This window comes from Streptomyces sp. NBC_00271 (assembly GCF_036178845.1).
GTDB lineage: Bacteria > Actinomycetota > Actinomycetes > Streptomycetales > Streptomycetaceae > Streptomyces.
In genome coordinates, this window is the sequence record NZ_CP108071.1 from 57,124 (window position 1) to 114,794 (window position 57,671).

Genomic DNA, 57,671 nt, shown 5'->3' on the forward strand with positions numbered 1-57,671 from the left:
CATAGAGCGATGCCATGAGGCGACCACGAGCGGCCGTGCGCTTGGCTCCTTGGTGACTTCCAGGTAGAGCTCTTTGGCTGCTCTCAGTGAGCTTCCGGGTTGTTGGCGGGGCATTAACACTCCCGTACGGCGCGCGTCACAATCCCTCGGTGCAGTGATTGGACCAGCTCGACGGCGTGACGCCTACGGCATGTATCACATTGAGACATTCGCGGACGGATTCTGAGACATCGACCTGCGATCGGTGACCTGTGTAATCGGCGCACCACCCACCCGCCGACTCGCAGGGAGCCGCTATGAAAGCCGTGCAGGTCATCGAGTACGACGAGCCGCCCGTGTTCGTGGACGTGCCGGACCCGCAGATCACCCGTCCGCTGGATGTGATCGTGAAGATCGGGGGCGCCGGTGTCTGCCGGACCGATCTGCACATCCTCGAAGGACAGTGGAAGGAAAGGAGCGGGGTCGCCCTTCCGTACACGATCGGTCACGAGAACGCCGGTTGGGTCGCGGAGGTCGGGCAGGCCGTCACCAACGTCAAGGTCGGTGACCCGGTCATCCTGCACCCGCTGGTGACCTGCGGTCTGTGCCGCGCCTGCCGGGCCGGCGACGACGTGCACTGCATGAACTCGACCTTCCCCGGGATCGACACCGACGGGGGCTACGCCGAGTACCTGAAGACCACCGCCCGCTCGGTCGTGCCTCTCGACCCGTCCCTCGAGCCGGCCTCGGTGGCGGCCCTGGCCGACGCCGGGCTCACGGCGTACCACGCCGTCGCCAAGGCGGCCCGGGTGCTGCGGCCCGGTGACAAGGCCGTGGTCATCGGCGCCGGCGGACTCGGACACATTGGCATCCAGGTGCTGCGGGCCCTGTCGCCGGTCGAGATGATCGTCATCGACCGCAGCCCCGAGGCCCTCGCGCTGGCCAAGGAGCTCGGCGCCGACCACACGCTCGTCGCGGACGGCAGCGAAGCCGACCGCGTACGGGACCTCACCGCGGGGCACGGGGCGGAGGCCGTCCTGGACTTCGTCGGTGAGGGCGGCGCCGTCGAGACGGGCATGGCCTGCCTGCGCCGCAACGGCAACTACTACGTCATCGGCTACGGCGGCCACCTCCACGTGCCGACGATCGAAGTCATCTCCACGGAGATCAACTTCATCGGCAACCTCGTCGGGTCCTACAACGACCTCTCCGAGCTGATGGTCCTGGCGGCCCAGGGCAAGGTCAGCCTGCACACCCAGCGCTACCCCCTCGCGTCCTTCCAGGACGCCCTCGCCGACCTGGCCGCCGGTGCCGTACGCGGCCGAGCGATCTTGATCCCCTGACACGTCCAAGGAGCACTTCCATGCGCACGAGACCCTACAAGCGGTTCGCCGCCGTCGCGGCCGTCGCGGCCCTGACCGCCACCGCGTGCACCGCCGCCCAGGACCAGGCACAGCAAAAGCCGAAGGAGAAGGCCCCGCTCTTCAGGCTCAACTCGGAGATCAGCTACAAGAAGTACGGCAAGGACTACCCGGACACCAAGGTGGAGGACTTCCCGGGGCCGTGCAGCTATGAGGCGATCAGCCGGAAGGACTACTCCGGGCAGACGCTGAAGATCATCAGCCATGCCGTCCCGGTCATCGGCGAGCCGACCCAGCTGCACGCCAAGCAGTTCGAGGACATCACCGGCGGGAAGGTCGAGGTGGTCAACGTCCCCTTCGGCGAGCTGCATCAGAAGATCCTCACGCCCCTCCAGGCGGGCCAGCCCGCCTACGACGTGATGTTCTACCCCTCGCTGTGGATCGGCGACATGGCCCCGTACCTCGCGCCGGTGCCGCAGAAGTATCTGGACACTCCCGGCATGAAGGACGTCACGGGTACCTATAAGAACGTGGCGACTTGGAACGGAAAGGTCGTGCAGTACCCCATGGACGGGGACCGGCACTACCTCAAGGTCCGCAGCGACGTGCTGAACGACCCCAAGCAGCAGGCGGCCTACAAGGCGGCCACGGGCAAGGAGCTGAGAGTTCCGAAAACCTGGGCCGAATACCAGGACGTCGCCAAGTTCTTCACCGGCAAGGACTTCGATGGCGACGGCAAGCGCAACTACGGCAGTGCCGAGGTGACCAAGCGCGACGATCTGACCTTCTCCGCGTTCATCAGCCGTGCAGCGCCGTACGTGAAGAACCCGGACGTCAAGGGCGGTGTCTTCTTCGACCTTGAGACCATGAAGCCGCTGATCAACACGCCCGGCTTCGTCCGCGCCCTGGACGACATGGTGAAGGCCAAGTCGACCTGGGCACCCGGTGGCGCCAACTTCGGCCTGGGAGACGAGATCTTCTCCTTCGGAGGCGGCCAGACGCTGATGTCGTACTCGTGGGACGACGCCTTCATCCAGGCCCAGCAGCCGGACAGCAGGATCCGCAACAAGGTGCAGGCGGCGCCACTGCCCGGATCCAGCGAGGTCTACAACCGCACCACCAAGTCGTGGGACACGAAGGCGAACCAGGCTCCCTACTTCACCTGGGGCTGGACTTCGGCGGTGGCCAAGGCCTCGCGCCACCAGGAGATGGCCTTTGACTACCTGTGCTTCTTCAGCAACGAGGCCAACACCGCCCTCGACCTGACCATCGGCCGGTTCGGCGTCAACCCCTACCGCTACTCCCACTTCGACCCGAACTTCTGGGAGAGGCTGGGCTGGGACCCGAAGGTAGCCAAGTCGTACGTGAAGACGCTCTCCGGCATGGAGGAGAGCCGCAACCGCGTCTTCGACCTGCGCGTTCCCGGTGTCAACCAGTACATGTCCGCGCTGGCCAACGGTGTCGCCACGGCTCTGGCCGGACAGAGCTCCCCCCAGCAGGCGCTGGACGGCGTGGCCAAGGAATGGTCCAAGATCACCGGCCAGATCGGCAAGGACAAGGTCCAGAGCGCCTATCGCAACGTGGTCGCGCTCGAGGACAACTCGATCCGACCGTAGGACGCCCCGGGTGGCCGGACCGGACCGGCCGGCCACCCGGGGGCGCCCGCCCCCTTCCGCAAGGAGAACCATGGACGGCCTGCGCCGGCACAAGAGCATGTTCCTGCTGCCGGGACTGCTCACGCTCTTTCTGATCATCATTTTCCCGCTTCTGTTCACCATCCGGGTCAGCTTCTCCGGCTGGAACGTCAGCAACCCTCAGATGGACTTCATCGGAGGCGCCAACTACACCGCGATGCTGGACGACAGCCGCTTCTGGGCCTCCATCACCCGGCTGATCCTGCTGGCAGGCGGCACGGTCCTGATCCAGTACGTCATCGGGTTCGGTATGGCCCTGCTGGTCTGGCGCGAGGCACGCGGCCGCAGATTCTGGCGGGTGCTGTTCCTCGTCCCCATGATGACTACGCCCGTGGTGATGGCCGCCATCTGGCAGACGATCTTCCATGAGTCGCTGGGGCCGGCGAACGATCTGCTGGGGATGCTGGGTCTGACGAAAGTTCCCTGGCTCACCGAGTCCGGTCCGGCGCTGGTCGCGCTGATGACCGTCGAGGTCTGGCAGTGGACCCCCTTCATGTTCCTGTTGCTGCTGGCCGGCCTGCTCAGCCTTCCCAAGGAACCGTTCATGGCCGCCGCGATCGACGGCGCCGGCACCTGGCGCACCTTCTGGAAGGTGACCTTCCCGCTGATGGCGCCGGTCTCGGTCGCGGCGGTCATCATCCGGCTGATCGAGGCGTCCAAGCTCTCCGACAGCGTCTATGTACTGACGTCCGGCGGGCCGGGCTCCTCCACGGAGACCCCGGGTTACTACCTCTACATCCAGGGGCTCCGCGATCAGCAGACCGGCTACGGCGGGGCGATGTCCCTGACCTACCTCGCCCTGATGATCGTCACGCTCACGGTCATCGCCGCCCTGCTCACCAGGGCCTTCAAGCTGAAGGGGGACTCATGAGGTCGCGCCTTTATCCCGTATTCAAGTACACCGTGATCGCCCTGTGGGCCTGCTTCGTCGCGGGACCGTTCTTCTGGGCGATGACGACCAGCTTCAAGAACGCCAACGCCGTCCAGGGCGGTCCCACCTACATCCCCTGGGTGCAGTACAAGCCCACCCTCACCGGCTGGCGCAACATCTTCGGCGGAGCCGGCGGTATCGATGTGATCGATCCCTTCGTCAACAGCGCGATCATCACCATCGCCGCGTCCGCCATCAGCCTGGCCCTGGGGTCCCTGGCCGCCTACGCGCTGTCCCGGTACCGGTTCAAGCTGGGCTTCATCAAGAACAGCGACATCGTCTTCTTCTTCGTCTCCCAACGGATCATGCCCCCCGTCGTCCTGGTGATCCCCTTCTTCTACCTCCTGCAGTGGGGTGGCCTCCTGGACAGCATCCCGGGCCTGGTCATCGTGACGGTCGCGCTGCTGCTGCCCATCGCGGTCTGGGTGATGGTGGACTTCTTCAACGGCATCCCCCGGGAGATCGACGAGATGGCGATGCTCGACGGCTGCCCCCCGTTCCAGACCTTCGTACGGGCGATCCTGCCGAACTCCCTGCCCGGGCTGACCGTGGCGGCGATGTTCTGCGCCGTGTTCGGCTGGAACGACTTCTTCTTCGCCTTCCGGCTGACCTTCACCGAGGTCCAGACCCTGCCCCAGGCGGTCGTCGCCCTCAACTCCTCCATTCCACCATGGTGGACGCTGTCCGCCGCCGCGCTCTTCGGCGTGGCGCCTCTGATCCTGCTCGCCCTCTGGGTGGAGCGCCTACTGTCCAAGGGGAACCTGTCGGGAGCCGTCCGATGAACCTCAGCGCCACTGATCTGTGCCTGACCGTCGACGGCGTCGACCACCTCAAGAACGTGACCGCCACCTTCCAGCCGGGACGGCTCCACACCGTCATCGGCCGGACGATGGCCGGGAAGACGACGCTGCTGCGGGCCCTGGCCGGCCTGCAGAAAGTGGACTCCGGCTCGCTGACCCGGGCGGGAACCGACTTCCTGAAGACGCCGGTGTGGCGGCGCGACACCGCCATGGTCTACCAGCAGTTCATCAACTACCCGCATCTCAATGTGTACAACAACGTGGCCTTCCCGCTGAAGCGGGCCGGGCTGTCACGGGACGAAATCCAGCGACGGGTCCGGCAGAGCCTGGCGAGCGTGGGGCTTGCAGACTTCGAGAAGCGCAAGCCCTCCCAACTCTCCGGCGGCCAGCAGCAGCGCGTCGCGATGGCTCGCGCCCTGGCCCGCGGTACCGGCATCCTCCTGCTCGACGAGCCACTCGCGAACCTGGACTACAAGTTGCGCGAACAACTGCGCGACGAGTTCAAGGCCCTCTTCTCGGACCAGGGCGACACGATCGTCATCTACACGACCACCGAACCCGCCGAGGCGATGATGCTCGGGGACGTGGTCCTGGTCATGCACGAGGGGCGGATCCTCCAGACCGGCACCCCGCAGGAGGTCTTCGAACGCCCGGCGACCACCACAGTGGCGTCCATCATCAACGACCCGCCCATGAACATCTTCGCGGGCCGGCTCGAGGGCGGCCAGGTCACAGTGGCCGGCTTCCAGGCCACGCACATCTCCGCGCACCTGGCCGACCTGCCCGACAGTGCCTACCAGTTCGGCCTGCGCGCCACCGACATCAGCCTGGCTTCCAGCGGGGTCGAGGGCGAAGTCACCTTCGTCGAGATATCCGGCTCCGAAACCTTCGTCCATGTGGTCGTCGGCGAGACCCCCTTCGTCGTACAGATCGAGGGCATCCACGACGTCGCCCTCGGCGACCTGGTCAAACTTCGGCTCCGACCCGACCGGTTGTTCGCCTTCGACGAGCAGGGGACGCTCGTGCGAACACCTTCATACGATCTCGCTTCAGTGGAAGGACGTTGACATGGCGCAGTTGGACATCATCGACGTCGGGCACGCGTACGCACCGGGTGCCGAGGAGGAGCGGTGGGCGCTCAAGCCGTTGAAGCTGACCTTCGAGTCCGGTAAAACGTATGCGCTGGTCGGACCCTCGGGCTGCGGCAAGACGACGCTGCTGAACATCCTGTCCGGCCTGATCAGACCATCCCGGGGACGGGTGCTGTTCGACGGCGTCGACGTCACCGCCCTGCCCACGAAGGCGCGCAACATCGCCCAGGTCTTCCAGTTCCCCGTCATCTACAAGTCGATGACGGTTTACGAGAACCTCGCCTTCCCGCTGCAGTGCCGGCGCTGGGACAAGGCGAGGATCGACGCCAAGGTCCGGCAGGTCGCCGAGGCCCTGGACCTGCACGACCGGCTGGGGCAGCCCGCTCGCGGGCTCACCGCCGACGACAAGCAGCTGATCTCACTCGGTCGCGGCCTGGTCCGTGACGATGTGGCGGCCGTCCTGATGGACGAGCCGCTCACGGTGATCGACCCGCAGCTGAAGCACTCGCTGCGGCGCAAGATCCGAGAGATCACCGAGCAGTTCCGGCCCACGGTGATCTACGTGACGCACGACCAGTACGAGGCGATGAGCTTCGCGCAGGAATTGCTGGTCATGAAGGACGGCCGTGCCGTGCAGCAGGGCACCCCGGAGCAGCTCTTCGAGGCGCCCTCGTCCGCCTACGTCGGCTACTTCATCGGCTCACCGGCGATGAACTTCCTGACCGTGGACCGGGGTGACGGGCCCTTCGCGCTGGGTGGCCGGACGCTGTCCGCTGCCTGGGACATCCCCCGGAGCACGACCGAGGTCCAGGTCGGCGTCCGGCCCGAGTACGTCAAGGTCGTCACGGACCCCGGCCCCAACACCTTCCCCGGCCGGCTGCGGAGCGTCAGCGATCACGGCGCGCAGCGTGTGCTCGAGGTCGAGGTCGCCGGGCAGCTCGTCAGGGCCAAAACGCCGCGCGAGGAGGGAGTTCCAGCGGGCGAGGAGGTCCTGGTGCACCTACCGCGCGCCAAGGTCCTTCCCTACGCGGACGGTCAGTTGGTACTCCGGTCGTAACGATCCGTCGGGCATGCCCGCGCCACCTGCCGCCGCGGCGCGTGGGGCGCCGCGGCCGTGCGGCGGAATGCCGCGACGCGTCCGGGTGTCGTGAGATCGGCGAGCCGACGACGGCAAGCCGACGTCGTACGATCATGTCGCCACGAGTCCTGGTGCCGCGGCCGGAAAGCAAGCAGAGTCCCTCCCGCCCATGGATGGGATCGTCGCCCCGCCCGTGCTGTACGCAACGCCTGTGTGATGCAGGTGGATGCTCTGCGCCGACCGGGCGACCGTTTCCCCCTCCGCCGCGCCACACGCGGCGGAGACGACGCACATACATCAGCGAAGGAATCCCGTGATCTTCATTACCGCCAAGTTCCGAGTCCGACCCGAGCACGCCGACCGCTGGCCCGAGATCACCGCCGACTTCACCCGGGCCACGCGCGCCAAGCCCGGCTGCCTGTGGTTCGACTGGTCGCGCAGCGTGGCGGACCCGACGGAGTACGTCCTGGTCGAAGCCTTCCGCGACGAAGAAGCCGCGGTCACGCATGTGCAGTCCGCGCACTTCAAGGCTGCGCAGCAGACGCTGCCACCCCATCTGGTCGAGACGCCGCGCATCGTGAACGTGACCATTCCGCAGGACGGCTGGTCGCTCCTCGGAGAGATGGCGGTCGCCGGACAGGAGTAACTCCTGGCTCAGGAGCAGCGGCCGCCGGAGGAAGCGGCCGGTGCGAGCGCTCACAGGGGTGCGGCCACGCCTCGGTGCCCGGCGGGATGTCGAGCCGGGCACCGGCCTGTCTGACGCAGCCTCACCGAGTGTCAGCGAACAGTGCGCTCACGGTATGACGGCTGCCGCCTCCCGGCTCCGTCTGCTGCGGCCGTCGGGGCACGGCAGGGCGAGTGCGGTCATTCCGAGGGCAAGGCCGAGCAGATTGCCTGCGATGTCCTGGGCAGCGTCGGCGGCGCGTAGCAGCCACGGCACGGCGTATTGAGCGGCCTCGATACCGAACGGCAGCGCGGCGGCCGCTGCTCCCGTCAGAACGGCACGTGCCCTCGGGCGGATCTGGGCGATGGCCACCCCCAGCGGGACGAACAGCGCGACATTCAGGCTCTGCTGGTTGACGGCGCCCAGTTCGGCAGGTCGGGGAAGGGTGGGTCGGTGCAGTCCTCGCTGTAGACCATGGTGACCCCGTCGTTTCCGCGCCAGCGGAGGTGGGTCAGGTCCGCGTACGGCATCGGGAGACCATCGGCGCCGTACTCACTCCGTGCTTTCCTCCTCGTCTCGTGGGGGAACATGCCGCAGCCGTTCGGCCACGGCGGCATAGTGGGACAGGTCGATCACGACCCGTTCCGCGGTCGACCCGGTCGCCTGCCCTCGCGCAGCCGCCCGGCCTCGGCCAGCGCGGCCTCGCTGGGCGGGCGGCGGACCTTGGGCTTGCAGCGCCCGGTCGGAGAAGGACGCCAGCACGGACCGCTCCAGCGCGATCACGTGGCCGGCGTCGCGGACGGTCTGGCGGGACCCGCGGACCGCCTTGCGGTGCCGGGCGATCACGGCCCGCCCGGTGGTGGCGATGCTGAGGAAGTCCTCGCCCAGGCGGCAGGTCACCATCACCCGGGCGCCGGGCAGGCCCGGCGAGATGGAGTAGAAGTTGCCCTCGAAGGGCACCAGGCTCTGCGCGGTCACGGTCCGTTCCACCGACAGCTCCGCGGGGAACGGCAGCACGGGCAGCGCCAACAGCAGCTCGGCTGCAGCGAGTTCGGCCACCCTGGTCCGTGCTCCGTCGACGGTGCGGATGGCGTCCCGCCGGGTGCAACACCGTTGCCTTTGGCGGGAGATGCTGATGTCAAGGGACCCATCCATCTGGGATCACTTCGGTGTGGAGGGTGTACTTCTGGGCCTTCCGGGGGTGCCGTGTCCGGTTGAACGGGTACTTGCTGTACCTCTTCAGCATCCGTGACTTCACCCGCCACCGCCGTTGCTCTGGGACCAGGTTCGCCAAGACAACATGGCCGATAGCGCCGACCAGCGTCACCGGCTCGGTGATGGTGATGCCGTTCCCGGCGACGATCTGGTCGGCGGCAGCCTGCAGCAGGATCGTGAAGCTCACCTGCCGAGGAGACAGTTCGGGGTGTGCGGTGGTGAGGTCGCCGGCCATCCGGACCAAGGCCTGGTAGACGGTCAGCAGGGCATAGATCTCCTGCTCGAGGCCGGGGACCGTCCGGGACCGCAGGATGCGCCCGTCGAGGATGGTGGTCTTCAGCGAGAAGTAGCAGGTCTCCGCCTGCCACCGCCGGTGATAAAGCTCGATCAGCTCCATGGCGGGATGGCGCTCGGCGTCCAGGAGCGTGGTGAGCAGACGCCACAGCTCGGTGCGCCGGGTCCCGTCGGCGAGCGTGACGGTCACCCATGCCTCGATCACCCTCACCTCCAGGCGCTGCCCGTAGCCACGGCCTGCCCGGTAGTTGTTGGACTGGATGAAGGTCCGGTAGGAGCCGTCCGGCAGAGGATGCCGGATGGTCGGGCGGCGCTTGCGGGTGGACCGGAGCAGGAAGGCCGCGCCGGTGTCGGAGACAGCGGTCAGGAAGCCGACGGCGTCGTAGTAGGCGTCGGCGAGCAGGAGCATCGAACCGTCCAGGCTGCCCAGCAGGCGGTGGGCGTATGAGATCTCCCCGGTGCGGTCCGGGCCGAAAACCGCGTCGATCAGGGCACGGGTGCCGCATTCGACCAGGGCCACCAGGCGCACGATCGGGTAGCCGAACTCGCGCACAGGACCGATGTGCTTGGGATAGCGCCAGGTCACAGCGGGCTCGTCGGGGGCGTTCAGCGTGGTGCCGTCGATGGCGACCACGCGCCGCCCGCGGTAGAAGGCGCAGGTCTGGGCAGGGGTGGCCACCGGCCCGGCCAGAACGGTGAACAGGGCACGCAAGGGTGCGACGCCCAGTCGGCGGCGGGCCCGCGACAGAGACGACGCGCACGGATGAGCCACGACGGTATCGCCCAGGCCCACGGTGAGCTTGCCCCAGACGCCCTGATAGGAGGACCGTTCGAAGAAGGCCAGGGCAAGGACGAAGTACCCACGACCCGCGCCGGGAGCAGACGCAGCCGTTGTTCCCTCGCGGCGGTTTCCTCAGATGGCGCTCGGAGCGGTCGGGCCAGCGGGCCCGCAGATGCGCGGTGGTCTGTTCCGGGCTCCACTCCAGAACGAGTTTGGCCTGGACCTCGGCCCTCAGTTCGGGATCGGCGGCCAGCTTGGCACGGCAGGGGCGCCCGGCTCGTTCGCGGCAGCGGTCGTGGGCCAGGTCGGCGTCGTAGATCCCGTTGTCGTGCGGGCGGCTGTTGCGTCTCAACTCCCGGCTGACCGTCGACGGTGCGCGGCCGAGCCGACTGGCTATCTCACTGATGGTCAGGCCGCGTTCGCGCAGCGAGGCGATCCGTCGGCGCTCCAGCAGCGACAGGTACCGGCCAGACCGGGAGGACTCCGGAAGGTAGTGCGGCTGCAGACCTCCGTTCTCCGCCCGCCACCGGTACCCGGTTTTCCGTCCGATCCCGAGTTGCTTGCACGCGTCCACGGTGTCCACTCCGGCCGCCAACAGACGCCAGTACTCGGCTTCGAGCTCCAGCCTGCGCTTACGTCCCCGCCTCGCCATCAACACGCCTCACATGATCAAGGAATGTTGCGACAAGCGTTAGAACCCAAGGACCGATAAAGGGTCACGGTTCAAGGAACGGCGACACCTTCGGCGCCGGGGCCAAGCCCTGGGCCGCAGCGGGTGCGCGGAGGGGGCCTGTCGTGTGGCACAACGGGAGAACGACAGCCAGTTCACCCTGATCGCGCGCGGAAGCGGACTGAACCCCTCACCGGATGCAACCGTTGCTTCAGAAACGGGTCCTTCCTTCGCCTCGGGATGGCTACCGAGGCCCAGGCGGACCATCCACGGCGTTGGCATTCGACTCTCCGTGTCCGAAGGAGGTGGCATGCTTCCTCACCGCTCGGCCAGTCGGATGTCCACGGAGAGTGAGCCTCCTGTGTTCAGACACCAACAAAGCACTGACCCCTCTCGCCTCCAGGAGCGCGAAAAGCCAATAATTCCCGGCTCCGCGTACTTTCACATACTCATCACCGGGGGCGGTACTGCTGTCATCAACGGCGAAAAACTACCCTCTACGCGGGGACCTGTTCAGACCGCGGTACTGGACGTCCTTCATTCCCACGCTCAAGCGTCTGGTCATTTGGTCGAGGCTAAGATTCTTGATCAGCAACAGAAATCAGCATTTCACTTGAAAGTCAGACCCGACGGCTCAAGTGAATTCGTCGAAGATGTGCACGACTCGGCTCCGGCAGTAGGACAGAACCGGGCCCAGTCACTGATAAAGCAAGACAGCACCATCGTCCGGCACCTCGACGACCCATCCGCGCAGGCAGGCCTCGCCCTACCGCCGATTGAAGTCGCCGGGCGTTCCACCGAGCCGATTCGCCCCACAGGCGTCGCCCGAGAGCCTGGCGTCCATCGCACCAACGGTGTCGTCGTCGACGCCCGCCGCCCCAGCTCGGCGAGTGCAGTCCGGGCCGCCCGTTTGCCGGACATGTCAGCCTCCACGACGCCCACAACAGCACCGGTGCCCGTGCCGGTACCGAGTGAATTGACAGATGCTGTAGACCGCGTCACCCACGCGGTGGCCGCCGGAAACACCGACCTTGCGTCCACAGCTGCCAACGCGGTGGTCCAGCACTCCGCACGGGTTTTTGGCGCGGAGCATCCCTGCACCCTCGAGGCTTTCGCTTTGGAGGCTTACGTCGCGCATATCTACGGTGATCAGGAGCACTCGGCGGCGCTCTCTCTACGCTTGGCCAGTCTCAGGCACCAGCAAGGCGATCCACGGGCTCGAGAAGAGATCCTTCGTGCCGCCATTGCCTGGAGCATGGTGAACACTCCTCGCACAGCGATAGCCCTTGGCGGGGAGCTGCTGTCGATGTGGACACAACTCGTGGAAGCGGGATGCACTGCCATAGACGAGCAGGGGCTACGTCACGTCGAAAGGCGCCTAGCCGTTCTTGGGCAGCCCCCTGGTCCTGGCGCGAAGGTACGACCAAAGGTGTGAGGACGCCCGAGCATGAAGGTCTGCACCTCAGAAAGCTACAGCTTCCGTGTTTACAGTGGTGCAGTCGCTTGGACGGTGTTCTCGTAGCGTATCGGCTGTGCGGCGCGTGACTGGGTCTGGGCGTGAGCCGCGGAAATCACGGTTCACGCCCGGAGCGGTCACGTGGCGTGCCGGTCCATCTTCCGGATCAGTCTGCCCGGCGAGGCCATCCAGCCCCTCATGAACGCCCAGGGGGTGCTCCCTATCAGGATTTGGGCCAAGCGCGAGCTGTGCGTCTTAGAATTCTCCGCATCCGCGAGTTCTATCACAGCGAGTATGATCTCCCGCTCCCGGTCAAGCCACGCCGAAGCGTCCGAGGTGTCATCGAAGTGCAGTGGGAAGCTGCCCTCAGCGGGCGGTGGCAGGAAAATTTCGCGCACGTTCGGGGTCAGCAGGACAGCTGCATTGTATGCGGTGTGCATGTAATGATCGAAGAGGCGAAGCAGCGCGGCTGGACGCACTTCGGCCGAGTCCATCGCCTCACTGAGTTCAGCGGCATAATTGTGCAGCAGATCGTGAAAGACATACCTTCTGTGCTCGCATTCAGTGATGAGGTGAGCGCGCGTCAGCTCGGCAAGCAGGGGTTGCACTTCGCGGTGCGGAAGTCCGGCAAGGCTGGCGGCCGACTGCAGCGAAATGCTGCAGCCAGGGTGAAGAGCGAGAAGTCGGAACAGCTGCGCTGACGCGCAGGGCAGCACCTGATAGGACCATGAAAACACGGCCCGAACGTCCATGGTGGGGTCACTGCTTTCGAAGGCGTCCAAGCTGCCGCGAGCATCGTGGAGTTCTGCTGCGATGGTGGAGAGGGGAAAGGCCGGGTGAGTGGCAGCACGAGCGGCCACGATGGCCAGCGCCAGCGGCCACCGGGCGCAGGCCTCGACGATGTCTCGCACCGCTTCGGGCTCGGTGGAGGTCCGGGCAGTGCCAACGCGGTTGATGATAAGGCGGTCGGCGTCCCCGTCATCCAAGACATCAAGGGCGATCGGCTGAGCGCCATGAGCTGCCACGAGACCCATCAGCTGGTTCCGACTGGTAACGACAACCATGCACCCGGGCGTACCAGGCAGCAAAGAACGCACGTGGTCGCTGTCCCGGGCATTGTCCAGGACGATAAGTAGTCTCCTGTTCGCCAGGGCACTGCGATACAGCGCCGCCTGTGCCTCCGCATACGGCGGAATCTGCTCCGGGGCGATGTCGAGAGCGATGAGAAAGGCACGGATGGCTGCGGATGGTTCGACAGCGGTACCGACGGGCCCGAAACTCCGCAGGTCCATGTAGAGCTGGCCTTCTGGGAAGTGGTGAGCCACGGTATGGGCCAGCCTGACCGCAAACGCGGTCTTACCCACGCCGGCCATGCCATGGATCGTGATCACTGCGGAAGGTTCGTGCGGACCGGGAACCAGAGAGGTTGCACGGGCTAGTTCAGCCACGCGCCCGGTGAAGACGGACAGGTCGGCCGGCAACTGGCGTGGACGTACCGAGAGGCCGGCCGAGAAGTGCCGATCAGCTGTGGCAGTGCTCTTCGAGGCAGTCTCGGGGAATGGGTGGTCTTCTCGCCATGGTTCGGTGATGGCCGGCGCAGGTCCGCTGACAGGCACATCCATGGCAGGTCTCCCGACCCTGTCAGCAGTGGGAGTGAGGACTTGTCCGACGGCCCGTGCGGGTGTTCTGCCCGATACGAGGCCTGGAGCAGAGACCTCACCACCAGTTTCGTGGGCGCGCGAGGTGTGCATGAGCGCCGGGTCTGCTGCCAGGAGCCGTTGATACATATCACGCAGCTCAGCACCAGGTTCCACGCCCAGCTCTTCGACCAACAGGCGGCGTGCCGCATGGTAGGTCGCCAAAGCCTCCGCCTGTCGCCCGCATCGATATAAGGCCAGCATCAACAGCGCGTGGAGGCGCTCCCTCAGCGGATGCTGACTGCACAAGGCTGCGAGCTCCGGCACAACGTCGTCGTGACAGCCGAGTCGAAGGTCGAGCTCGACACGTGCCTCGTGGACACTCACGCGTCTTTCGGCCAGGCGGCCACGCTCCGCCTCCGCCAGAGGGCCAGGGATTCCTGCCAGGGGTGTTCCTTGCCAGGCGTCCAAAGCCGTTCTCAAACGGCCTGCCGCCGCTTGCAGCTCGCCGGCCCTCTTCAGCAGCATCGCCTCACTTACCCGAGTCTCGAATTCGGCCATGTCCACGACGCTTGTTCCTGCAGTGCGGAGGACGTAGCCGCCGGCGACGGACAGCACCAACTGTGGAGGCCGGCCCACCGTCCGCTCCGGCTCGAGAGCTTTACGCAACCGTGATACGTAGGTGCGGACAGTAGATACGGCGCCGACCGGCGGAGTGTTGCCCCAGACAGCGTCGACCAAGTGGTGAACGGTGACCGGCCGTCCCCCTTCGAGAAGCAGCGCCAGCCACACGGCTCGTTGCTGTGGCGATCCGAGGTCCACCTCGATGCCCCGGCGCCAGGCCCTGACGGGTCCCAGAAGGGCAAAGCGGAGTTCGTCGTGCATGATGTCCGGCGCGGACCGCGAGTCCGGAACCTGTTCCTGCCTCAAGTAGGCGGGCATGTAGCAGCCAATCGTCACTCAGTGGAATCCGCAGCAAGTGCGTCAATTACCAAGAAGCCGCCTGAGCCGACTTCTCTGGAGCCTCGAGCAAGCAACAGGGAATACCGCTGTCGCCGCTCGACGTCTCAGCTCGTAACAGAACTGCGACGCAGTGAGATCTGTTCGTGATACCGAACGCTGGCTCTGGCCCCCGTGGTGCTGACTGGCACCCAGGTGGGGGCCACTGTGCTGAGCGTTGTCCCGCGAATGATCTACGGCGTGGTGGTTGGCTGGCGTTGTTTGCCGCTCATCCGGCGAGGGTGAGGTTGTGGAGGCGGGTGATGCCGAGCATGGCGGGGTGCACCCCGTCGCCTTTCGGGCGGCGGGCGCGGAGGATCTGCCAGGTCTTCATCCGGGCGAGGGCGTGCTCGACGCGGGCACGGACTCTGCGGTGCGAACGGTTGTGGGCCTCTTTCCAGTCCGGGAGTCCGGCCTGGCTGCGTTCGCGGCGGTGCGGGACGACCAGACCGGTAGCCCGCCAGTGCTGCGACCGGGAAGGTTCACCGGCTTGCGACGCCCCGAACGGCACCTCGCCGCCGTCCGCGATCACCGTGGTCTTGCCGACGGCGTCCTTCGTGCCGGAGATCTCCCATGCTTTGCCGTCGTTGCGGTTGCCGGTGACCGGCCGGCCGACGGCGACGGCGAGGCGGGTGTCGGCGTCGGTGACGACCCGGTGGTTGGTGGAGTAGCGGTAGCGCTTGGACTGCGCGGCGATGGTGTGGCCGCGGGTGGGGAGCAGGGTGCCTTCCACGATGAGCGCGGTGTCCTTGCGGAACCGCTTGCGCTGCTGGAGCGCGAGCGACGGGCCGGGGATGGTCGACGATGCAGTCCGCGGCCGACTTCCACGCGCCACCTTGCACTACTGGACCCCGCCGACGGACTGCCGCCGACCGCGGCAGCGTGGCACCGAAGCCGACCACTGCGGTGAGTATTTGCTCTGGATGCTGAGGCGGGATCCGCCGCGCGAAGTCCAGGCCTGTGAGAGATGGAAGGACGCGCTGCTGAGCTGCAGTGGGGGGAGTCCTCAGGCCTTCAGCCCGCACGATCGGCAAGGCACCCCTGAAGCAGCACCTACGACCGGCCCCCAGCCTGGCCGGCGAAACGAACAAGCCATCAAAGCCGACGATGACGAACGTCCAAAGGGCGCGGCACCGGTGGACACGGACGACGCACAGTCGTCGCTCCCTGCTGCAAGGCACGTCAGTTCGGCCAGCCCGTCGCTTTGCGTTGATGATCGTCCCCCTGGGCACCTCGTACAAGCAGGCGCACGGCGCTGTCTGGATCAACATCTCTGTGGCTGAAATTCGTCGCTAAATTTGAATCATTGATGCAACTTTTCGTACGGTGCGAGCGCTGCCGGAGCAGACACCAACCCCACACCGCACCCCGGCGGTCCGCAGCGGCCCCGACCGGTTCACGAGACCGACAGGTCCCACTCCACCCCTGCGAGGCTCTGCCGCGGTCAACGGATCGCGCCGCGGCCTTGTGGCACACGACCGACCGGGTGGCTCTGCCGCCATGACGACGGTGAGATCCGGCGCTACAAAGACATCTGATCCGCAAGGAATATCCCATATCGTTTAACGTTCAACTGATGTAGGTACTGAGTGAGAGGTGTGTCCCTCCACGGAAGGCGACGACCATGCTGGTGACCGGCGCTCTGCATGTCCCGACGAGCGGCAGCGAGGCGTTCGACATTCGCCGGGTCCCTGAGCGCGCCGTGGTGACGGTGCCGTCCCAGGCGCAACTGGTGGGGAGATTGCGCCGTTTCACCGCAGATCTCCTACGCCACTGGCGGATCGGCGAGGAAGAGCAGGAAGTGGCCGTACTCATCGTCGGCGAACTGGGCGCCAACGCCGTCCAGCACGGGCGCTCGGAAATGACACTGCTGCTGACCCTCGGCGACGACGGTCTGCTTCAAATCTCCATGTCCGACTCGGGAGCGCACACCACCCACCCGGACTCAGGTCTCCGCCCCGACGAGCATGGACGCGGCATGACGATCGTCGAACAATTGGCCGAGCGTCTGGAGATCCATCTCAACAACCGCGGATGTGTTGTGAGCGCCTGCGTGCGCGTCAAGCCACTACCCAGGGCCTGCAAGCCAAGCGACTGAAGAAATGGCCGATCATTGCGGTGAAACAGGTAGCATGCGGGCCACGCGGCGACCATATTGCAGGACTCATGGGCCCGGCCGCGCGACGGACTCACGCCTCGGTCTCGAATCGGAGGCCGAGGACCGGCGGTGGCGGCGGCCACGAAGACACCCTGATTCGCCACTCTTCGCTCAGGCCTCGCCGGCCAGGAGCCTCGGAGACACCACCCTGGAAGCCGTGTTGGCCGCCGCAACGACCATGGGACCGGTCACCGGGCGTCGGGCAGGCCTGTTCAACAGCCGGTCGCAATGCCTTACAGCTCCGCGATCGAACTACCCGCTCCGGCCACGGGCTGGCGCGTGCGGCGGTCGCTGGTTCGATGCCGTGCTTCCGGAGCGCCCGCCAGCACTTGTCGTGGCCGCAGCCGCGGTCCGCGAACACCGCGCGGGCGCCCCCGCGATCGGCCGACGAGCCGGGACACGACAAGAACCTCGCCCAGCAGCGGTAGCAGCCGCGTTGCGTCGTTGCGGTTGTAGGCTGATCACAGCTCTCGAATACGATGAACGGCGTTGGAACCCAGCATTTCCAAGGGCGCATGCAGAGCGTGGACACGACGGATCGGCGAGCGTTCCCCCCACCCCCCTTGGGCACGCTCGCGGTCGCCGCTACGCCCGTCCGGAAGCCCGTCTCGTGAGACCTCGGACATCGCTACGGGTTACGGCAGGAGATGGCAATGCGATCCGCGGAATGCAGCATTCAAGCTTGTCGCCGTCCGGGCGAAAGGTACCAGCCCCATACGAAGGGCATGATCAGCCCCAAGGTTGCCGAGCGACTCTTGGTCCAGCTTGAAACCGCGTGAAGGCACCTCACAAGCAGCAGCCGAAACACGTAATCAGCAAGCTGCGGCAGCTGCCGGCATCCTTGATCGAACCCAGCGAAACCGCGGAGTGACCCAGGGGGATGACTGTGCGTTTTTCAGTGCTGGGGCCAGTACAGGCCTGGTCCCAAGGTGGAGAAGTACCGCTCGGGCCCCCGCAACAGCGGGCCGTTCTCGCGATCCTTCTACTCAAACACGGCCAATCGATCAGCGCCCACGAGCTCGTCAACGGGGTGTGGGGTGAGTCCCAGCCTTCAGGGGCCGTTGCCGTGCTGCGTACCTACGTATCGCGCCTTCGCAAGGCTCTTGAGCCGGACCGGGCACCCGGTAAGCCGTCGCGACTGGTGGCATCGGTGGCTGATGGGTACAGGATGTGCCCTGAGGAATTCACACTGGATCTTGCGCTCTTCGAGGCCCGACTCGGGGAGGCCAGGCGACGGACCGACGCCGGCGACCTCAACGGTGCCGCTCATCTCCTCCATGATGCGTTGAGCGGATGGAACGGCACATCTCTGGTTGGCGTACCCGGCCCGTTCGCCGAAACGGAACGAGCACGGCTTCTGCAGCGTTGGTTGAGCGCGACGGAAATACGCCTGTCCATCGACCTCACCACCGGTCTCCCCGATGCAGTGGTCAATGAGTTGACGTTACTGCGCTCGCGGCACCCGATGCGCGAGCGACTCAGCGAACTGCTGATGTTGGCTCTGCACCGCTGCGGCCGGACGGCGGAAGCTTTGGGCGTCTTCAACTCCACTCGTCGCAACCTGGTGGAGGAGCTGGGGATCGATCCCGGCCCGGCCTTGCGGCATCTGCACGACCGCATACTGGCCGCGGATCCCGCCTTGTCGACGCCTGCTGCAGCCCTGTCGCCGTCGGGTGCAGCACTTACGAGGACGCACAAGGGCAACGCTGGCCCTTCGGACGCGGAGTCCGCCCACAGTAGGGCCGCGGCGCCGATCGAAGAAGCAGGCGAGGCGATGAGCGCCACTCGGTCCTCGAGCACAGGTCAGCACACCGTACGACCGTTCCACCTTCCCACCGACTTGCCCGCGTTCGCCGGAAGGGCCACGGAACTCGGCCGGGTCGAGGCGCTCTTGTCAGACAGCCATCGCCCGGCGACTGTCGTTATCAGCGGTATGGCCGGTATCGGTAAGACTGCTCTCGCCGTTCACTGGGCCCACCGGATAGTCCGTCACTTTCCTGATGGCACGCTTTTCGTCAACCTGCGCGGGTTCGATGCCCAAGGCACCCCTCTCGATCCCGCAGACGTGATCCGGCTTTTCCTCGACGCGCTCGGCGTGCCGCCGAGCCAGGTTCCAGCCGACCCACAAGCACAAGTCTCCTTGTACCGAAGCCTGCTGGCGGACCGACGAGTGCTGATCGTCCTCGACAACGCACGTGACACTGAGCAGGTACGCCAACTCCTGCCAGGGACACCCTCCTGCCTTGTCCTCGTCACTAGTCGTTCGCAACTGCAGGGACTCGTGGCCCGTAGTGGCGCCCATCCGCTCGCCCTGGGTCTCATGCCTCCCTCAGAAGCAAAGGAGGTGCTCATCCGTCGAGTCGGAGTCGCCCGTGTCACAGCGGACTCCCGCGCCGCAGACGACATCGTCCGACTCTGCGGTCGGCTCCCCCTCGCACTGGCGATCGTGGCCGCCCGTGCTTCCATGTACCCTCATTTCCCTCTGTCTGCGATCTCGGCAGACCTGAGGGACAGCCAAGGCAGCCTGAACGTATTCTCGGCAACTGATCCCTCGACCGATGCACGCTCCGTGTTCTCCTGGTCGTACGACGCACTCTCCCCCGACGCCGCTCGCATGTTCCGGCTGCTGCGGCTGATCCCCGCACCTGATATCGCCGTACCGATGGCGGCCAGTCTCGCCGGCATCACTCCCCACACGGCCCGGGTGCTGCTCGCGAATCTGGCACGTGCGAATCTGCTCATGGAGATCACTCCGGGCCGCTACGTCTTTCATGACCTGTTGCGCAGTTACGCCGCGGAACTGGCCCTGAAACATGACACTCCGAGTGAAAAGCTCCGGGCCGAACGCCGGTTGCTCGATCATCTGCTGCACAGCATGCTCGAGGTTTCCTCCCTCCTCAGTCCGCATCGAGAGACGATTCCCCTGCCTCCGCCCCAGCCCGGAACGAAACCCGAACGGTTCACCGAGCGGAAGCAAGCGCTCCACTGGCTGCGTACAGAACGTCGCACACTTTGCGCGGCGGTAGCCCGCGCGTGCAACGGCCCGTTTCCGCGCCGCGCCTGGCAGTTGGCATTCCTCATGGAGCTGTTCCTCGATCGTCTGGGGCATTGGCACGACTCGCTCGTAGTCCACCAGACGGCGCTAATCGCCGCCCAACGCGCGGGAGACCTCATCGGGGAGGCGCACGCTCGCCGAGGCCTGGGCTTTGCGTGTGTGCGGCTGGACCGGCCACAAGAGGCCCGGCAGCACCTCGAGGTAGCTCGAATTCTTTATGCCGAGCTTCAGGATGACCTCGGCCTGGCCCGGACGCTACGCTATATGGCTTTCCAAGCAAATCGACAAGGCGAACATCACTATGCCCTTCATCATTACCGGGAAGCGAGCGCCCTTTACAAGACAGCCGGCAATCGAAGCGGACAAGGTAGCGTGCTCAACGAAACTGGCTGGACTCACATCCTTCTCGAACAATATGAGCAGGCGCTCGATCACTGCTCACAAGCCATCCTCCTGCATCAGGAGACCGGCGACCCGAATGGCGCGGCCGCTGCACACGACAGCCTCGGCTACGCTCACCACCATCTCGGCAACCACGCACAGGCAATTGCCTGCTATCGACGCGCCTTGGACCTGTACCGTGCCCTCGGTGATCGCATTTTGGAAGCTGACACCCTCGCGCACATCGGCGACACGGAGTGTGCCCGGGGAAACAGCATCGGAGCCAAGGAGGCCTGGCAGGCGTCTGCGGTGATCCTGGAGGCAGAAAATCACCCTGCTGCCCGGACGGTGCGAGACAACATCCGCCGACTTGAGCAGGCTCGGGCGGCGACCGGAGGCGGTCGACAGTGATTCCCGGAACGCCGAGAGCCCGCGCAGGGCCTGGTGAACCGGCCATGTACCCCCTTCGTAGTGCTCCTCGTACCGTCCTTCAGAGTCGCCACGAGGAGCATGATGTCGGAATTGCGCTCGTATCACATCTCGCCTTCCGCCCCCGCCCCCCCGTCCACAGCTTCACGTCGACGCGTGCTCTACACACTCGGCGGGGCGCTCCTCACGCCCATTGTTGTCGCCTGTGGAAGCTCACCGACCGGTGCCTCACCCAATGATGCGAATCCGAAGCAAAAACGTGTCACCCAGGCCAGGCCGAAGACGCAGGTGCTGCAGAGTTCCTCGCCCACCGGATCACCGCAGCGGACCAACTTCCCCATCACAGCGGTGGGCATAAGCTGGACCGGAGCGCAACGCGGCATCCGAATCCGCTTCTATGACAAGTCTGGCGCCACTGGCGCTTGGGAGGCTGTCCGTCCGGGCTGCCCCTGCGGCAAAGACGCCGTAGACTCTGCAGCAAGGGCAGAGAATACTTTCCGGGCAATTGTATCGGGACACGACAGCTTTGGGTATCAGATCGATGCAGCCTCCGATGTGCACCTCGTCAACGCGGTCGCAATCGATGCTGGAATATTGCCGGGGCTGGCCATCGCGGGTCCTCGAGAAAGCCCACAGCAGTCAGCACCTCCAACAAAGTCAGGGCTTGATTTCCCGCCGGCCAACTACCTCACGCGTGCCGACTGGGGAGCCAATGAGAGTAAGCGGTTCGAGCCCGATGGAAGGGAGTCATCCCCGACCCGCTTCTTCCCGTTGCAAGCAGTCACCGTCCATCACACCGTGACAGCGAACAACGACCGAGACCCGGCTGCTACGGTGCGTGCCATCTACGAGCTCCATACTACCGGTAACAAGTGGGGAGACATCGGTTATCATTTCCTTATCGACCGAGTCGGTCGTATTTACGAGGGCCGTTGGTCGGGTAAGGACGGTGTTCCGGCACATGACCGGAACGGAAATGTGGTCACCGCCTTCCACACCGCAGGATTCAACTCGGGAAATCTCGGCATCGCGCTGCTCGGTGATTTCCGGACAGAAACGCAGACGCCGGCCATGAGCCGCTCGCTCACCCAACTCGTCGCGTCCGTGGCACGGAAGCACGATTTGGACCCTCGTGCTGCAATCACGTACCGCAACCCCCTCGACGGCAGGCGGAAGCGGATCACCACGCTGGCTGGTCATCGAGACTGGATACCCACCGAGTGCCCAGGTGCCACCGCGCACGAGCATTTGAGCAATATCAGGCAGAGCACCGCGCGGCTGCTGTCCGGCGGACGATCGCAGGCAGCGACTGAGACCGCTTCATGACGCGGCAGGGAGCACCATCCGCCGGTTCGGCAAGCACAACCAGGCCCGGCTGTCGAGTCGGGTGAGCGCCGGGATCCACAGCCCAGGTGTACCGGTGTGAGTCATACCCGGGCGTCGCTGCCGGTCAATCCGAGTCCGGCTGCAAACAGCCCGGGGCCGCCGTGATCGGTCGGCGCGGGACCAGTGCCGGGTAACGCGAAAGACGCATCGGCTTCCGGTGGTGACGAGCTACCGGGGAGCCACGGCCAGGGCCTGCCCGTGAGGGCGAGCCCCGGCACCCAGTCCGGCAGGCCGACAGCGACACCTTGCTGGTCACGCATCCGTTCCATCCGCTGGCGGGGCGCCGGTTGCGGGTGTGCCGAGCGGTGCGCCGTTCCGGCGGTCTGGTGTTCATCTGCACTGCCGGTGACGGCGTGACGGTGTGGCTCCCGCAGGGGTGGACGGACCGCGGCCCGGCGACGAGGCATCCTTCGCCGCCTTTTGCGGCACCAGCCCGGTCGAGGCATCCTCCGGTAAGACCCAGCGCCGCAGGCTCAACCGAGGCGGCGACCGCCAGGCCAATGCCGCCCTCTTCCGGATCATTCTCAGTCGCCTACGCTGGGAAAACCGCACCCAGGACTACATGCGCCGACGCCTCGCCGAGGGCAAGACGCGCCGCGAGATCATCCGTTGCCTCATTGGGGAAGTATTGATGGTGCGGCCCAATCCACGGGTCGTGACTCCCTCGGTGGGTGTTGGGGGACGGCCTCGTTGCCGTGCCGCGCTCGACGGCCAGTTTGAGTTTTGCCGCCCCTGACACACCGGGGCCCCAGACCGGCGTCAAGGACATGCCTGACCGAGGGCCGAACAATGAGGAACCGGCAGCTGGGTCTCGCCACCTGCGGAGTCAACCGCCAACTCCGACAGAAGGGCTGGGATTGATGTTCGTCGGATGGGACTGGGCCAGCGCCAGCCATGACGTGACCTGAATCGCCCCGGGTTCGATAGAGATCTCAGATTATGGTTGTGACCTGGGGTTTCGTGGCTTCCATGTAGTGGTTGGCTTCGTACTCAACGGGCGGAACGTGCCCTATCTCACCGTGGAGTCGGCGGTGGTTGTACCAGTCGACCCACTCTGCGGTGGCCAACTCGACCTGGGAGAGCGACTTCCAGGGCCGTTGGGGCTTGATCAGCTCGGTCTTGTACAGGCCGATCGTGCTCTCCATCAGGGCATTGTCGTAGGCGTCGCCGACCGATCCGATCGAGGCGGCGATGCCGGCGGCGTCCAGATGCTCGGCGAGCCGGAAACTCGTATATTGCGACCCGGCATCCGAGTGGTGGATCAACTCGCCTGGCTGAACTGGGTGTTGGTCGCGGTCACGTTGCCACACGGCCATCTCAAGGGCGTCCAGGACGAAGACCGTTTCCTTCGCGGTGGCCGCGGACCAGCCGACGATCCGGCGGGAGAACGTGTCCACGACGAAGGCGACGTAGACGACACCGGCCCAGGTCTTCACGTGGGTGAAGTCCGCGACCCAGCAGCGGTTCGGGGCGGCAGCGACGAAGTCCCGGTCCAGCAGGTCCGGCGCCCGTTCGGCCTGCCCGCCGGGCAGCGTGGTGATCACGCGTTTACCACGGACCGCCCCAGCGATGCCGAGTTCGCGCATCAGGCGTTCGACGGTGCAGCGGGCCACGCGGCGGCCCTGCCGGTTCAGCTCACGCCAGATCTTCCTCGCCCCGTAGACGTGGTAGTTGGCCTCGAAGACCTGGCTGATCTGTTGCTTCAGTTCGGCATCCCGCACGGTCCTGGCCGAGGGCGTGCTCCGACGTTTGTGGTGGGCGTAGTAGGTGGAAGGGGCGATCCTGCAGTCGTGCTCGGTGAGCGTCCTGCAGATCGGCTCGACGCCGCCGAAGCGGTCCCGGTGCTCGTCGATGAACGCTACGAGCGTGTGTGTGGCCGGTCGAGCTCGGCCGCGAAGAAACTCGCCGCGGCCTTCAGGATCTCGTTGGCCCGCTTGAGTTCGGCGTTCTCCTTCTTCAACGCCTTGAGCTGGGCGGACTCCTCCGTCGTCGTCCCCGGACGTGTCCCCGCGTCGATCGCGTGCTGCTTCACCCAGTTCCGCAGCGTCTCGCGCGAGCCGATGCCGAGCTTCTCGGCCACCGCCTGCAGGGCGGCCGTCTCGTTCGGGTAGTCGTCGCCTACCTCGGCGACCATGCGCACCGCACGACGGCGGAGCTCAAGCGGGTAACGGGAAGGTCGTGCCATGACTCGATCCTTTCACGAAATCGAGTCTCCATTCGAGCCGGGGCGCTTCAACCGTCATTGACGACCGCGGCATCGTGATCGACCATTGGGCCTTCCAGCACAGCGAAGACGACTTTGAGACTGCTTTGGCCCGGCTGGCCAGCCACGGCACCCCGGCCGAACTGCCCGTCATCATCGAACGTTCCAGTGGGCTGGTCGTCGACCGCTTGCTCGAGGCCGGACACCCGGTCGTCCCCGTGCACCCCACCGCCTTCCACGCCGCCCGGCCTCGATGGGGCGCCTCCGGCGCCAAGTCCGATCCTGGTGACAGCTACAAACTCGCCGACTACCTGCGAACCGACGGCCACCGCCTGCGCCGCCTCGTGCCTGTCGACAGCGGCCTGCGAGAACTCCAAGCCCTCGTGCGCCTGCGCGACGACCACGTTCGCGCACGCACGGCCGCCGGCAACCAGCTCGGCGCCCTGCTCGAACAGCACTGGCCTGGGCCCAGGAACCTGTTCTGCTCGCTTGTCTCCGACATCGCCCTGAACTTCCTGACCGACTACCCCACCCCGCAGGCGGCTGCCCGACTCGGCGAAGCCCGCATGGCCGCCTTCTGCAACCACCCCGCCACCCAACGCCTCAAAGCCAGCTGACTTGACTCAGAGGACTCAAACGGTACGTTGCACGAGAGATCTACCGAATCATCGTCCCCAAGACCACGCTGGCAGACCGCACGGAACCAGCCCGAGATGTCCTCTGGTCGTACGCCTGGTCCGAGTTGGTGCCCTTCCTCTCCTTCGACGTCGGCATACGCAAGGTCATCTGCAGCACGAACTCGATCGAGAGCGACCACGCCCGCATCCGCAAGGCCGTCCGCGCCCGCGGGCACTTCCTCAACGAGGCCGCCGCACCAGGCCCGACAACCTCAAGGCCGAGCAGGGCGATCTGCCGGCCCGGGTTACCGCATCTCGCCCCAGCCATGCAAGTCCTGGCGAGGGAGAACCATGCGGGTGTGGCGCCCGTAGTGATCAGTGATGCATCTATCGCAATCGAGGAAGGGTTAAGCGCGATGTTTTCGCACAGGCGAGAAGCCTCAACGGGGAATCAGGACGCTTTCCGGGGGCATCGAGCGGTTCCCAGGTTCCCGGTCGAACCGCCACGGACGCGTCTGCCGTCCGACCAGATAGAAGGAATTTTCAAACACCGAATTTTTCCTGCTTATCGGGACGGCCTGGCACGCAGCACCTCTAACCGGCAGCCTATGGCATTATTTATCATAGGGCAGCCCGGGTCAGGGAAGAGCAGCGTCGAGGGCCCCTTGCTGACGAACCTCGGCTATCCCAAGCTCTCGTCACTTGACGGAGACGACCTTTACGTCTACCACCCTAGCTACGAATCGTTTGCCGGGAAAGACGACATTCACGCGACGCAGGCGTGCGACCCCGACGTAGATCAGTGGTCGGGCATGCTCTTCAACCATGCGGTTTATAGCCGAGCGAGCTTTGTTTTGCATTTTTCTCCGTGCCCAGGGGTTGACGAGCGGATGGAGGCTTTGAAGCGGCAAGGCTATCGGGTCGAGGTGGCATTCGTTGCCGTGAATGACAATATCAGCCGCCAGGGAATCGTTGATCGTTATTTTGCTGCGCGCTCCGAAAAAGGTTACGGCCGATGGGTCGATCTAGAAGTCCACGACAATCTTTATCCTGCAGTACCTCGTCTTGCCGGGCTGGTGAACCAAAAAAAGTGCGCCGATGCCGCTTACGTAGTCGTCAGGGGAGGAGAAATTGTGCACCGCCAGCACATCAAAAGCGATGGAAATTGGAGTTATACACCCCGTGGAATCGCCACTGTCATAAATGATGTACGGGAACGGAAGTGGACTCCCGGACAAGCAAAAGACTTCCTCGACAGGCAAGAGCGTATCGGAGACTGGGCTGGTCGAACTCGATCACCTCTGCCGGACCTGCCAGATAAGGTATACGAAATCGGCATTCACGCGAACCCCATGATCAAAAGCGCCTTCACGCCTTCCATACAGATTCCCGCCACGGTCAGGACGAGTGTCGCGGCACGTATACGGCCTTCGGGCAGCAGCGGTATCGTCCCGCAATCCAACCCTTATAATTACGAGTACGCGGCACCTAGAATTCCCGACCAGCAGAGAAAACAGCATACGAGGCTCGTCTGATCCACGCATACGGGCGGCCCGGCGACGACGCGGTCCGGCGATGGCGGGGTGCGCGTCGTCACAGGGGTATCGCACCCGGTTCGGCGTCACCCCCGACGGTCAGAGGGCGGGTGCCGGCAACGACGGGCCCGCCATCACCCCCAGTGGCGTGCCCGGTAGTCGAAGGCCGGGGGCCGACCACCGGCTCGTCCCCGACGCCTGCGGTGGGCCCACGGGCCATCGCGCCGCGCAATGGTGGCCTCGATCCCGCGCCGCCGCAGGTAGGCGTGGTTGCCACGACTGGAGTCGGGGCCGGAACAGCATCCCGCCGGTCACCCTGCGGTGATCCACCCACTGCCCGCCCGGGTTGCCGTTGCCGGGCATGAGGGGTTCGGTCTTTCCCACTACGCGTCCGTGAACTCGCTCACCGCATCAGACGGGGCGTCCTGCCCGGCCAGCCACAAGAGCCGCGACGTCCTGGCCGCCGCCGAGCGCAAGGAACGCGCCCGCATCCGAAGCGGGAAGGGCATCCGCTGGGGCGGACGCCCCCTCGAAGCCGCAGCCCGAACCCGACGAACCTATGCGTCACAGCGCTGGCCGGACGGACTCACCGCTGGTCAGACCGCGAGAGATGCCTCGATTGCCTGCGTGCCCTTCTCGATCGCTTCCTCGAGCCGGGGAGAGGCCATCCCGTTGACCGAGATGATCTCCACGTCGGTGATGCCGACGAATGCGAGCGCGCTGCGCAGGTAGGGGGCGTGGAAGTCCATCGCGGCGAAGGCGAGGTTGTTGAAGTCGCTGCCGGAGGTGGGGATCACGATGGCCTTCTTGCCGGTCAGCAGACCTTGGGGACGGGTGGACCGGTCCCGACCATGCTCGGGCTTGTCGAATCGACCATCGCCGAAGCACTGGAACGCGCCAAGGCAAGTGGCGAACTCACAGCGGACAAGGACCCAGTCGAACTGGCGCGCCTTTTCACCACCTTCATACAAGGGCTGCGCGTCATGGGTGCAGCGCAAGCCGGGCGGAAGTTCCTCGAATCGGCCATCACCGCTGTCATGCGCACCCTGGACTGATGCGGGAGCAGCGACACCCGGTGGCACAACGGTCATGGCATGTCGCTGCCCATCGGCCTGCGCGACACCATCACCCTGGTTCAGTCGGAGCGGCTCGGAGCACAACAGGCTCGCATACGTCAGGCGGGCGATGTGCGGGGCGCCCCGGCGTATGCGCTGCCTCCGGGTGGTGGCCGGCACAGCAGCGCGGGTCGGCCAGGCGTTCCACGGCCAGCAGGTCCGCAGTGGTGCAAGGGCCGTGATCGCACGGACCGCCATGCGGCGCGACCGGTACGACCGGTACGCCGCGTTTCATCAGATCCACCACGCTGTCACTCCCGCACTCCATATCTGCTCTGCCGCCACCTCGACCGCGGACCCGGTGGCCCGTATTTCCCAACGTGCTGGACACCCATGTCGGTTCAGTTCGAGATGGCTGGCACTGGACGGGGACCTGCCAGCGTTTTGGGTTCGCCATTGATCCGTGGCTGCATACCGGCCGTCGTACGTGTGGTGAGACCGGATCAGCAGAAGCCCTCGCTGGAAGTGAGTCGTATGAGATTTAAGATCACTGTTCCCATCGCAGTCGTCTCAGCACTCTGCGTTGCGGTGCTATCGGGCTGCGGCAGCCGCGCGGAGGACAAGAGTCCCCGTGGCGCTCATACGAAGGATGAGCGGCACACCGGCAACAGCATAGGAGTCGATGGCAGTAGTTCATCGGTGTTCAGTGGATTCTCGACAAGCGCAAAGTCCGGATCAGGGTTTCCCGATCATTACGCAGCTCCGTTTGTCCAATCGTGGGATTCTCCGTCCATTCTCGAGCAGGCACGCCATGATGCCCGACTGAAGTATTTCAACCTGGCCTTCATCGTCGACGCTGGTGGTTGTCGCGCAAAGCTGAACGGCGAGACCGAGTTGAACGATTCCGGCTGGATTTCGGCCATCAATGCCACCCGCGCCGCGGGTGGTGACGTCATGGCATCTTTCGGCGGCGAGGGGGGACACGATCTGGCAGTTTCCTGTCCGTCGGTCGATTCGGCGAAGGCTCAATACAGGACGGCAATTGACACGCTGAAACTCAGCCGAATCGATCTGGACGTAGAGGGCAAGGAACTCAACGACCAGGCCGCCAACGATCGCCGTAACAAGGCCCTCGCCCAGTTGCAGCAGGAGTACAGGGCGGCAGGCAAAGAGCTGGGCGTCAACTACACCCTGCCGGTGGCGCCGGACGGTCTGACCGATGCTGGTAAATTGCTCCTGAGGAATGCCGAGAGCAACGGCCTCGACGTCAACCTTGTCAATATCATGGCGATGGATTACGGCCGCAAGGTGGACGACATGGGCGGAGCCGCGATCGACGCGGCAAATGCCCTCCACAGCGACCTCCACGAGATCTGGTCGTCCAAGACGGACAGTCAGTTGTGGGCCATCGAAGGCATCACCCCCATGGTCGGGGTCAATGACACTCGCTCCGAAGTCTTCACCGTAGAGGATGCCGAGAAGCTGGTGAGCTTCGCCACGTCCAAGAAGGTTCAGCAGCTGGCCTTTTGGTCCCTCAACCGGGACTGGAAGTGCGGGCAGGACAGAATTGACACGAATGAGAACTGCAGCGGTACCGAGCAGAGCAGCTGGGAGTTCACGCGCTTGATCACTGGCATCGAGGACAACGGCTTCCTCGTTCCGACGCAGAGCACGGCCACGCCGAAGCCGGACCCGAATCCGCACGAGACGTTCGGCCCTGTGCCTCCGCCCGCCACACCGGCCACGCAGGCACCGCCACCCGCGCGGCAACCCATCAGCCGCCTCGGCATCACCGGCCAGGTGACGTGCCAATCGGGCGGCCCTGTCGTGGGCGTCTGGGTCCAGGCAGCACATGGCGCGGACTCGCGCTTCGCCGCGTGGAGGGGCATCGGAGACGGGGCGTCGGCCGACTGGTGGACCGAACTACCACAGCACGAGGAATACTCCCTCCACGTCGGTTGCGGCGGAACGGCCGACCAGTGGGGCAATGAGAACAAGACCGGAACCGTCTCCGGCCCGCACAATTCGTTCACCTGCGATGACATCACCGGCGACTCCAGCTACGAAAGGTGCGTGAGCCGGTGACAAGGTCTCACTGAGCTTTTTCACAGTGGCCGCCGGCGGGTGACGAGGCAGGTTCCCGCGACGCACGAGGCTCCTGCGCTGTCGAGAGAGGTGTTCGATGTCTCAACTCGACGGCACAGGAGCCACGTTGATTCCCTGGCCTGCCGCACTCGACCTGCCCCATGCACTCGTCGAGTGAGTCTCAATGATGGTGTCAAGCCGATTGGGTGGCTGGTGGGGTGGTCGTGAAGTGCCTCTTGTCACGGAGCATGGCCCATAGGACGTCGATTCGGCGGCGTGCGAGGGCGAGCAGTGCCTGGGTGTGGATCAGTCCTTCGGCGCGTTTCTTGAGGTAGTAGTCCCGGGAGGGGTCTGGGCGCATCATGGCGGTTTGGGCGGCCATGTAGAAGACGTGTCGCAGGCGGCGGTGGTAGCGCTTGGGTCGGTGGTGGTTGCCGGTCCGGCGGCCGGAGTCGCGTGACACCGGGGCCAGTCCCGCGTGGGCGGCCAGGCGGCCGGCGTCTGCGTAGCTGGACAGGTCTCCGACGATGGCGAGGAACTCGGCCCCGAGGATGGGGCCCATGCCAGGGAGTGATTCGATGACTTCGGCGCGCTCGTCGAGGCGGAAGGCTTCGCGGATCTCCCGGTCGGTGTCTTTGATCCATTCGTCGAGCATGAGGAGCTGGTGGGCGAGGTCGCACACGAGTTTGGCGGCTCGCTTTTCGCCCGGCAGAGCGGTTACCTGGGATCGGGCTGCTTCGAGCGCGCGGGCGGCGACATCGGCTGCACTGCGGACCGCACGTCGTGCCAGCCAGTCCGCGAGTCGTTCGGCACCGGCTCGCTGCAGGGCGGCCGGGGTCTGGTACTCGGTCAGCATGACGACCGGCCCCTGGCCGCTGAGTAGTCGAAGGCCCGCTCCAGAGCGGGGCAAATGCCTACCAGGGCATCGCGCAGGCGGTTGATCAGTCGCACCCGGTCGGCGATCAGATCGGCTCGATGCGCGGTGAGCAACTGGAGATCAGCCACGGTCTCGTTCGGCAGGCTCAGGAGTGTGAAGTCCCGGCGCATGCGCGCGGTGTCGGCGATGACCAGGGCGTCCTTGGCGTCGGTCTTCCCTTCGCCGCGGTAGGCGCCGGACATTCGGTTGACCGTGCGTCCAGGCACGTACACCACGCTTTGGCCGTTGGCGATCAACAATGCAAGCAGCAACGTTGAGGCCCGGCCGCAGATGTCCACCGCCCATCGCACTTCGTCGGCCATCTCGCACGCTGCGACGATCAGGGCCAGGATCTCGTCTTCACCGTTGACGACCTTCCTCGAAAGCACCTTCTCTCCGGTGGCGTTCTGCGAACGCCAGGGCGTCCCCCTCCTCGCCGACCGTGCCTGCACCGGAGCCGGTGCCGGCGCCTGGCCGACCATACCGCCAGTCCGCGCGGTAGCGGGTGCGCATGCCGGCCGTCGATGGCTTTGCGCGGGCTGAGAAGAACACGGTGATCGCGAAAGAACTGCGGGTCAGCGTCCGGTCGGTGGAACGGTGACGCCGGTCCTGGCGCGAGGGAGGGCGGCAGGCCCTGCGCCCCTTCGGGGCCGGCCAAGCGGCCGAAGGTCGGTGACAGTGACTTCGTCCTGCTCGAGGCATTGTTACTGGACGGCGCAACGGCGCAAGGCGGCTATGACGTCCTCGGCGACAGGCCGTTGACGGCATCGAGCAGTTCGCGGCGGTTGGGGCCTCCGACGTAGCGAGGAGCGTCTGCCCTCAGTTCTGCGAAACGGGTTGCGAGACCCGGCTTCCCCATGGACTCCTGCGAGTCGGACAGCAGGAAGCCGATCTCGGCCATCGCGCGCATGACGTCGGCATCCCGGAGGCAGGCGGACCGGCCGGCGACATGCTGGTTCCAAGCGGTGTTGCCACTGCGGTAGACCTTGCCCCGCATGTCGGCGTCGATTTCCGCCTGCCGATGCACCTCCCAGTCGGCCAGCGCCGCCCAGACGGGGCCCAGATTCCGTTCAGTGACAGCGTGGAAACGCAACGCCAGTTCGGCGGGGCTGCCGACACCTTCCTCGCGTAACACGTCACGCAGGTGGGTTGCGTGTGTGATGCCGAGGGTTATGCCGAGACCGAACTGCGGATTGGTGGTGGCCCATGCGTCCCCGAGCGCGACCAACCCCGTCACCAGCGGCCGTGCGGCGTCAACGAGTTGGCGGCGCACGCTGTGGATGCCTCCCATTGCGACGACGCCGCCGATCGGCATGCCCTCGGCCCATGGCGCGAGGGCGGGGTACAAGGCGGCGACCCGCTGCCAGGCATCGCTTCGGCCGAGACCTCTGAGTTCCTGGTCCGTACCGGACGTGACCAGGGTCATCGACCAGGTGCCATTGTCGCCCGGGACGACGATGACTGAAACGCTGTCGTGGTGGTGGAGGGGCCAGGGCGCCGGGCCGGGGAGGTTGCCGTCGGTGGAACGGAAGTGCCGTGTGTAGTAGCGGAATCCCCGGTCTGCCCCGCCCGGCCAGGCACTCATGGCGTCGGAGAACAACGAGGCCGCGAACCCGCTCCGGCCGGATGCCTCCACAACCAGGTCGGCCGTGAGACGTTCGCCGTGGTCCAGCACGATTCCGGTCACCCGCACGCCGCGCCCTCCGGGTGCGTCTGCGGCCAGTAGCTCCACTGCGCGGACGCCTCGCCGCAGTGTGATGCCCGTGGTGCGTTCCGTCACGGCCAGCAGAGCGGCCTCCAGCACCGGTCGGCGTGCCGCAACGGTGTCGAACCGTTCGTCATCAGGTACGTCCGTGCCACCGGGTATGAGGCTGAGCGCGTCGGCGATCATGTTGTGGCAGCGTCCCCCCCATGAACGGAACTCCGACAGGGTTTCGGGTAGTTCCCGCTGCAGGATGCGGTAGCCGGCTGGGGCGAGGATATGCGCGGCGGCGAACTGGCGGACCCCAGGCCGCTTCCACTTCTCCCAGACGCCGTGCGGGCCGTCGGCGGGCGCTCCGGCGTCCTGGTCGACCACGGTGACACGGTGTCCTTCCGTGGCCAGCAGCATCGCTGTGACCAAGCCGGTTGGACCTGCTCCGACAATCAGTGTGTGAACCATGGTCGACTCCTGCGGACGTGGGTGCTGCTTCAAGGAGTCGGCAGAGGTGGCTGGGACGCTTGTCCAGCTGCGTGATCGTGATCCGTCCTGGCGCTATGCCCCGGACTTCACCGATTGCCCGTAGCCTCCGCCGATCCGTGCGGAAAGGGCTCCACGCTTACCAACGCGCCCCGGACAGGAAAGTTCACCCTGAACCGCGTAGGACACCGTCTTACCGATGTGCACTGGCCGGCTCGGGCCGAGCGGTCCTGCCCGGAGCTGACCCTACAGCCGCCGTGTACCAGACACACGAGTCCGGCCTGCTTTCCATGATGTGCGCCAACCGCCACCGTAGAAACGCTGTGCACTCATCACTTTTGTTTCCTATGGGCTCTGTACGACCGATTCCCATGGAATATCCTCCTCTGTCACCGGTGAGTTCGTCCTGGACCATGCCTGCGCTGCCCGCCTGCTGATCGCTTCCGTCTCGGCCTTCGCAGCCGCTGAAATCTGACCCGCGTTCGGCTCCTTGTACCAAGGACGAAGACGGATCAGGGCCGGCCTCACACCCGTGGCGAGGAGCAGGGCAGTGCCCTTCGGCAGGGCCCGTATTTTGTCCGGCGGAAGCACGTTTTCCTGCCGATAAGAAATTGAGCGCGAGGAGCCATCTCTACTTCTTGAATAACTGACCGTACTGACGTCGTGCTGGCCGACCAATTTTGAGATCTTCTCAACAAAGTCCGCGTCGTCGAGCCCTGCGCCGAGCAGCTTGATCGTGGCGGCGCTCCAGAGGGCGTCCATACCGGCGTCTCCCCAGACGCGGGCTCCCTGACGGTAGCTCTGGAGCAGCGTGACCACATTGATCCCGCGGGATCCGAAGTGGCTGTACAGGTCGGGCAGATCAGAGATGCGACAAACGTTTGCCGCCTCGTCGAGGACAGCCGTCATCGGGGGATCCAGCCGCCCTCCGAGTCGCTCCGCCGCGACCACTCCGGCACGCATCGCGGCATCCGCGAGGCCGGCGATCACACCGGCCGCAGACCCACCGCCGTCTTTGGAAAGCAAGTACAGGGTGTCCCGGCCGAGCACATGCTGTTCGGGACGGAACTGCGGAAGATCGGGGTCGCGGGTCACCCACGCAAGGATCTCCGGGTCCAGGAGGCAGGCAACGCACTGCCGGGCCGTCTCATAGATGCCGTCGCGAGTCTCCACCGCTCCGCGTACGGTTCCCTGCAGCTGTTCGGCCAGCGCGGTCATTCCTACGTCCCGCAGCAGGTCCACCGGGGTGCGGTCGGACGGATCAGCAAGCCATGCGAGCAGGTCGACCACCGAGGAACCACCGCGAGCGGCGGCGAGAAAGAGCGCGGTCAGAGTGTTTTGTGCAGCTGAAATCCAGAAATCCTTCTTCGAAGCGTCATCGTTCACAGACGCGACGAAGTGCCCGGCCAATCTGCGAGCGCCCTCGATCGTGTGGCACTCGGCGAGCATGTCCCACCACATCGCGCGAGGCGCGTGGGCTATTCCTTGCGGGTCGAAAGTCCACACGGTGCCGATCTCGGCTCGCTGGGCCCGGGTGACGGCATACACATCGGACTTGTTGGAGGTCAGGAGCACGCAGCCGCGTGCACGCAACACTCTCGGGATGGCGATTCCTGTCGATTTTCCGGCCCGCGGCGCCATCAGATCGAGTTCGACGTCTTCGAAGGAGGAACGCAGTTCGGGCCCGGAGGGCTCCAGGTCACCGAGCAGGTTGCCTGTCTCGTCCGGTTCCGGCTCGGCGATGCCCTTGAGCGAGGGGCGCAACTCGCGCGCTCGGGCTGTGATTCCCGCCGGCCCCAGGGCCGCGAGCTCCCGCCGTCCGGCCAAGCCGTTGGTCCGGTTGATCGCGCCCGGCACCCGGGTGCTCACCAGAACGAGCGAGACAGCCAAGAAGATGAACAGCGCAGCCGCGCCCGCGTATACGGCGTAGGGGCTGGCGCCGGTCCAGAGCCCGCCGGCCCCGTCCGTGACCAGGGAAACGAAGGTCGACATGGCGAAGGGCGGCGGATTCCAGCCGGCGCCCGTCGCCGCGGCGCCCAACGTACCGCCGAGCCATACCACTGCACACAGCACCAGATTGAAGGCGGCGACAGCCACGATCGCCCACGCGGCGAGGTCACTGCCCGGCCTGCCCCTCACCCGGCCCACCGCCCCGAGGCACCGGCCGGGTCGGCGGTCCGGTCGCGTTCCGTGGGACCGCGATCGTCCGGCCAGCCGATCCGTGGTGTTGCGCCGTGTTCGGCCTCCGCCTCGCCGACGTACTCGTTGGGCGTCCACCGAGTGTTGGTGTCGTGCAGCATCCGTTCGGTGTCGGTGATGGCGACCTTGATCGGGATACCGGGGCGTCCACCGACCTTGATGAGGAATCGCCCGCGTCCCGGGGGTTCCTCGTTGACACCCGCACTCGCCCAGCCGGGGGGTGACGACCAGGAGGAGACGAGCTCGATCTCTCGGCGGGACAGCCCCACCACCTTGCCGAGTTCCTCCATCTCAGCCCGCGGAAGACCCGCGCACACCACCATCCCGGCTCTCTCGACGAAGCCCCGCGCCTTGGCTCGATCCGAATCCGTACCGAGCGCCTCGGCGTCCTTCAGGGTGTGCGTGATCTTGGCGTCTCCCAGGCCAAGGGAACGATTGAGGCGGGTGAGTGCATCGATGCGATCGACGATGCCGGAAGCAGCCCGCAGGGGACGCCAGAGCTCGTCGAGCACGGTGAAGAACCAGCGCCGTGGGGCAAGTCCGGCGTCAGCGAGGGCATGCGAGGCCGCGACGGTGCCCAGTCCGTCCGACCAGGCGGCGAGCATCGCGGCAGCGGTGAGCTGGGTGTCGGCCTCACCGATCCGTGAAATGTCGATGCAGACGGCCGGCGCGTTGGGGTCGATGCGTGTCGAGGTCTTCGAGGCGAAGGTGCCGCCGAGTGGTCCGTCCAGGATGCCCAGCAGAGAACGGTGCAACGGGTCCACCGCATCCCGGTACCGGGTGTCGTCGCCGCGGTCCAGGGTCACGGCGCGCACTCGGTCGGGACCCTCGTTGAGCACTCTGAGAAGGTCGGGCAGAAGAAGGGTCCGATCGCCCGGTGTCCGCTCCCGCAGATGGTGCAGACAGGCGGAGAGCACTGACAGTTCGTGGTCGTCCATCGGCCGCCCCCGCACGATGGTGACCAGCGCGGCGACCATGTTGAGCACGCGCCCATGAGCCTCTGCTGCCAGTGCCTGTCCCGCCTCACCGCCGATCCGCACGGCCGCGGCCCCCATCGCTCCCGGGTCCAGGACGTTGATGCCGCCGACTCCGCGCCCGATCGAGATGACCTGGCCGCCGAGGGCCCGGACGGTGTCCGCGTAGTCGGGCTTGAGGTCACCGAGTACGAGTGGCACCACTCCTGTGGCGGACAGTCCGATGAGCATGCGATTGACCAGGGTGGACTTGCCCAGTCCCGGCATGCCCAGCATGAAGAGCGACGGGTTCGATATGTAACGGGCGCGGGTGAACCAGGACAAGGGGTCACCGCACACGGTCGCCCCCGTGAAGAGATGCTGCCCGAGCGGCACACCGGTCATGGGCGCCCCCGACCCGGCGGCGAAGGGCCACAGGCCGCATGCCTGCACCGTGGTGGCACGCCACATCGTCGGCGAGTCCATGTAGCCCACTCGCCCGCCGCCGGCGCCGTGCCAGCCACGGGCAGGGCCGCGCGTCTCACGGAGCGAGGACGCAGAACCGCCTTCCCGCTCGGCCCCGATCTTGCCTGCCGCGGCGCGGTTCCCTTTCGCCGTCCTCTTCGCCTTGCTTCGCCGTTCCTCCTCCTGCGTCTCTTCCACCGTCCCGGCCACGTGGCTCAGGGCCGTCGTGGGGCCGGACGCACCGGGCGGCCAGTTGGCCACGGGGCCCGACGCGCGTTCCTTCATGCCGCTCACAGCGCCTCCTGCAGTTCGTGCGGAATGAGCGTCTGCTCCCAGGGAAGAATCCCGACGGGCAGGGTGCAGCTGAAGGCTGCGGCCTGCATACGGTCGGCAGGGCGCATGGAGATGCGCGAGGCCGCCAGGAGATTGCGCACGGTCACACTCGCGTCGTCGAGTTCAGCCGCGGAATCCACAGTGACGGTCAGCATGAGCGAGAACTCCACAAGTCCGGCGCCTGAGGCCTCCTCTGCTGCAGTCTGCTCGACCGCCCGCACCTCCGAGGCAGCTCGGGCCTGCACCATTCCACGCCCGGAGCTGGCCATGAACTGCGCGCTTCGGCGGTCCGCCTCCACGATGCGCGCCGAGGTAGCCGGGTCGATCGGCCGATAGAGAAGAGCGACCCTCTTACGGCGCGTTCCGTTGGCGGCCTCGAGCAGCCCGCGCAGCACGCTCGAGCGGACTGTTCCCCGTGGCGCGAGGGTAAGCATCCAGCTGCGCGAGACCCCGGAATCGTGGTGGTAGGCCCCGACCGTCTCGACGCAGGCGGCGGGTCCCGCATCTTCCCACTCAAGGCCCGTACCGCCGTGCTCGGCCCGCACAGTGAGCACGTCGGCCGCGACGGCCGGGTCGTAGGCCACGCGTACGACTTCGGCGATCCGTTCTTTCGACAGGGGGTACGCCGAGCCCCCGCCGGCTCCGACGAGCCCGCTCAGGAGCCCGGGGATACGAATCGCCAGGTCAGTGATCACGTCCTGATGATCACGCTTCTGGTTCGGTGGCACGCCATAGGTGAGGGTGATGTACGTGTGCATTTCGGAGGAGGCTGAAGGGTAACTCTGGACAACCTCCTCCATGACCGCGCGCGCTGCTGCGGGAGCAGACGGAGAAATGCGCGACAGTACCTCGTTGGCCAGCCTCGTCCCTGGGTCGGGGGCGGTCTCGATGACGACGGATGCCCCACGGAGCCCCGGTTCGTGGGACAGCCGGGCAAGCCACTCACCCCACATGGCCACCCATACGTCCACCTGGTCAGGGTCGACCAGGGAGCCGCCGTCCGGTTCGCAGCCGAGGACAACGGTGTACAAGTTGCGGTTCGGGTGAACCAGCACGCCGAAAGGGCGGTCATAGGCGTCCCGCCCCTCGCTGACGGTGACTCGGTTGAGCAGGCCCGGGGGCCGGAAGCGTCCACCAGGACGCTGTGACAGAGGACCGGACACGTAGAGGTGCGCGCCTTTGGCCTTGCGCCGCATCCAGGCGAAGCGCAAGGTCATCAACTGGTAGACGTTCCTTCCGTCCTGGGTGCGCACGGCCAGCGGAGTGAGGACCATGACGAGCGGGACGAGCAGCACGGCTGCGACCAGCAGCGACACCAAAGACGCGAGGAGTACGACGATCAGTCCTCCGAACACCCCGATGGTGCCGATCAGGCCGAGCGGCCCGAGGCCTGGCCTGCGGGGACGGCGCCAATTGCCGTACGTGGGGTGCGAAACGGCTTCAGCGGACATTCATCTGCTTCCTTCCTGCTTTCGTTCGTTCATGATCACTGACAAGCTCAGGAGTGCGGTCCGGCGAAGGGTCGACGCGCGCCGGCCCTGATTCCCGCGCCGTTGTGCGCTTGAGCTGTAACGTCGGCTTTTCGCGCGCTACCTGTTGTGTCCCGCATTTCCGTCGGCTCCGTCCAGGGCGCCGGCCGCGAGGTTGCCGACGTTCTGCGCGACACGAACCACGGCACCGGCGGGGCCTGCCGCCAATGCCCCGGCACCCGACGTGCCACGTCCGCCACCGGCCCTTTGCCGGCCGCCGGCGCCGGATCCGTTCGTGGCCGCTCCCGCCGCTCCAGTCGCACCCGATGGGCCGCGGCCTCCCGCGGTCCCGTTCTGACCGGCACCGGCAGAACCGGCACCAAGTGACCGCGCACCGGTAGCCACCGCACTCCCCACCGTCGACACTCCCTTTCCTACGACGTTGGCACCACCGAGTGCGGCAGTCGCGGGGACAACCAGCTTGAGCAGTGCGGGCAGGGCGACAGCGGACAGGAACATCACACCGATTCCGGCAATCCGTTCATGGATGTCGTCATCCGGGCCGCTCGAGATCATCGCTGAGCCGGCGAACAGGACGAGACCGGCGGCCGGCTTGTAGAGCAGCCAGGCGACCATCCAGCCAATGTGCTTGCGCCACCAACCGGAGCCCCAGTTCGTCATGGAAGCCGCGGCGGCAAGCGGCAGAGTTCCAAGGAGCAGGATCATCACGCCGAGGCGGATGTAGAGCAGGATCGTGTGCACGATGCCGGCAATCAGCAGGAGAAAGGCCAGGACGAGCAGCAGGAACGCGTCTACACCTCCGCCGCTCTGGCAGCCGATGTTGCTGGTGAGTTGCTGGGAGGCACCTTGCTTGAAAAGGAAGTCAGCATACCGATCGGAGAGACCCGCAAGAGCGGTGACTACTGCCGTGGCGCCACCTGCTACGACAATGACGCGGAGCAGACCCTTCAGTGCGGTTGCTCCGGCTTCTCCCCGCCGTTCAAGTGCCATCCGGATCGCCGCGAAGATCAGCGATGCGACGGCCGTGTATACAACAATCCACTGCGTCTGATTGTCGACGTCTTGGGCCGTGTCGGAGGTGGAGAGCGTCGGGATGCCTGTTGTCAGTGTGCCGAATACCGATATGGCGGCCCCTAGTACAGAATTTGCTATGCCCTCCACAATGCTGCCGATGGGATCACCCAGAAACTGGAAGAATCCCTTGACTGCATCGACGAGCGGGTTCCCCGTGGAACAAGCCACGTCATGTCCTCCAAAGCATGAATCCGTCGCTTCCCGAAACAGTTTGCATCGGCGCGTAAAGGGCCCCGTCGGGCTTGGGTTGCACCTTCCAGTCGCCACCGTCCCATTTCAGAGAAACAGCCGTTGAACGGTAACCGCCGGAACCGCTTTTGATGAGAAGCTGTACCTCGGCGCCACCAGGTGAGTAAGACATGACCGCGAAGCCGGCATACGAGCCGACAGCGGTTCCGTTCTGCGCCGACGCGGGGACGGTCGACCGCTGTGCCACAAAAATGTCCCGGCCCGGTCCCTTGACCAACTGCTGTTCGGCGATGGTCCGCCAGGCCCGCCCGCTCATCTGTGTAGGGATGACGTTCGCGGCCATCACCGCCCCCGTCGGTGTGTGGGCGAAGCACCACATCACCGGCCCACTGAACCGGAGCGGACCTGCCGACGGAGACGTCGGGACCTTCGACAAGCCGATCGACCGCCACTGCACATCAGCGGGTGCTGCCGCTGGCTTCGCCCTGTCGGAATCATCGGAGAGGCACCCCGGCGGACGAACATCCCTGCCCTGTCCGGTGGGGCTCGTTCCAGAGGGGAGCGAGAGCGGGCCTTTCCCTTCTCCTGTGTTCCCTCGCGCATCCGCCGAGTCTTGCCCTGTTGTCAGCCATGTGATTCCAGAGACCACCAGGACAGCGGCGAGGAATATCGCAGAGAAAACCCTTCCCTGCTGACTCCAATACGGCGAGTCCGCACCCGCACTTGCTTTATTGCGCTTAAACACAATGCCCCATACCTCCACTTAGGCAAAGACGAAGCTGATCAGCGGTCCGGCTGTCGCGACCAGCACACAGCCGCCCAGCACCATGCCGAGTCGGCTCATGTGCTCGGACGCCTCACCGCGCTTCATGGACAAAGCCATCATTGCTCCGGTGATCAGAACTCCTGCGACACCGGCCGCAGTACCTCCCCAGGCAGCTATACCGAGGACGGTGTTGACCTTCTGGGTAAGCGCGTCGGGAGCGTCGCGCCCTGGGTTAGGCACGGCGGCGGCCTGGAAAATGGTGGGAAGGAATTCCTTCATCGTTTCTCCTGAGATTATCGGAGCGAGTGAGGGTGAGCGACAAGGAAATATATTTCATGAATGCGGATCTGTGCCCTGCGGGCAGTTCGACGGTGGCCGGGCGCAGCGGTGCCGCGTGCAGGGTGAGTAGAAGTTCTTGGCCGTACCTCGAAGAAGCAAGGGGTGCGGGCGCCACCTCAGAGTGAGAAGGGGCCAAGAAAATTCACAATTGGTCCGGCAGTACTGCCGAGGATGCAGGCGAGCATGACGAACAGGAGTCCGCGGAAGTGCTCTGCTCCTTCGCCCGGGTAGCCACGGCGCATCTGAAGGGCCATCAGAGTGCCGACCGTTATGACACCGCCGACAGCCGCGGCCGAGGCGCACCATGCGAGGATTCCGAGCAGTTGGTCGGCTTCTGCACCCGGCGTGAACGTCGCCGCGCGAGCAGCCACCTCGACCGATTCCCTCACCGGGCACCACCCATCTCCGCCGGCCGGAGCCCGGCGAGCGCGCCCAGCTGGAAGACCTCCTTGGGAAGGGCCTTCGCTTTACCGTCCAATCGCCAGGCAGGAACCCACGGCACCCGCCTGACAGGGGCGGCGGAGCGGAGTACCCGAACGCGGCGAGCGAGCGGCAACGGCAGTCGACCGGGCGCATCGGCGACAAGCACGAGAGCCACCAACTCCATACCGGGTGGGTGCCTGCCATCACGCAAAGCGCCGAGCATCTGAGAGGCCGCCCGTAGACCGCTGGCATTGGTTCGTGCCACGACCATCACCCGGGCGGGCTCCCCTCGTGTGATGTCGGGCCAGCGACAGCCCAGGTCGGCTCCCCCGAGAGCTGCCGCCAGGGTGCTCGCGCCCGCGCCGCCGTGAGCCGCGACCCAGCCCGTACCTGCGCCGACGGGCGGGGGTGGTGTCCAGGACCGCTGCGGCCTCCGCATCTGGGTGGAGGGCCGTATCACCAGGGTCTCGTGATCCCCGGTCGCCGGTTGGTGCCCCTGAGTCCGTTGAGCCGGCCGTGACATGTGTGCGGCTGCCGCCTGTGCTCCGGGCAGGAGCCGGGTGGTCGGACCGCGCACCCACGCCTGCGGACCGGAACGCTCCATCGAGGGGACGCTCATACGGCTCCTCACCACCTTCCTTGGATCCAGTCGTTCTCGTTGAACTGTTGGCTGTGGTACTCGTTGCGTTCTCTGAGTCCGTCGTGCCCTGTCAGACAGCCACAACGAGGGTCGCCCAACCAGGGTTCATGACTTCGGCGACTCAATTCGGAAGACCTGAAGGGTGTCGCGGAAGGGGTATCGATCAGGGCATCTCACCCGTGTGGCCGGGGTGTTGAGGGCCGATCGGGAGTGGGTGGATCAGTTCGGTCGGCTGCTGAGAGCGGTCCGGGAACGCGGCGAGGACTGTGGCTGGGGCCCCGCCCGTGACGGCTCACCACCCGGCTGAGCGCGTGCTGTCGGTGGCCGTTTACCACCGCACAAACCTCACCGTGCGGCAGCTCGCACCGTTGTTCGGTGTGACCGTGCTGATCATCGTGGACACGGAGACCCGGCTGGTGATGGCCGCGGCCCGCACGGTGCCCGGCACGACCGCGGACGCGAAGGCCTGGCGGGACTCCGGCCCGGCCGAGCACTGCGGGGGTGCGGCGGTCCTCGGTGACGGCGTCTGCATCGACAGCGGCCTCACTGGTCAGCGGTTGTGCCTGGCGTGCGCTGCCGCCGTGCTTCGCTATCTCGCAGTCGACTGGCCACCGCCGGTTCCTGATCTGGTCACGTGCCGGGGTTCGAGGCCGGCTTCACGCGACCCCGATCGGGGCGGGCTACCGCCGACTCAGCCCCCGGCTACGAACGAAACCCCCGCGACCGGCTGGGCTTTTCCGGCACTCGCAGCCGCACTCTGCCGCTACAGGCGATACGTCCGCCTCACCACGTGGGACACGGTCTGAAGTCATCGCAGCACCGACCAGGTTGCAAACAGCTCACTGGGTGACCAGGCGCAAGTCTTCAGGCAGTGCGTCTGCACCGATCACAGGGCACAGCCGATATGCCGAAAAACCGGCTCACAGAGCATGAGGGGAATGCGTTCCACCTTCATCGAGATGCACGCCGACCAGGACTCTGGGGCGGGCTATATGACCGCTGGCTGGTCGTCGGTGCGACCGGAGTTACCCCGCGCGGGGCTGGGCCCTTCAGCCTCGCGGATGCCGCTACCGTCATGCTTCCTCTGTCGAAGTCCCGCGTCTCACGTTGCTCTACGCTTGAACTCCGGTTTCCCACATTTACGGTTGGCGCATTACTTCGTTCCCAGCGCTGCGAAGTTGCGCCAGGAGTCCAGCTCTGCGAACGCTCGGGCATCCGGCTCACCACCGCATCAGCACTGGATTGTGCCTGCTGCTTCTTTTCCCGGGAGTGCAGAACCTGACGGGCTACCTCCCCCGCCAGTAGTCCTACTCCAGCACCCAGCACCGCCCCCAGTGGCCCTCCCACCGCAAAACCTACCAAGGCGCCGGCCACTACTGACACCCAGCGCTTCCTCCCCAGGAACTTCAAGAGACCACCGGCGCCCGATGCTTTTGGTGAACGCTGTGGCTTTTCCTGCGAGGCACCGGACGACAGCGGTTCCCGCTGGACACCGTAGCGCGACAGCGGTTCCTGCTGGACACCGTAGCGCGACAACGGTTCCTGCCCGAAGGCCGTCGGCTCGAGATATCCATTTCTAACCCTGCCCGGAGGCTCGGCGCGGTATTGTTGTAGCTCATCCTGAGAGTCTGTTTGAGAATTCCTCCGACTCTCTTCCGAATCAGGAGACGAATTACGTGTCCTCTGCGCGTCATTATGATTACTATCCCAGGAGAAGCGACTACGCGGTGCGTCGTGATCCATCTCATCAGGGCCCGCCGGCTCCTGTACGAAGTCGCTACGCCGGTCATCGTCTCCGTCGTCAGAATAACTACTGCGTCGATCGGACTGAAAATCTGGCATGTCTGCCTTCCCTTGGCATCTTTCCTCTCGCCCGAACTACGTAGCGCATCGGGTAGAAGGTTCAACGCAAGTCTGTGAGCCAGGGACGGCGACGAAGATGCCAGACATCCTCAGCTCACCGACTTCGGGAGGACTGTCGTACCTTCGTCGGCCCAACCTCCACCCGCCCAGGATCTCCCGTCGGCCTTCGGTGACGGGCGAGTCGACACAGGCGGACCGTACGGTGATGGCGTCGCAAGACGCGAGTCCGGCAACCGGACCCTGAGCAGCTGGTTCACTTTCCGACTCCCCCCGCTCACGCATCGGTGCCGGGCCGTCCCAGCCCGCCGTGACGGCCGCGAGGCCGCGTCAACGCCGTCCGGAACGCTTGACTGTCACCGACCGCGCGAAGTGACGGCGTTTCGCGAGCGCGTCCCGATGGAGGCGGCCGAGTTGTCCGCCCCGGGACAGGACAATGCCGCGGTCGCCAGGCAGTTACGGATCAGCGTGCGATCGAACGACGCCCGCACCGGGCATGGGAGGACGGCGGAACGCCACAGCCCCGCAGTCGAATGGGCCGGCCTCCAGGGCCAGGCTGAACGAGGCACTGCTCGAAGTGCTCGAGCGGCGGCTGGCCAAGAGGCCGGTAATGCATGGCCGGCCGAACCGGACCTGAACGCCGGCGCGGAGCAAGACCCTGATCAAACGCCGGTTCCCAGAGAGCATGAGCCGTCCGCGATCGCGCAGATGCCGCAACCGGCACGGCTTCGACGAACGCGGCCGTCGCCACCTCGGCCCGCAACTGGGCCCGGTCCAGTCCCCGCCCCGCGAAGATCTCTTTCAAGGAGCGGCCATACGGACCTGGGGTTCCTCTCGTGTGGCGCTCTCGATCGCCGGATCGCAAGGGCGCTGGACTGCGGCCTGGAAGACGGGGCCGGGACCGCGTTGCTCGATGCGCTCGAACAGGTCCCGCACCCGCTCGGTGTCCGAGCAGGTCCAACGGCACGTTGTCGCCCTTCCCGTCGCGGAGCACGGCGGTGAAGAGCTGAGTCTTGGCCCTGAAGCAACGGGCGATCAAGCCTTGGTCCACGCCCGCGCGTTCGCCGGTGTCCCGCACGGTAGTGCGCGCGAACCCGAGCTCGGCGAGCAACTCATCCGCGGTGCCGCTGCCGCAGACGTCACGGTGTCTGTGCCGGGTGTGCTGGCCCGGCGGCCCGATCTATACCTCGTGCCCCGTCGATCGCCGAACGCTCCGCGATCTCCTTGGTGCGAGTTCTCAAGATTACGAGGCATGGTCCCGTGCGTCGTCGGCCCCTCAGGGCGTTACAGGAGGATCGCGACGGGCCCGTCGACGGTCGACCGAGGCCGGTCGGCTCCGAGCACCACCCGATCACGAATGCGCAGGGGGCCCGCTCGCCGTCATCCCGGCCGGTGACGACCGCGACGACGTCACCCATCTCCTGCCTCTGCCGCACGCCGTCCCACCCGTCCGCGGGCGGGACGGCCGGCCACGCCGCAAAGCGGTCTTCCCTCTACGCGGAGCGCGGCTACGACGACGACTGCGGCCGCGAGACGGTCCGCGCCCGCGGCATCGTGCCCCTCATCGCCCGGCGCGGCACCGCGCAGTACAACGGCTGGTCGTCTGCCGGTGGGTAGTCGAGCGATCCTTTGCCCGGCCGCACGGCTTGCGTCGGCCGCGCGCGTCGGGAACGACGACTGGACATCCATGAGGTTTCCTCAGACTCGCCTGCACTACCGATCCCAACGGAAACTGGAGTCGTTGTGTCAGCGGGATAAAAGCAGTCGATCGACTGAAGCCAGTTGCCTCCGCCGGGAGCAGAGTCTGAGGGCAGGACCGTCCTACCCCCGAGGGCGTTCCTCCCGGGGCGTCGCGCCTGGCACCAGTCGCGCGACGCCCCCCAGTTCCACGCACCGCTCGACTGCGTTGCGACGGCGGTACTGGACCTTGTCGAAGGCCAGGGGCCAGCCACCGGCTCGTCCCCGGCGCTTGCGGTGGGCCCGCTGGTCATCAGGCTGCGCGATGGTGGCCTTGATCCCACGCCGCCTCAGATAGGCGCGGTTGCCACGACTGGAGTGCGCCTTGCCGCCGCGCACCCGGTCCGGTCGGCTGCGCCGGCCGCCCGTGCCGCGGCGCCGGTTGCGAAAGCCGTCCACCACCGGGGCGAACATCGGGCTGTCACCCCGCTGACCGGGCGAGGTCAGCCAGTACAGCCGGCGGGCCCGGCCGTCCGAGAGCAAATGGACACTGCCGGTCAGCCCACCCCCTGAGCGCCCCAACACCTCTCGTCCATCGGCCTCCTCACGCCCCGCCCCTTTTTTGCGGGTAGTCGGCCGGAGGCCTGCGGGGCGCTCCGGCCGGATGCTGATGCGCCCGGCAGGAGGCGGAGTCGATGTCCACGGCCCACTCCTGCCGGTCCGCCTGGCGGGCAGCGCCCCGCCCGGGTCGCCGGCACCGCCTCGATCTGCAACTCCTGAAGGACGTCCTTCCCGGCGGCGTCCGCCGACCAGCGGCGACGGCCCTCGCAGACGGTCTCCCAGAGACCGTACCGCTCCGGCAGATCAGGCCGGGGCACCCGCTCCGGGCCCGGAACAACACCCCGTTGATCACCCTTCGGTGATCCGCCCGCTGCCCGCCCGGCTTGCCGCCGCCGGGCATGAGGGGTTCGATCTTCCCCCACTGCGCGTCCGTGAACTCCCGTCGCCGCACCATACGGCGTCCTGCCCGGCCAACCACGAGATCCACCCAACCAACCAAGAGCCATCAGAAACGGCCCAGGCGTTCTCGCGCCAGTGCGCCTGCTCGCTGCCCGTGTCCCTCTCCAGCAGCCCGCCGGGGTGGGTGATCAGCCCACCCCGGCGGGCATACACACCAGACCGGTAGGTCACTCAGGCAGAAGCCGGCCGAAGAGCAACCCTTCAACCCCTACGCCCGACCACGCCTGAATGTGCTCACCTACTTGCCAGCTGTCCTCTTCGGCTGCGTCGGCTGCGTCAGCTCACCCGCGTAGTGGCGAGAGTGGTGGTTCGAAACCGGATTTTGCACTGTCGCGGCCGGGGGACGACCCGCCGCCGGGTGACTGCGCGCAGAGTCCGCGACCCCATGGCCGGAGGAGTGACTACTCACCCTGCCCTGGTCCTCCTCACCCCCGTGGTGGCGAGACTGGTGGTTCGAAACCGGATTTTGCCCTGTCGCGGCCGGGGGACGACCCGCCGCCGGGTAACTGCGCGCAGAGTCCGCGACCCCATGGCCGGAGGAGTGACTACTCACCCTGCCCTGGTCCTCCTCACCCCCGTGGTGGCGAGAGCGGTGGTTCGAAACCGAAGGTTGCCCTGTCGCGGCCGGGGGACCAACCATCGTCGAGTACCTGGGCGGAGAGTCCGGGCCGTCGATGCCGCCAGAGAACTGGTCGCCCTCGCGGAATGCGTTCCCCGCAAAAGTTTTCGCCGCATCCACGACCCCCCCTACCATCCTCTGCAGACGGACTCGCGTCTCCGGAACAGCCCTTACGGCGGCTTCGGTGCCCCGTGACGGGTTGCTAGCGTGCTGCTCCTGCCAGTACCGGTATTCCGCTCGAGCGATGTGGTCGTGAGCCGCCAGCGCTTGAGGGCTACTCTCGGGAGTACGGTAGTACCGATCCAATTCCGGGTTCGTGAATACCTTATCAACATCACGCGCGCCATTTTCCCCCGCCGCGGCTCGGATGCTTGCGATAGATTCCCGCACGCTGCGGCCCACCGTATGCTGATCCCGCATTCCGGCCAGGGCGCCGTCTATGTAATCCATTGCCGCCTTCCGAGGTGCGCCGGGCGGCCGCTGATCCCACGCAACACGGGCCAGTACATCCGCGCCCGAGCGCACCATGGCGCCCAAGGACCCTGGCTGCGGCTCGCGGTCAGCCGCAGCCTGATCCGCGGCTCGTCGCGACCCATCCCGCGGTTCGCTGGGGCGACCCGGCTCAGGGCGAGCATTGCCATAGCCATAGCCATAGCCATAGCCATAGCCAGCGCCTACAGGGGTGTTACCCCTGCCGTTGTAGGGAGGAGCCGCAGGAGCACGACCTGCTGGGGGGCGGTTGTCGGGTTGTTTCGGAGCACCGGGGTAGTTGTATGGTCCAGGCATGTGAATCGATCTCCTGCTGTGTGAAGGGAAGACTGGGATACGCTCGTAGATGGCGGAGCATGGAGGCTATACGTTTTGCACCCTTCATCGGCAAGCCTCTTCACTTTCCACAACGTGGTCTCGATCAGGAAGGTTCAAATGCGACCCGCGGTTATTCCTCGGTCCGGAGGGCGGCGCCTGATAGCGCGTCCTACATGGTCGGTTTGAGGGAGCGCCAGCAACAGAGGTACTGCAGCGAGGCCGAGAAAGACTTCTCAATGCCGGTGTCAAGCCGCAGCAGGTGCTGTCCAGACGCGGTTACGCCGCTGGTTCAACGCTCACCGCAATGGCTCGTCTCCGAAGGTGAACCGCCAGGGCCTCCATCTCGACGAGCGTGCCGATGAGACCGACCCCGGCGAGTTCCGTTGCCTGCGCTCGTGCTTCGCCCAAGGACAGTTCCCGTGCGCTGCGGAGGGCCTGCAGCACGGGAACAAGGCTCGGCACGTCTCCAGACAGGCGAAGCCGCGCCGGCCCGTGCGCTTGCAGCAGAGCCTGTCGAATGTTTTCGGGCGTGACGGGGCCGCTGTCTTCCTCGCACCACCCATTCGGGCAGTCCACGCATCGCCCCTCGGTGCCCCAAGAGAGCATGCCGCGGTCGAAGAACTGACCGACATCGCAGGTCGTCGTACCCCCGCAAGCACTGCACCGGCCTGTGACCTGTACTCCTTGTGTGATCACAGGGACCTCCTCAGCGTCATGGGCCAATGCTGATGGGATCCTCCCTGAGAACTCGGCCCTGGTCGATCAGATTTGCGATTGGCGAGAGGCCCTATTGGGCGGTTGCTGCTGGTGGCGTGAGTTCGTAGTGCCGCTGGTCTCGGAGAAGGGCCCACAGGACGTTAACTCGTCGCCGGGCCAGCGCCAGGACCGCTTGCGAGTGCCTCTTGCCCTCGGCTCGTTTGCGGTCGTAGTACCGGCGTGATTCCGAGCAGCAGGTGATGCTGCTCATGGCCGCAAGGAACAGGGCCCGTTGCAGACGTCGGTGATATCGCTTCGGCCGGTGTCGGTTACCGCTGACCTTGCCCGAGTCCCTGGGAGCCGGTGCCAGGCCGGCGTACGTCGCCAGGCGATCAGGACTGCCGAAGAGATCCATGTCGCCACCGATGGCGGCCAGGATCTCAGCTCCGAGCAGGTTGCCGACCCCGGGCATGCTGGCAACGATGGCGGCCTGACTGTGGGCGCGGAAGGAAACCTCGATCTGCCGGTCGATCTCGCTGATCTTCTCGTTGAGCACGATCACTTCGCGGGCGAGCGTGGCGACCATCACTGCGACCGTCTTCTCTCCGGCAACGCTGGTGTGCTGTCGCTCGGCGGCCTCCATGGCGGTGCGGGCCAAGGCTCCGCACCAGCGGAGCTTCCGGTTCCGGAGCCACTGTTCGAGCCGGCTCGCGCCGAGCCGACGGATGGCCGCTGGCGTCTGATAGCCGGTGAGAAGCACCAAGGGGCCGTGGTTGCCCAGGTCGAGGGCACGCTCGAAAGCGGGAAAGATGCCCGTCAGGAGGCCACGAAGGCGGTTCACGGCTCGGGTGCGGTCGCAGACCAGATCGGCGCGGCGGCCGGTGAGTAGACGGAGCTCGATGATGGCTTCGTCGCCTGGCCTGATCGGCTGCAGATCGCGGCGCATGCGGGCTTGGTCCGCGATGACGTGTGCGTCACGGGCATCGGTCTTGCCTTCGCCGCGGTAGCCGGCCGTGGCCCGGTTCACGGTCCGGCCGGGGATGTAAAGCACCTCCTGGTCGTGGTTGAGCAGGAGAGCGATGACGAGAGCGGCCCCGCCGTCGGCAAGGTCGATGGCCCAGATCACCTCGTCGCCCAAGGCGAGAACGTCGGTGATCAGCTGCAAGAGGTCAGGCTCGTCATTGGCCACCCGCCTCGATAACAGCTTGGTTCCCTCCCCGTCGATGACGAAGCAGTGGTGGTGGCCCTTGCCGGCATCTATGCCGGCCCAGATGCGATTCATCTTCATCCCGAGTCAGTCGTACTGATTCTCTGCAGACGACCTCACCGGCGTTGTCCTACTCAGCGATCTACTCGCAACTCTCAATGAGCGGCCCGGTCGTCGGTGGGGTCCCAGGCGGCCAAGTCTGTTCAGCCACGAGCGGCGACACCTCAGTAGCCCCTCCCAGAACCCCCAGGCGACAGGACCCTACGAATGGCCCGATCAACCCGCCTAGAAGGTAGGACACCTCAGGCACTTAGCGTGTCAAGCTGCAGCGGCGAGGTCGACGGGGAAAGCAGTGTGTTCGTCGAACGGTTTGCGGTGCTGGAGGCAGTGGTAGAGCTGGCCGAGCATGCGGTTGAAGAGGTTCCTCTGGGCGGCTGCGTGCCAGTCTCCGTGCTCGTCGCGGCGCCTGCGGTAGTGGGTCTTGGCGCCTGGTGAGGCGGTGATCGCGGAGAAGGCCCAGAGGTAGCCGACATGGTTGAGCCGGTCGTTCTTCACCCACCGGCGCGTGATGCTCGACTTCTTGCCGGAGGCTCTGGTGATGGGGGAAGCCCCGGCGTATGCCTTCAAGCCGCGAGCGTCGGCGAAGCGGTTGCGGTCGTCTCCGATCTCGGCGAGCACCCGGGCGCCGAGCTGGATGCCGAGTCCAGGGAAGCTGAGGATGATCTGTGCGCCGTGAGGCGCTTCGTTGTATCCCCGACGCAGTTGGGAGGAACTCAGAGGAATGTTCTTGGGTCACCTGGCTTACCTGGACGCGAAAGCGCGAGGGGACAATCGCATGCCAGGAAAGCGGTGGTCACCTGGAGGCGTTCAGGGTGAGGTGCCGCGAGACCCGCGCGATATGGCCAAGGCTGGATTGCTTGAAGTCCAATCTCCAAAGAGGTGTAAAGCTGTCACGCCCGCCGGAACAACGCCTGTTACCGACGCCGCGCCATGCCCCGGCATAGAGATCAGGCTGAGGCAGCCTCTGTGGCGCGGGGCGCCGCCCAACGAGGGTGGTCAAGGAGATGAGTGGGCGGCCTACGTCGTGCTCGACACGTACAGCGAAGACGTACCACGGGATCACCTACAGGGCGCGCGCCCCATGGTGACGGAGTGCCCGTAGTAGTCGCGGAAGTTTCGATCCGCCAAGGAGCCCGGGAAAGCCGGAGCACAAGGCGAAGGGGCACAGGTGAAAGGGATGTCCAGTGAAGGGAGGTATGCGTAATGCAGAATGCCGAAACGGTACTGGACGTCATTCGAGAGCGTGGCAGGAAGGGACTGCCACTGGAAAGGCTGTATAGGAAGCTGTTCAACCCGCAGCTATTCCTGATGGCTTACGGGCGCATCTACTCGAACAGAGGGGCGATGACGCCGGGAGTCACCGGAGAAACCGTGGACGGCATGTCGCTGGCCAAAATAGACGCGATCATCGGGCGCCTACGCTCGGAGTCGTATCGCTGGTCGGCGGTGAAGCGGGTTTATATACCGAAGAAAGTCGGGAGGCGGCCTCTGGGCCTACCTCCATGGTCGGACAAGCTGGTCGCCGAGGTTGTGCGGCTCCTGCTGGACGCCTACTACGACGTCCAGTTCTCCGATCATTCCCACGGATTCCGCTCCGGCCGGGGATGCCACACCGCGTTACGCGAGGTGGTCAATACCTGGAAGGGGACGCACTGGTTCATCGAAGGGGACATCTCCGACTGCTTCGGCAGCCTGGACCACGAGGTCATGCTCGCGATCCTGGCGGAGAAGATCCACGATGGCCGGTTCCTGCGGCTGGTCGGTCACATGCTGAAGGCCGGGTATCTGGAGGACTGGAAGTGGAACGCCACCTTGAGTGGCGCCCCACAGGGCGGGGTGGCCTCGCCTGTCCTGTGCAACATCTACCTGGACCGACTTGACCAGTTCGTGGAACAGCATCTGATCCCGGACTACACCCGCGGGAGGCGTCGTCGTCCCTATCCGCCCTACCGAGACATCGAGAACCGGATCGACACGGCGAAACGGCGTGGGGACCTGGGAACGTTGCACGCGCTTCGGCGTGAGCGCCGTCTCCTGCCCAGCCAGGACCCGGACGATCCCGGCTACCGGCGCCTTCGGTACGTGCGGTACTGCGATGACTTTCTCCTGGGGTTTGCCGGTCCCAAGCACGAGGCCGAGGAGATCAAGTCCCAGATCCGTACGTTCCTGCGTGACGAACTCAGGCTGGAACTTTCTGAGTCGAAGACGCTGATCACGCATGCCTCCAGCCAGGCGGCACACTTCCTCGGCTATGAGGTCAAATCCCAGCATGCCGACACGAAGATCACCGCCGGACGCCGAGCGGTGAACGGCGAAATTGGGCTCTACGTGCCGATGGCCGTCATCCGGGATCGGTGTGCTCGCTATATGCAGCGGGGCAAGCCCTGGCACCGCAACATGCTCCTGCACGATGCCGACTTCACCATCGTCGACAAGTACGGAGCGGAGTATCGGGGCATCGTCCAGTACTACCTGATGGCACAGAACGTGTGCCGCCTGAGCCGCCTGCGCTGGGTCATGACAGTTTCCTTACTCAGGACCCTGGCTGCGAAACACGACTCCACCGTCAACAAGATGGTGCGCAAGTACAAGGCGACCGTCGATACTCCTGACGGACCGAGAAGGTGCTTCGCAGTCGTGGTGCAGCGCGAGGACGGCAGGAAGCCACTGGTCGCCCGCTTCGGCGGAGTCACTCTGCGGCGGCAACACACCACCGTTATGTCCGACGTCCAGCCGGTCATGGGGAATCGGAAAAACGAGCTGATTCGTCGGCTCCTTGCCGGACGCTGTGAGATGTGCGAGGCAACGACAGGGCTGCAAGTCCACCACGTCAGGAAGCTCGCAGACCTCAAGCGACCAGGCCGACCGGACCCGGGTCCGTGGATTCGCCAGATGGCAGAACGCAGGCGCAAAACCCTCGTGGTTTGCCAAAAATGCCACCAGCGCATCCACGCGGGACGGGCCACAGTCTCCACTCGGAATCGATCACCGGAGAGCCGTGTACTGGGAAACTAGTCCGCACGGTTCGGGAAGGGGCCGTCGGAAAAGGACCCGAGCCATGGGTACCTCGTCGGCGGCCTACTTCACCAGCGTCCGAGTGCTGAGGGAAAGCTTCCTCCACCGCCTCGGACAGATTGTCGGCCGCGGTGCAGGCGGCCTCCAGCTGGATGAGGAGCGCGAGCATCTGCTTGCCGAGCGCGTCCTCGACCAGCGGGGGCTGGTGGGCCCAGTCGGCGCGGAAGACGTCCCGGAGTCGTTCGGCCTCGGCTTCGATGCCGCGTTGGCGGCCGGCGCGCTTGAGCGCGGCCTGCAGCTGCTTGCGCGTCAGCCGCGATGCTCGTGCTGGTGTCGGAGCCGCCCTGAGGAGCTCTTGCGCTTCTCGACGGCACAGGCCGTTCTTCCAGGGCTCGAAGGCGGCCAGCGCGGATGGATAGTACTCGCGTAACAGGGAGCGGAGCTGGTTGGAGATCTGCTGCCGGTTCCACGTGGCGTCCTGCTGAGCCCTGGCGAGCACGGCCAGGGCGCGGGCCAGGTCGCTGTCCTGCGGCAGCGGCCGGTGTGCGTGCATGTCGGTGCGCAGGATATTGGCCAGGACCAGGGCGTCTCCGGGATCGGACTTCTTGCGGGAGACGCTGTGCCGGTCGCGGTAGCGGGCGGCAGCCATCGGGTTGATGGCGAAGACCTGCCGCTTCCCGGTGCGCAGCACTGCGACGAGCAGGCCACGGGAGGTCTCGATCGCGACCGGGATCGGGTTCTCCGCGGTGTCGCCGTACTCGGCGAGCAGGTCCAGCAGGATCTTGTATCCGACCGCGTCGTCGGTGATGTGCCGTTTGGCCAGTAACCGGCCACTGTCGTCGACCAGGGCGACGTCATGCGTGCGTTCGGCCCAGTCAATACCGCAGTAGATCAAGGTCTTTCCCCTCCGCTGTGCCGTTCCTGCTGGTCACGAGCTCATGCGGGCCACGCAGCGACCTAATCCCAGGACTCAACCCTTTTGGCCGGCCCGCCACCTCAGTAGCTGTTCGCGGCACCAGCTCGCCCCGCGGGCCTCGGTCTCTTCGGGAGCTCGGTCAGCTCGGGCCCAGGGAGAGATCACCGCGGAGTGGGCTCGCTCCACCAACACCAACGAGTGAGCCAGGTGCGGGTGTTGACACTCGACGGCGCTGGACGGCGCCGATCTTTCTCCAGGCATCAAGGCCCGGCCAGGTACAGGCGTTCGCCCAGCACCGACGAGCACCAACATCCGCGCTGTGGTGGTGGCCACGAGGACGCCGAACCGTGCTCGATCTATCAGAGAGCATCAAGGCTTGGTCGGGCACAGGCATCAGCTCGGCGTCCACGGAGCCACCACTACTAATCCCGGATTAGGTAGCTGCGGGGGGGGGTGGAGCTCGTAGCGGGGTGACAGGCGTCGGTAGCCGATGCCCGGAGATCGTGCACTCGATGGCCCACTGCCGGCGGCCCAGTCGTTCGCTCGCGGCGATCCGGGGCGCACGTTCCGAAGTACGCGAGCGAGTCCGGGGCTCGGGCGATGAAAGCGGTCCGGCCGCCGACGGCCGGGTGATGGTGGGCATCGACGGCGTGCTGGTGCTCGCACACTCCGAGAAGCGGGACGCCATCACCACCTGGAAGAACACCTTCGGCCATCACCCGCTCGCCGCGTTCGTCGACCACGGCCAGGCCGGGTCCGGGGGGCCGGTCGCCGCCCTGCTGAGGCCCGGCAACACGGCCTCCAGCACCGCTGCCGACCGCTGACCAGCAACTCGGCCATCCCTACGACCCGCACCACCGCACCGGCGAAGTGGAACGGCGCCCACCCGACGCGAAAGCCGGGCCCTCAACCTGCCCCGCCCCGAAAGGACCCCACCGCACGGACACAGAGTCCCCGTCAGCAAACGACGCTGTTGGCGAATCCGGCTGCGGGATCTTGTGTTGACCCCCGAGACTTGTGTCTCGGGGGCCGACGTCGTGTTGGGGGTCTGCGATGTCGATGCGGCCGAAGGGGTCGGACAGGATTCCGGCGGAGACAGCGCGGGTGGCGCGGGCTGCGTTCCCGCGCGGGAGCCTGGCGATCAGGCTCCGGGACGAGCTGGGGACGCTGTTCAGCGACGAGCAGTTCGTGGATCTGTTCCCGGCGCGAGGGAAGCCTGCCTGGTCACCGGGGCGGCTGGCACTCGTGCTGGTGTTGCAGTTCGTCGAGGGTCTGACCGACCGGCAGGCCGCGGAGGCCGTCCGGGCCAGGATTGACTTCAAATACGCCCTCGGTCTTCAGCTCGGCGATCCCGGTTTCGACTTCACGGTGCTGTCGGAGTTCCGGGACCGTCTGGTCGAAGCTGACGGCGGACGCCGGGTGCTGGACGGCATCCTGGTCATGGCCCGGAGCAAGGGGCTGCTCAAGACTGCGGGACGAGCCCGCACCGACTCCACCCATGTGCTGGCGGCCGTGCGGAATCTGAGCGCCCTGGAGATGGTGGCCGAGACACTGCGCGCGGCGCTGAACACGCTGGCCCGGGAGGCACCGGACTGGCTGAGGGAGATCGCTGAGCCGCACTGGTTCGACCATTACGCCACCCGGGCCGAGAATTCCCGTTTCCCCAAGTCGGAAGCGCAGAGGGACGAGGTCCGGCTGCGGATCGGCCGGGACGGAACCCGGCTGCTGACGGCGCTCTGGTCGCCCACTGCTCCCGAAGCACTGCGGGCGCTGGAGAGCGTCGAAGTCCTGCGGCGGGTCTGGGTGCAGCAGTTCCACCTGGTTGATGGGGAGGTGGCCTGCCGGTCCCCAAAAGACCGTCCACCGGGCGCAACGCGCCTGGTCAGCCCCTATGACCCTGAGGCGTGCGGCAGTATCAAACGGGAGACCGTCTGGCAGGGATACAAGGTCCATCTCACCGAGACCTGCGAGGCGGATGCTCCGAACCTGATCACGAACGTGACAACCACCGTCTCCACCACCCAGGACCAGGTGATGATCCGCGGTATCCACGCCGAACTGGCCGCACGGGACTGCCTGCCCGCCGAGCACTGGGTGGATGCGGGGTATCCCACCGCGTCCCAGGTCGTGGCCGCCCGTCTCGATCACGGGGTCGAGCTGCTGGGACCGATGGTGGCCAGCACCGACGCCCGGGCCGGCGGCCCCTTCGGCCAGGACGCGTTCACAATCGACTGGGACCAGCAACAGGTGACCTGCCCGAATGGTGCCACCAGCGCTCAATGGCACCAGCGAAAGTCGCAGCAGGGCCTGCCGGTGATCCGGGTCCGTTTCGCCCGCGTGGACTGCCAACTCTGCCCCGACCTGCGCAAATGCGTCAGATCCCCGAAGGGCGAATACCGGGATATGAATCTTCGCCTACGGGACGAGCACGAGGTGGTCCGCAAAGTCCGTACCGAGCAGCAGACCGATGCCTGGAAGGACCGCTACAAGATCCGAGCCGGGGTCGAAGGCACCATTTCCCAGGGCGTCGGGCGCTGCGGCCTGCGCAGATCCCGCTATCGCGGGCTCGCGAAGACCGGTCTCCAGCACCAGCTCACCGGTGCCGCGATGAATCTCGCCCGCATCGACGCCCACCTCACCCACACGCCCAGGGCAGCTACCCGAACCAGTCACTTCGCAGCACTTCGCCCTGCCGATCGTTTGATCGGCGGAGCGAAGTAGAAGGGCTCATCCAACGGGATTCGCCAACAGGGTCGCAAACTGACGGGGACTCGTGAACGATTGAGGCTAGCCCATACATGCCTCGGCCGGGCGGATGGGTCGCGTCAAAGGGGCCCGGATCGGCTCACCGATGTGACACGTCGGTCGATGCACAGAAATTGTGAGACCTGGCTGTGCGTCGAAGGCAGGAAAGCCCGTTCATCAGCGGTGGTACCCGCTGCTGTTGGTCATAGTCGGCCCCGGGGCGTTCGAGCGCTGGTGCCGGACGGCATCCGGCACAGGCGCCGAACGCCCGTAAACGTCCCTCCGGGGCTCGGACGCGTGACCGCGGGCGTGTGCCAACTGTGCTGACTGTGCTGTCCTCGAGTTGAACCGGGGCGCCGTCAGGTACCCGGGTCGCTGGTCGACAGGCGCTCCGCTCCGCTGCGGTCTCTCCGGCGGCGGTACTTCCCCCATGGCCTTCAACCCCACTCCGAGACCCTGCATCGTCGCGCCCGCTCCCTGCAGGTTGTTCCCGACAACCGCCGGCATCGTGGGCAGGTTGCCGGCACCATAGGCCGCTGCCCCCACCCCTATTGCCAGACCTCCTAGGCCACGGCTCACATTCACACGCTCCCCCCGCACCGCATGCGCCACTTCCTGCGCGGCCGTGTAAAATCCGTTGACCCCGGAGGCAATCACACCGGCAGCGTAGATCTGTGGCCCCGGCGCCTGCGGAACGAGTTTTCCCACACCTTGCACAATAAGAGGAAATGCGTCGAAGGCGAAGCTCCGCTGCATCGCTCTGTGCCAATTCTTGTCGCGGTCACTCCAGTGGAACTCTTCGCCGTCTTTGACGATGCAGAATTGGTCGTTTGGATGATTGTAGATGCCGTGCCCCACCGGTGAAGGAGGACCAGGGATCGGATGCTCCATGTCAATTACAATGTGCCCGTCGTGGTTCGTCCGCGCACTGTAATAAGAGCTCGTGGACGAGCTGCTGGAATTTGACGACTCCGAGGAAGCCGGGGAGACAGTACGCCGAGGTGGAGTGGTGGAGTTGCGGGAACCATGCGCATGCTGGCTATGCATCTGTGCATGAGTGGGCATTTTGAATCCTTTCCATGCGTTCTAGACCAATACGGCTCCGCAGTGGGCCGAGGCGGCGGAGCGCGACCGTTGACTTCGCGGCTCCCCCTGTACGAACGCTCCACCGGCGAGCCCGGTTCAGCCTCACCCGCCGGTACACGTTCGAGGTGATTGAACGCGGCGTCCCGACGCCGCGTGCCTCCCGAACGTGGGCGCTCCCAATAGCGCGCACGTGCGCCCGAACAGCCCCGTCGCGCCGAACTCCAAATGCGTTCGTTCCGAAGTAATCCGTGCGAATTTCCCCTCTGCGCTGTATGTGGCGGCGTGCGGCCATAGCCAGGTCTATCCTGTCTTTCGGATCCACAAGCCGGTGGTGAATAGCGCTGCACCTGGGAACGCCGCCGCAGGCTCGGGGACGCATCGAGGGGGATTCGCGTCGAGGGCTTCGGACAGGGACACCGCTTCAAGGCGCTTCGATCGGAGGG

General features: G+C 65.9%; 39 protein-coding genes and 12 pseudogenes (2 of these 51 only partly in view). 23 read left to right on the top strand and 28 right to left on the bottom strand.

The genetic code is table 11. The features are described from left to right. Positions 1–3 carry the start of a sigma-54-dependent Fis family transcriptional regulator gene (locus tag OG798_RS55060; protein WP_328760332.1) on the bottom strand. It extends 1,671 nt beyond the left edge of the window, so the window shows 3 of its 1,674 coding nt (coding positions 1–3); it begins with the start codon at positions 1–3; its stop codon lies beyond the left edge, outside the window. Between the two features lie 293 nt (positions 4–296). Here OG798_RS55060 and OG798_RS55065 point away from each other — a divergent pair, with 293 nt between their 5' ends. From OG798_RS55065 to OG798_RS55095, 7 genes are all read left to right on the top strand, one after another. Next, positions 297–1,322: an NAD(P)-dependent alcohol dehydrogenase gene (locus tag OG798_RS55065; RefSeq protein WP_328760333.1), complete on the top strand. Its 1,026-nt coding sequence runs from the start codon at positions 297–299 to the stop codon at positions 1,320–1,322. 20 nt (positions 1,323–1,342) lie between these two features. Beyond that, positions 1,343–2,956 (top strand): extracellular solute-binding protein, encoded by a 1,614-nt coding sequence (locus OG798_RS55070; protein ID WP_328760335.1) that lies wholly within the window; start codon positions 1,343–1,345, stop codon positions 2,954–2,956. Positions 2,957–3,026: 70 nt separating this feature from the next. Beyond that, positions 3,027–3,905: a carbohydrate ABC transporter permease gene (locus OG798_RS55075; RefSeq protein WP_328760336.1), complete on the top strand. Its 879-nt coding sequence runs from the start codon at positions 3,027–3,029 to the stop codon at positions 3,903–3,905. Continuing rightward, positions 3,902–4,747: a carbohydrate ABC transporter permease gene (locus tag OG798_RS55080; RefSeq protein ID WP_328760337.1), complete on the top strand. Its 846-nt coding sequence runs from the start codon at positions 3,902–3,904 to the stop codon at positions 4,745–4,747. Before OG798_RS55075 ends, OG798_RS55080 begins: the two co-directional genes overlap by 4 nt. After that, positions 4,744–5,832, top strand: a complete 1,089-nt coding sequence (locus tag OG798_RS55085) for an ABC transporter ATP-binding protein (RefSeq protein WP_328760338.1) — start codon at positions 4,744–4,746, stop codon at positions 5,830–5,832. Before OG798_RS55080 ends, OG798_RS55085 begins: the two co-directional genes overlap by 4 nt. Position 5,833: 1 nt before the next feature. Next, on the top strand, positions 5,834–6,913 hold the full coding sequence (locus OG798_RS55090) for an ABC transporter ATP-binding protein (RefSeq protein ID WP_328760340.1): 1,080 nt from the start codon (positions 5,834–5,836) through the stop codon (positions 6,911–6,913). Positions 6,914–7,247: 334 nt separating this feature from the next. Further along, positions 7,248–7,580 carry a putative quinol monooxygenase gene (locus OG798_RS55095; protein WP_328760342.1) on the top strand — a complete coding sequence of 111 codons (333 nt, stop codon included), beginning with the start codon at positions 7,248–7,250 and terminating at the stop codon, positions 7,578–7,580. A gap of 147 nt (positions 7,581–7,727) precedes the next feature. Here the strand turns inward: OG798_RS55095 and OG798_RS55100 are convergent, their stop codons facing one another. The 7 genes and pseudogenes from OG798_RS55100 to OG798_RS55130 form a co-directional block, all read right to left on the bottom strand. Further along, complete coding sequence (locus tag OG798_RS55100) at positions 7,728–7,970, bottom strand: hypothetical protein (protein ID WP_328760343.1); 243 nt, start codon at positions 7,968–7,970, stop codon at positions 7,728–7,730. Positions 7,971–7,996: 26 nt separating this feature from the next. Beyond that, entirely contained in the window at positions 7,997–8,128 is a 132-nt protein-coding gene (locus tag OG798_RS55105) for a hypothetical protein (protein ID WP_328760344.1), read from the bottom strand. 22 nt (positions 8,129–8,150) lie between these two features. After that, on the bottom strand, positions 8,151–8,657 hold the full coding sequence (locus OG798_RS55110; protein ID WP_328760345.1) for a Mu transposase domain-containing protein: 507 nt from the start codon (positions 8,655–8,657) through the stop codon (positions 8,151–8,153). 79 nt (positions 8,658–8,736) lie between these two features. Next, positions 8,737–9,951, bottom strand: coding sequence for an IS4 family transposase (locus tag OG798_RS55115; protein WP_328760575.1), 1,215 nt, complete (start codon positions 9,949–9,951; stop codon positions 8,737–8,739). A 70-nt stretch (positions 9,952–10,021) separates the two neighbouring features. After that, positions 10,022–10,540: pseudogene (locus OG798_RS57025) on the bottom strand (transposase); the annotation flags it as partial. Positions 10,541–12,151: 1,611 nt separating this feature from the next. Beyond that, positions 12,152–14,593, bottom strand: coding sequence for an AfsR/SARP family transcriptional regulator (locus OG798_RS55125; RefSeq protein WP_328760346.1), 2,442 nt, complete (start codon positions 14,591–14,593; stop codon positions 12,152–12,154). A 286-nt stretch (positions 14,594–14,879) separates the two neighbouring features. Beyond that, positions 14,880–15,483 (bottom strand): annotated as a pseudogene (locus tag OG798_RS55130) (transposase); the annotation flags it as partial. A gap of 791 nt (positions 15,484–16,274) precedes the next feature. On the opposite strand from OG798_RS55130, the gene OG798_RS55135 reads away from it, so the two are divergent. The 4 genes and pseudogenes from OG798_RS55135 to OG798_RS55150 form a co-directional block, all read left to right on the top strand. Then, positions 16,275–16,748: an ATP-binding protein gene (locus OG798_RS55135; RefSeq protein ID WP_328760347.1), complete on the top strand. Its 474-nt coding sequence runs from the start codon at positions 16,275–16,277 to the stop codon at positions 16,746–16,748. 940 nt (positions 16,749–17,688) lie between these two features. After that, complete coding sequence (locus tag OG798_RS55140; RefSeq protein WP_328760349.1) at positions 17,689–20,655, top strand: AfsR/SARP family transcriptional regulator; 2,967 nt, start codon at positions 17,689–17,691, stop codon at positions 20,653–20,655. Positions 20,656–20,829: 174 nt separating this feature from the next. Further along, a complete protein-coding gene (locus OG798_RS55145) occupies positions 20,830–21,999 on the top strand; it encodes a peptidoglycan recognition protein family protein (protein WP_328760351.1) in 1,170 nt (389 codons plus the stop codon). A 454-nt stretch (positions 22,000–22,453) separates the two neighbouring features. Next, positions 22,454–22,675, top strand: a pseudogene (locus OG798_RS55150) (transposase); the annotation flags it as partial. A gap of 316 nt (positions 22,676–22,991) precedes the next feature. On the opposite strand, the gene OG798_RS55155 reads toward OG798_RS55150, so the two are convergent. Next, a protein-coding gene (locus tag OG798_RS55155) for an IS3 family transposase (protein ID WP_328760352.1) occupies positions 22,992–24,244 on the bottom strand; the annotation gives its coding sequence in 2 pieces (ribosomal slippage) (positions 22,992–23,962 and positions 23,962–24,244; 1,254 coding nt in all). Between the two features lie 56 nt (positions 24,245–24,300). On the opposite strand from OG798_RS55155, the gene OG798_RS55160 reads away from it, so the two are divergent. The 4 genes and pseudogenes from OG798_RS55160 to OG798_RS57030 form a co-directional block, all read left to right on the top strand. Continuing rightward, positions 24,301–24,879: an IS110 family transposase gene (locus OG798_RS55160; protein ID WP_328760577.1), complete on the top strand. Its 579-nt coding sequence runs from the start codon at positions 24,301–24,303 to the stop codon at positions 24,877–24,879. A gap of 101 nt (positions 24,880–24,980) precedes the next feature. Continuing rightward, positions 24,981–25,136 (top strand): annotated as a pseudogene (locus OG798_RS55165) (transposase); the annotation flags it as partial. Between the two features lie 159 nt (positions 25,137–25,295). Beyond that, positions 25,296–26,414 (top strand): zeta toxin family protein, encoded by a 1,119-nt coding sequence (locus OG798_RS55170; protein ID WP_328760578.1) that lies wholly within the window; start codon positions 25,296–25,298, stop codon positions 26,412–26,414. 447 nt (positions 26,415–26,861) lie between these two features. Further along, positions 26,862–26,957 (top strand): annotated as a pseudogene (locus OG798_RS57030) (integrase); the annotation flags it as partial. Positions 26,958–27,010: 53 nt separating this feature from the next. Here the strand turns inward: OG798_RS57030 and OG798_RS55175 are convergent. Then, positions 27,011–27,235, bottom strand: a complete 225-nt coding sequence (locus OG798_RS55175; RefSeq protein WP_328760579.1) for an NAD(P)H-dependent oxidoreductase — start codon at positions 27,233–27,235, stop codon at positions 27,011–27,013. 30 nt (positions 27,236–27,265) lie between these two features. Between OG798_RS55175 and OG798_RS55180 the strand changes: the two genes are divergently transcribed. Next, a complete protein-coding gene (locus OG798_RS55180; RefSeq protein ID WP_328760597.1) occupies positions 27,266–27,469 on the top strand; it encodes a hypothetical protein in 204 nt (67 codons plus the stop codon). A 699-nt stretch (positions 27,470–28,168) separates the two neighbouring features. Further along, positions 28,169–29,554, top strand: coding sequence for a chitinase (locus OG798_RS55185; RefSeq protein ID WP_328760353.1), 1,386 nt, complete (start codon positions 28,169–28,171; stop codon positions 29,552–29,554). Between the two features lie 193 nt (positions 29,555–29,747). On the opposite strand, the pseudogene OG798_RS55190 reads toward OG798_RS55185, so the two are convergent. From OG798_RS55190 to OG798_RS55235, 10 genes and pseudogenes are all read right to left on the bottom strand, one after another. Next, positions 29,748–30,952 (bottom strand): annotated as a pseudogene (locus tag OG798_RS55190) (IS110 family transposase). 251 nt (positions 30,953–31,203) lie between these two features. Then, positions 31,204–32,631, bottom strand: coding sequence for an FAD-dependent oxidoreductase (locus OG798_RS55195; RefSeq protein WP_328760355.1), 1,428 nt, complete (start codon positions 32,629–32,631; stop codon positions 31,204–31,206). 363 nt (positions 32,632–32,994) lie between these two features. Beyond that, a complete protein-coding gene (locus tag OG798_RS55200; RefSeq protein ID WP_328760358.1) occupies positions 32,995–34,746 on the bottom strand; it encodes a type IV secretory system conjugative DNA transfer family protein in 1,752 nt (583 codons plus the stop codon). A 38-nt stretch (positions 34,747–34,784) separates the two neighbouring features. Next, positions 34,785–36,287, bottom strand: coding sequence for an ATP/GTP-binding protein (locus OG798_RS55205; protein ID WP_328760581.1), 1,503 nt, complete (start codon positions 36,285–36,287; stop codon positions 34,785–34,787). A gap of 269 nt (positions 36,288–36,556) precedes the next feature. Continuing rightward, positions 36,557–38,050 (bottom strand): SCO6880 family protein, encoded by a 1,494-nt coding sequence (locus OG798_RS55210; RefSeq protein ID WP_328760359.1) that lies wholly within the window; start codon positions 38,048–38,050, stop codon positions 36,557–36,559. 138 nt (positions 38,051–38,188) lie between these two features. After that, entirely contained in the window at positions 38,189–39,331 is a 1,143-nt protein-coding gene (locus OG798_RS55215) for a hypothetical protein (protein WP_328760361.1), read from the bottom strand. Between the two features lies 1 nt (position 39,332). Then, on the bottom strand, positions 39,333–39,695 hold the full coding sequence (locus OG798_RS55220) for a hypothetical protein (protein WP_328760363.1): 363 nt from the start codon (positions 39,693–39,695) through the stop codon (positions 39,333–39,335). Between the two features lie 420 nt (positions 39,696–40,115). Beyond that, a complete protein-coding gene (locus OG798_RS55225; protein ID WP_328760365.1) occupies positions 40,116–40,397 on the bottom strand; it encodes a hypothetical protein in 282 nt (93 codons plus the stop codon). Positions 40,398–40,573: 176 nt separating this feature from the next. Then, entirely contained in the window at positions 40,574–40,846 is a 273-nt protein-coding gene (locus tag OG798_RS55230; RefSeq protein WP_328760367.1) for a hypothetical protein, read from the bottom strand. Continuing rightward, a complete protein-coding gene (locus OG798_RS55235; RefSeq protein ID WP_328760369.1) occupies positions 40,843–41,499 on the bottom strand; it encodes a DUF6668 family protein in 657 nt (218 codons plus the stop codon). Before OG798_RS55235 ends, OG798_RS55230 begins: the two co-directional genes overlap by 4 nt. A 202-nt stretch (positions 41,500–41,701) precedes the next feature. On the opposite strand from OG798_RS55235, the pseudogene OG798_RS57035 reads away from it, so the two are divergent. Together OG798_RS57035 and OG798_RS55245 are read left to right on the top strand one after the other, a co-directional pair. Further along, positions 41,702–42,065: pseudogene (locus OG798_RS57035) on the top strand (IS5/IS1182 family transposase); the annotation flags it as partial. Then, a pseudogene (locus tag OG798_RS55245) lies at positions 42,064–42,180 on the top strand (transposase); the annotation flags it as partial. The pseudogenes OG798_RS57035 and OG798_RS55245, both read left to right, overlap by 2 nt. Positions 42,181–42,471: 291 nt before the next feature. Here the strand turns inward: OG798_RS55245 and OG798_RS57040 are convergent. Together OG798_RS57040 and OG798_RS57045 are read right to left on the bottom strand one after the other, a co-directional pair. Further along, positions 42,472–43,362, bottom strand: coding sequence for a DUF456 domain-containing protein (locus OG798_RS57040; protein WP_443054255.1), 891 nt, complete (start codon positions 43,360–43,362; stop codon positions 42,472–42,474). Positions 43,363–43,843: 481 nt separating this feature from the next. Beyond that, positions 43,844–44,491 (bottom strand): helix-turn-helix domain-containing protein, encoded by a 648-nt coding sequence (locus OG798_RS57045; RefSeq protein ID WP_443054256.1) that lies wholly within the window; start codon positions 44,489–44,491, stop codon positions 43,844–43,846. Positions 44,492–44,683: 192 nt separating this feature from the next. On the opposite strand from OG798_RS57045, the pseudogene OG798_RS55250 reads away from it, so the two are divergent. Beyond that, a pseudogene (locus OG798_RS55250) lies at positions 44,684–45,092 on the top strand (IS5/IS1182 family transposase); the annotation flags it as partial. 109 nt (positions 45,093–45,201) lie between these two features. Here OG798_RS55250 and OG798_RS55255 read toward each other — a convergent pair. From OG798_RS55255 to OG798_RS55270, 4 genes and pseudogenes are all read right to left on the bottom strand, one after another. After that, on the bottom strand, positions 45,202–45,642 hold the full coding sequence (locus OG798_RS55255; protein WP_328760599.1) for a hypothetical protein: 441 nt from the start codon (positions 45,640–45,642) through the stop codon (positions 45,202–45,204). Positions 45,643–45,661: 19 nt separating this feature from the next. After that, positions 45,662–46,072 (bottom strand): transposase, encoded by a 411-nt coding sequence (locus tag OG798_RS57050; protein WP_443054257.1) that lies wholly within the window; start codon positions 46,070–46,072, stop codon positions 45,662–45,664. A 2,218-nt stretch (positions 46,073–48,290) separates the two neighbouring features. Beyond that, the gene (locus tag OG798_RS55265; protein ID WP_328760583.1) at positions 48,291–49,481 is read right to left on the bottom strand and encodes an IS110 family transposase; all 1,191 of its coding nucleotides are present in this window, start codon (positions 49,479–49,481) and stop codon (positions 48,291–48,293) included. A 243-nt stretch (positions 49,482–49,724) separates the two neighbouring features. Continuing rightward, positions 49,725–50,135 (bottom strand): annotated as a pseudogene (locus tag OG798_RS55270) (IS110 family transposase); the annotation flags it as partial. A 534-nt stretch (positions 50,136–50,669) separates the two neighbouring features. Here OG798_RS55270 and OG798_RS55275 point away from each other — a divergent pair. Continuing rightward, positions 50,670–52,481: a reverse transcriptase/maturase family protein gene (locus OG798_RS55275; protein WP_328756053.1), complete on the top strand. Its 1,812-nt coding sequence runs from the start codon at positions 50,670–50,672 to the stop codon at positions 52,479–52,481. A gap of 73 nt (positions 52,482–52,554) precedes the next feature. On the opposite strand, the pseudogene OG798_RS55280 reads toward OG798_RS55275, so the two are convergent. Beyond that, positions 52,555–53,376, bottom strand: a pseudogene (locus OG798_RS55280) (IS110 family transposase); the annotation flags it as partial. Between the two features lie 557 nt (positions 53,377–53,933). Here OG798_RS55280 and OG798_RS55285 point away from each other — a divergent pair. Then, a pseudogene (locus tag OG798_RS55285) lies at positions 53,934–54,215 on the top strand (IS1380 family transposase); the annotation flags it as partial. 235 nt (positions 54,216–54,450) lie between these two features. Further along, positions 54,451–56,118 (top strand): IS1182 family transposase, encoded by a 1,668-nt coding sequence (locus OG798_RS55290; RefSeq protein ID WP_328760370.1) that lies wholly within the window; start codon positions 54,451–54,453, stop codon positions 56,116–56,118. A gap of 1,531 nt (positions 56,119–57,649) precedes the next feature. On the opposite strand, the gene OG798_RS57055 is transcribed toward OG798_RS55290, so the two are convergent. After that, positions 57,650–57,671, bottom strand: the final stretch of a protein-coding gene (locus tag OG798_RS57055) for a DUF4913 domain-containing protein (RefSeq protein WP_443054258.1). It continues 539 nt past the right edge of the window; only the last 22 of its 561 coding nucleotides appear in the window; its start codon lies off the right edge, out of view — the gene reads right to left on this strand; it ends in the stop codon at positions 57,650–57,652.

Excerpts from the sequence above, each read along its gene's own strand:
- OG798_RS55065 (WP_328760333.1), top strand. The coding sequence starts at position 297 with ATGAAAGCCGTGCAGGTCATCGAGTACGACGAGCCGCCCGTGTTCGTG.
- OG798_RS55070 (WP_328760335.1), top strand. The coding sequence starts at position 1,343 with ATGCGCACGAGACCCTACAAGCGGTTCGCCGCCGTCGCGGCCGTCGCG.
- OG798_RS55075 (WP_328760336.1), top strand. The coding sequence starts at position 3,027 with ATGGACGGCCTGCGCCGGCACAAGAGCATGTTCCTGCTGCCGGGACTG.
- OG798_RS55080 (WP_328760337.1), top strand. The coding sequence starts at position 3,902 with ATGAGGTCGCGCCTTTATCCCGTATTCAAGTACACCGTGATCGCCCTG.
- OG798_RS55085 (WP_328760338.1), top strand. The coding sequence starts at position 4,744 with ATGAACCTCAGCGCCACTGATCTGTGCCTGACCGTCGACGGCGTCGAC.
- OG798_RS55090 (WP_328760340.1), top strand. The coding sequence starts at position 5,834 with ATGGCGCAGTTGGACATCATCGACGTCGGGCACGCGTACGCACCGGGT.
- OG798_RS55105 (WP_328760344.1), bottom strand. The coding sequence starts at position 8,128 with ATGCCGTACGCGGACCTGACCCACCTCCGCTGGCGCGGAAACGACGGG.
- OG798_RS55125 (WP_328760346.1), bottom strand. The coding sequence starts at position 14,593 with ATGCCCGCCTACTTGAGGCAGGAACAGGTTCCGGACTCGCGGTCCGCG.
- OG798_RS55135 (WP_328760347.1), top strand. The coding sequence starts at position 16,275 with ATGCTGGTGACCGGCGCTCTGCATGTCCCGACGAGCGGCAGCGAGGCG.
- OG798_RS55140 (WP_328760349.1), top strand. The coding sequence starts at position 17,689 with ATGACTGTGCGTTTTTCAGTGCTGGGGCCAGTACAGGCCTGGTCCCAA.
- OG798_RS55170 (WP_328760578.1), top strand. The coding sequence starts at position 25,296 with ATGTTTTCGCACAGGCGAGAAGCCTCAACGGGGAATCAGGACGCTTTC.
- OG798_RS55180 (WP_328760597.1), top strand. The coding sequence starts at position 27,266 with ATGCTCGGGCTTGTCGAATCGACCATCGCCGAAGCACTGGAACGCGCC.
- OG798_RS55195 (WP_328760355.1), bottom strand. The coding sequence starts at position 32,631 with ATGGTTCACACACTGATTGTCGGAGCAGGTCCAACCGGCTTGGTCACA.
- OG798_RS55205 (WP_328760581.1), bottom strand. The coding sequence starts at position 36,287 with ATGGACTCGCCGACGATGTGGCGTGCCACCACGGTGCAGGCATGCGGC.
- OG798_RS55210 (WP_328760359.1), bottom strand. The coding sequence starts at position 38,050 with ATGTCCGCTGAAGCCGTTTCGCACCCCACGTACGGCAATTGGCGCCGT.
- OG798_RS55220 (WP_328760363.1), bottom strand. The coding sequence starts at position 39,695 with ATGGCCGCGAACGTCATCCCTACACAGATGAGCGGGCGGGCCTGGCGG.
- OG798_RS55225 (WP_328760365.1), bottom strand. The coding sequence starts at position 40,397 with ATGAAGGAATTCCTTCCCACCATTTTCCAGGCCGCCGCCGTGCCTAAC.
- OG798_RS55235 (WP_328760369.1), bottom strand. The coding sequence starts at position 41,499 with ATGAGCGTCCCCTCGATGGAGCGTTCCGGTCCGCAGGCGTGGGTGCGC.
- OG798_RS57040 (WP_443054255.1), bottom strand. The coding sequence starts at position 43,362 with ATGCCAGATTTTCAGTCCGATCGACGCAGTAGTTATTCTGACGACGGA.
- OG798_RS57050 (WP_443054257.1), bottom strand. The coding sequence starts at position 46,072 with ATGGTGCGGCGACGGGAGTTCACGGACGCGCAGTGGGGGAAGATCGAA.
- OG798_RS55265 (WP_328760583.1), bottom strand. The coding sequence starts at position 49,481 with ATGAATCGCATCTGGGCCGGCATAGATGCCGGCAAGGGCCACCACCAC.
- OG798_RS55275 (WP_328756053.1), top strand. The coding sequence starts at position 50,670 with ATGCAGAATGCCGAAACGGTACTGGACGTCATTCGAGAGCGTGGCAGG.
- OG798_RS55290 (WP_328760370.1), top strand. The coding sequence starts at position 54,451 with ATGTCGATGCGGCCGAAGGGGTCGGACAGGATTCCGGCGGAGACAGCG.